We start from the raw sequence: 57,671 nt of genomic DNA, 5'->3' as shown, positions 1-57,671 counted from the left end.
AGAAAACCCATGGTAACAACAAGGTTAAATTAACAACGGCTAAAACAGACGGGATGTGCTGCTTTTTAACACGATCAGAACAGCACAAATTCCACATTTTTTATTAATTTTTAAAAAGTGTTTGGCTTAATTATCACCAGATGACGCTCACCTTCGAGCTGAGGGATCTGAAGTTTCTCAATGGATTCGACAGCAAAACCGTCCGGAAGCTGCTCGATTTCGTCCCCCGGAAGTTGCCCTTTCAGCGCATAAAAACGCCCCTTCTCCGCCGGCAGGTGTTTGCACCAGCTCACCATGTCATTGAGTGACGCAAATGCGCGGCTGATAACGCCGTCAAACGGTGGCTCAGCCGGGAACTCCTCTACCCTGCTCTGCACGGGCGTGATGTTTTCCAGCTTCAGCTCATGCTGGACCTGGCGTAAAAAGCGTACGCGCTTACCCAGGCTGTCCAGCAGCGTGAATTGACTCTCCGGTCGAACAATAGACAACGGAACGCCCGGCAAGCCCGGGCCGGTGCCCACGTCGATAAAACGTTCCCCGTTCAGATATGGCGCCACGACGATGCTATCGAGAATATGGCGAATCAGCATCTCGTTGGGATCGCGTACGGAGGTGAGGTTGTACGCTTTATTCCATTTGTTCAGCATATCGACATAGGCCACCAGCTGATTTTTCTGGTGATCGGTGAGCGAAATACCTGCCTGTTCCAGCAGACGAGAGAGTTTATTGAGCACGGTGGATACCTGTTGAGAAACTTAAGTGGCGGGTGGCGCTTCGCTAACCCGCCCTACGGGTTCAGTAGGCCCGGTAAGCGCAGCGCCACCGGGCAATTTTCAGAGCATTACGCGCTGCGGCGCAGCATACCCTGCTTTTTCAGCCACACCAGCAGAATCGAAATCGCGGCAGGTGTGACGCCGGAGATACGTGAGGCCTGGCCAATCGACACAGGTTTGTGATCGTTCAGCTTAGCGATCACTTCGTTGGAAAGGCCCGTCACCTGACGATAGTCCAGCATTTCCGGCAGCAGCGTGTTTTCGTTGCGCTGCTGTTTTTCGATCTCATCCTGCTGACGCGCGATGTAGCCTTCGTATTTCACCTGGATCTCGACCTGTTCAGCCGCTTCCGCGTCTTCAAGGCCCGGCGCGAACGCGGTCAGTTTGACCAGATTCTCGTAAGTGACTTCAGGACGACGCAGCAGATCTTCCCCGCTGGCTTCGCGCGACAGCGGTGCTGTTAAGTGAGCGTTTACTTCGGCAGCGGTTTCCGCCTGCGGATTCACCCAGGTGGTTTTCAGGCGCTGACGTTCCTGTTCGATACGCTCCAGCTTCTCGTTGAAGCGCGCCCAGCGTTCGTCATCCACCAGACCCAATTCACGGCCCACCTCAGTCAGACGCAGATCGGCATTGTCTTCGCGCAGCATCAGGCGATATTCCGCACGAGAAGTAAACATGCGGTACGGTTCTTTGGTCCCCAGCGTGCAGAGATCGTCGACCAGAACGCCCAGGTAAGCCTGAGAACGCGCCGGTGCCCAGCCCTCTTTCTCGGCAGAGAAGCGAGCGGCGTTCAGACCGGCCAGCAACCCTTGTGCGGCAGCTTCTTCGTACCCGGTGGTACCGTTAATCTGGCCTGCGAAGAACAGACCCTGGATGAATTTGCTTTCCAGCGTCGGCTTCAGGTCGCGCGGATCGAAGAAATCGTACTCAATAGCGTAGCCAGGACGAACGATCTTCGCGTTTTCCATGCCCTGCATTGAACGCACAATCTGCATCTGCACGTCGAACGGCAGGCTGGTGGAGATGCCGTTTGGATAAATTTCGTTAGAGGTCAGCCCTTCAGGTTCGAGGAAGATCTGGTGCTGGTTACGATCGGCAAATCGCATCACTTTGTCTTCGATCGACGGGCAATAACGTGGGCCGATCCCTTCGATCACACCGGCGTACATTGGGCTGCGATCGAGGTTATTGCGGATCACGTCATGGGTTTTTTCATTGGTGTGCGTGATGTAGCACGGCACCTGCTGCGGATGTTGCGCCGCATTGCCCATGAACGAGAACACCGGCATCGGGTTATCGCCGTGCTGCTGTGCCAGCACGCTGAAATCAATGGTGCGCGCATCAATACGCGGCGGCGTACCGGTTTTCAGGCGGCTTACGCGCAGCGGCAGTTCACGCAGACGACGTGAAAGTGGGATAGACGGCGGATCGCCAGCACGGCCACCGCTGTAGTTATCCAGGCCGATATGAATTTTTCCGTCCAGGAATGTCCCGACGGTCAGCACCACCGCTTTTGCGCGGAACTTGAGCCCCATCTGGGTTACGGCACCCACGACGCGATCGTTCTCGACGATAAGATCTTCAACTGCCTGCTGGAAGATCATCAGGTTCGGCTGGTTCTCCAGCGCGGTGCGCACAGCCTGACGGTAAAGCACGCGGTCTGCCTGTGCGCGGGTCGCACGAACAGCAGGCCCTTTACTCGCGTTTAGTATCCTAAACTGGATGCCCGCATGATCGATCGCTTTCGCCATCAGGCCGCCAAGCGCATCCACTTCTTTTACCAGGTGTCCTTTCCCAATGCCGCCAATCGCCGGATTACAGGACATTTGTCCCAGCGTGTCGATATTGTGTGTCAAAAGCAGGGTCTGCTGACCCATTCGCGCTGCGGCCATTGCGGCCTCAGTGCCTGCGTGACCCCCGCCAATGATGATGACGTCAAAAGGATCCTGATAAAACATGGTGGTCTGCCTCGCGTAAAGCGGTATAAAAATGGATTGAAGCCCGGGCCGTGGATTCTACTCAACTTTAGTCTTTCGAGAAAGCATTGGGATCCTGGGCTATTAAAAAGAAGATCTTTTTATTTAGAGATCTGTTCTATTGTGATCTCTTATTAGGATCGCAGACCTTTGTGGATAAGTCCGATCCCATAAATAAGATCATGCAGTTAGGAAGGATCGTTTGCTGTGAATGATCGGTGATCCTGGACCGTATAAGCTGGGATCAGATCGCCACTTTATACACAGGTCAAAAACTAAACCAACGTTGTTCTTTGGATAACTACGGCTTAATACGAGCTTTTAACCAGAGTTATCCACATCTGATCGCACGATCTTTAATCGTTTTTGAGTAAATTTTTCCATTCCGCGAGCCAGATCTCGGCTGGATCTTCGGGAATATCATGATCGAGGATGTTGATCTTTAGCGTTTCACCCAGCTGTTTTGCTCCGCAGGCGGTCACCGCAGCTTCTACTTTCTCTATGGCGCCACAGAAAGTGTCATATTCACGGCTGCCGATCCCCACAGCGCCAAACCGGACGTTTGACAGATCGGGCTGTTGTTCCAGCAGTTCGTCATATAAAGGTTGCAGGTTATCCGGCAGATCGCCCGCGCCGTGCGTGGAGGTGATCAGCAGCCAGACCCCGTCAGTCGGGAGATCTTCCAGCAGCGGTCCGTGCAGCGTTTGTGTAGAAAAGCCCGCATCTTCCAGCTTCTCAGCCAGATGTTCCGCTACATATTCCGCACCGCCCAGGGTGCTGCCGCTGATAAGAGTAATGTCCGCCATTGATCGCTCGCTCAGATAAAGAGGCGGCCATTGTACGCTGTGAACGAGCTGGGATCTACCTGTGGAAAATGTGGGAATGAAATTGCCCGATCACGGGCGGATAGTACGCATGATCGGGTTTTGCAGGGAGATCAGGGTTTCAGTGGACTGAATTTCATCGATTGTTTGGATCTTGTTGATAAGTACCTGCTGGAGGGCGTCAATGGATCGGCACATCACCTTTATAAAGATGCTGTAGTGCCCGGTGGTGTAGTACGCCTCGGTGACTTCATCCAGCGCGTTCAGTTTCTCCAGCGCGGAGGGGTAATCTTTGGCGCTTTTCAGAATAATGCCAATGAAGCAGCAGACGTCGTAGCCAAGTTGCTTCGGGCTGACATCAATGCGTGCGCCGGTGATGATCCCGGCCTGCTTCATTTTCTCGACGCGAACGTGAATGGTCCCCGGGCTGACGCCAAATTGTTTCGCCAGTTCGGCATACGCGGTGCGTGCGTTGGCCATTAGCGCTTCCAGAATGCCGCGGTCCAGATTGTCGATCTGATAATTTTCCATAGGTTTTTCTTATGAAGATTAATGATTCCCTCTATTCTAGCGTCTTATTTTAACGAATCAAAAGTGAAGGCGGCTTTTTGTTGATGGGTTATTGAATTAAGCGCCTGTTCTGTTGCTTAATCAGTATCAACAGGACGCAGGAGTATAAATAATGAAAACCGCTTACATCGCAAAACAACGCCAGATCAGTTTCGTAAAATCCCATTTTTCCCGCCAGCTGGAAGAGAAGCTTGGCCTTATTGAAGTTCAGGCGCCGATTCTGAGCCGCGTGGGTGACGGGACGCAGGATAACTTGTCTGGTTGCGAAAAAGCGGTACAGGTAAAAGTGAAAACACTGCCAGACGCCCAGTTCGAAGTGGTTCATTCCCTGGCGAAGTGGAAGCGTCAAACCCTGGGACAACACGACTTCAGCGCGGGCGAAGGGCTTTACACGCACATGAAAGCCCTTCGCCCCGATGAAGACCGCCTTTCCCCGATTCACTCTGTCTACGTTGACCAGTGGGACTGGGAGCGCGTAATGGGAGATGGCGAGCGTCACGTCGGTACGCTGAAATCCACCGTTGAGGCGATCTACGCCGGGATCAAAGCAACCGAAGCGGCCGTGAGCAAAGAGTTTGGTCTGGCACCGTTCCTGCCGGAAACGATCCACTTTGTTCACAGTCAGGAATTGCTGAGCCGTTTCCCGGATCTGGATGCCAAAGGCCGTGAACGCGCGATCGCCAAAGAGCTGGGCGCGGTATTCCTTATCGGCATTGGCGGGAAATTGTCTGATGGTAAACGTCACGACGTCCGTGCGCCGGATTACGATGACTGGAGCACCGTGGGCGAAAGCGAATATGCCGGTCTGAACGGCGATATTCTGGTCTGGAACCCGGTTCTGGAAGATGCGTTTGAACTCTCTTCGATGGGGATCCGCGTGGATGCTGAAGCACTGAAGCGTCAGCTGGCCGTGACCGGTGATGAAGATCGTCTGCAACTGGAGTGGCACCAGGCACTGCTGCGCGGTGAAATGCCGCAGACCATCGGCGGTGGGATTGGCCAGTCTCGTCTGACCATGCTGCTGCTGCAACTCTCTCACATTGGTCAGGTACAGTGTGGGGTCTGGCCGCAGCAGGTACGTGAGAGCGTCGGTTCTCTTCTTTAATTAACGTCGCCAGCGTCTGAGCAGGCGGCTACGCAACCCGGTATCAAAGCGCCAGATGTGATCGAAGATGCGCATGATGCCGGGTTTTCCATGTGCAGACATCGCCACGGCATGGAAACGGTGCTGGTGCACGCGCTGCATCTCCTTCACTTTATTCACGACGTCGTCCGGCAGCCGCTGGGCGATAAAATCGGAAATCACCACCGCATCCGCGTCGTACCAGTCTCCGCCCTGCATGCGCTCAATGATGCTGCGAAAACAGCTGGCCAGATCGGTGCCGCCGCGAAAGCGCTGGCTTAAAAAGCGGATCGCCTGCTCCAGCCCCTGTGGGCTGGTCAGTTCATACCCAACAACTTCGCTGGAAAAGAGCATGATGTAGCAGCGACGACGATCGGCAAGCGCCACGCGCATCAGAGCCAGGCAGAACGCTTTTGCACACTGTTCATTAAAGCCCCCCATCGATCCAGACGTATCGACGCAAACAATGAATGGGCCGCGCGGTTGCTCATCAAAATCCTGGTGTACCACCGGACGCTGGCTGATCTTCTCGCGCCAGGCTTCGCCATGCAGTCGATAGGTAATGAGCTGTTTTTCCACCAGCCGACGATAAAACTCATACTCCAGTTCGGTCATGCCCAGCGTGCTGAGTTCCGTAGGCAGCAGGCGCAGGATGTCATCGCTTTGCTGTAGCCCGTCCACCTGCTCCGGTACGGTGGAGGGTTCGCGTACCAGCGTACGGAAGGTCTCCATCGGCGCATCTTTCTTTGGGACCGACCGGGCCTCCCGGGAGCGGCCGAGCTGTTCTGCAAGCTTCATCAGCTCCGGCTGTTGCGCCAGAAAGTCGCCGTACTTCACGATCAGCTGATAATCGCCCCGCTTTAACTGGCCGGCACTCATATCCCAGAGTCGACCGGCGGCGTTTTCATTCTCCACCAGCACCTGTTCTAACTGGCCGCTCAGGGTCATTCGCTCCTGGACTTCACTGAGCAACTGTTCGCGCTCTTCGTCCAGCAACTGCTGATTAAGGGCCGTGGCCTGGACCACAAGGCTCAGACGCCAGCGCTGTAAAAACAGCGTATGCAGGGCGGGAGTAAAGCTGGGGTTGTCAGTGACCAGCGCTCTGGCCTGGCTGGCAAACGGGGAGTGAACGTTATCAAGCAGCGTCAGGGTTTGCTGTAGCTGGGCAATAAACTGCGGTGTTGAAAGCCGCTGGCACTGCTGGTAACCAGCCACTTCCTCTGTCAGTTCCGGCGGGACTTCCGTCTCCTTAAACCGCTGTCGCAGGTTATCGCGCCAGCGGGGCAGATCGTCCGTCATTGCTTTTCGGAGCTTCGGGAATTTTTCAAAGAAGGCCGCCAGCTGCGGTGAAGCGAGCAGGGTAATGACGACCTCTTCGATCAACCCTTCCTCGCTAACCGCCAGCATGATGTTAAGCGTGTCCAGCGTTAGCATTGACGCGCCTGTTTGATCTGCGCGCTGACATCCTGCAAGCTGGCTTCAATGCGACCTAACCAGTCGCTATGGATAAAGAGGCATTTCTGCTGCTCGCTGAAGCGCGTGTGCTGCTGATGCCATTCGTTATCCAGCGCGTCGAGCTGCTGTTTGATCTCCTCCGGAACAGTATCGGAGGCCGTGCCCGGCAGCGCCAGGCGCGATCCCTGAAGGCTGACGTCACGGATCACAAGGTGCTGGCTGCTGTCGACTTCCATCGACAGCGGCTGTGCAAAGCCTATACCGTTGAGTTTACCGCGGATCTCACCGCCTTTATCCAGCCACTGAACCAGCGCAACGCGTTCGATCATCACGTGCACAACCTGCATATCATGAAGCTTCAGCGGTTGCTGAAGAAGAAGCGTGAGCGAGGCGTCAGTCAGCCCGGCGGGCAGTTCATAGTGCGGTTTACGGGCAAACATCCCGCCAAGACGGTTCACCTTCAGCGCGGTTTTGTCACTTTGCTGCTGCTGGAGCTGAAGGCGACGTTGGGCAATCGCGCCCAGTTGATTAAGCATGGATTGTTGACCCCACGCGTGTCCGGTCATCAAAACGTCCAGCTGCTGTTGCATCAGATTCATCCCTTCTGCGTCGTGCCACAGGCAGTCTTTCAGCAGGATCAGATCGATTGGGGCGACAGCATCGCGGCCGCTAAACAGCGCGCTTGCCTGGAGCAGGCGAATGGCTTTTTTCCAGCGACGATCGGAGACGTACGGCGCGGAGGGCAGCAAATCAAGCTGCTGGCGCAGCATAAAGATCAGCTCAAAAACGGGATCGGGCAGTTTTATCTTGCCGATCTCCTCCTGCCACTGGTGGTATTCCTCGTCCGTGACCTGCAATGACGCTGCCACCGGGTTTTCGTTTTCATCCTGCTGGCTTACCAGCATGGAACGGAAGTTTGATTTATCCTGGACTTTATCCAGCCACAGACGGATCAGCATACGGTCATACAGCGCTTCCAGGCTGCTGTCGGCTTCGGGCAATTCGTTAGACGCGGCCACCAGCAGGCGCATGGGGATCTTCTCTTCGCTGGCGCCGTTGCGGAAGCGGCGTTCGTTAATTGCCGTCAACAGGGTATTCAGTATGGCCGGGCCGGCTTTCCAGATCTCATCAAGAAAGACGATTTCCGCTTCCGGAAGATAGCCCGCCGTCAGACGTTCATAGCGTCCCTCATCTTTTAACGCCTGAATAGAGAGTGGGCCGAAAACTTCTTCCGGCGTGGAGAAGCGCGTCATCAAATACTCGAATGCGCGCGCGTTCTGGAAAGCGAATTTGAGGCGGCGTGCGATCAGACTTTTGGCAATGCCCGGCGGGCCCAGCAGAAATACGCTTTCCCCACTCAGCGCCGCCAGTAAACAGAGGCGAATGGCGTGGCTACGCTCGTAAAGGCCTTTCTCCAGCGCACTGCTGAGGCGGGAAATTCTTTCTGCTAATAAATGTGAGTGAGCCATAATAGTTTTGCATCCTTTCGCCGTGGTGGCGGCTAATTGAAGCGAGTATAGACGTTTCGGTCTGGCCTGGTAATAGGCTGAAGTGCGGCGCTATTTTCTTTGCGCTACATTAATGCGGCTGCATTTAGGGGTACGATTTTGCATTGAATCGTGCATACTGTGCGCTTTTTGTGGGCCAAGGGACTAAGCACACATTTGTTATTCAAACGAAAAGACTAGTCTATGAGCACTGATAATAAGCAATCATTACCCGCTGTAACGCTTGCGGCGATCGGGGTTGTCTACGGTGATATCGGCACCAGCCCGCTTTATACGCTTCGTGAATGTCTGTCCGGTCAGTTTGGTTTTGGTGTAGAGCGTGACGCCGTATTTGGTTTCCTCTCGCTCATCTTCTGGCTGCTGATCCTGGTGGTCTCCCTTAAGTATCTCTCTTTCGTAATGCGGGCTGATAACGCGGGCGAGGGCGGTATTCTGACCCTGATGTCCCTTGCCGGGCGCAATACGTCCGCAAGAATGACCTCCGTGCTGGTCATCATCGGCCTGATTGGCGGCAGCTTCTTCTATGGAGAAGTCGTGATTACGCCGGCGATTTCTGTAATGTCGGCCATAGAGGGGCTGGAGATTGTCGCGCCACAGCTTGATACGTGGGTGGTGCCACTCGCTATTATCGTGCTGACGTTGCTGTTTGCCATACAAAAACACGGTACCGGGCTGGTGGGTAAGCTGTTCGCGCCTATTATGCTGGCCTGGTTCCTGATCCTGGCGGCGCTGGGCTTACGCAGTATTATCGCCAACCCGGATGTCCTGCACGCGCTGAACCCAATGTGGGCGGTGCATTTCTTCCTTGAATATAAAGTGGTGTCGTTTGTGGCGCTGGGCGCGGTGGTGCTGTCCATTACCGGTGTTGAAGCGCTGTATGCGGATATGGGCCACTTCGGGAAACTCCCTATTCGCGTCGCCTGGTTTAGCGTGGTCTTGCCTTCACTGGTGCTGAATTACTTCGGTCAGGGCGCGCTGCTGCTTGCACACCCTGAAGCGATTAAAAACCCGTTCTTCCTGCTGGCGCCGGACTGGGCGCTGGTTCCGATGCTGATCCTGGCGACGCTGGCGACGGTCATTGCCTCTCAGGCTGTCATTTCCGGCGTATTCTCCCTGACGCGTCAGGCCGTGCGTCTGGGTTATCTCTCCCCAATGCGCATTATCCATACCTCGGAGATGGAGTCTGGCCAGATCTACATTCCCTTCGTCAACTGGCTGCTCTATTTCGCGGTAGTGATTGTTATCGTCAGCTTTGAGCACTCCAGTAATCTGGCGGCGGCGTACGGTATCGCGGTAACCGGAACGATGGTGTTGACCTCTATTCTCTCCACCACCGTGGCGTACCGTAACTGGCACTGGAATAAGTTCCTCGTGGGGCTGATCCTGGTTGGCTTCCTCTGCATCGACGTGCCGCTGTTCTCTGCGAACCTCGACAAGATTGTCTCCGGCGGCTGGCTGCCGCTGACGCTGGGTCTGGTGATGTTTATTGTGATGACGACGTGGAAGAGCGAACGTTTCCGCCTGCTGCGTCGTATGCACGAGCACGGTAACTCTCTGGAGGCGATGATCGCCTCGCTGGAGAAATCCCCACCGGTGCGCGTGCCGGGCACAGCGGTGTATATGTCTCGCGCGCTGAACGTGATCCCGTTTGCGCTGATGCATAACCTCAAGCACAACAAAGTGCTGCACGAGCGCGTGATCCTGCTGACGCTGCGTACCGAAGATGCGCCGTACGTTCACAACGTGCGTCGCGTACAGATTGAACAGCTGTCGCCAACCTTCTGGCGCGTGGTGGCAAGCTACGGCTGGCGCGAAACGCCGAACGTGGAAGAGGTGTTCCACCGCTGCGGTCTGGAAGGCCTGAGTTGCCGCATGATGGAGACGTCGTTCTTTATGTCCCACGAGTCGCTGATCATCGGCAAGCGCCCATGGTATCTGCGCCTGCGCGGCAAGCTGTATCTCATTCTGCAACGTAACGCCCTGCGTGCGCCTGACCAGTTTGAGATCCCGCCTAACCGCGTGATTGAGCTGGGGACGCAGGTCGAGATTTAACCCTTCTGAATATGCCGGGTGGCGCTGCGCTTACCCGGCCTACCAGACCCGTAGGCCCGCGCAAGCGTAGCGCCGCCGGGCAATTTTCCTCTATTGCATTTCACTTAGCGAAACGTTTCGACGTTGATCACAAATCCGTTACGTCATGATGGTTTTCTGAACACTTCTGCGGCTACACTGTTTTTAGCGAAACGTTTCGCTAGTGGAGCAAAAAATGAAGAAAGGCACAGTACTCAACTCAGAAATCTCATCGGTGATTTCCCGTCTTGGGCATACCGATACGCTGGTGGTTTGCGATGCAGGCTTACCGGTTCCGCGCAGCACAACCCGTATCGATATGGCGTTAACGCAGGGCGTACCCTCGTTCATGCAGGTACTGGAAGTGGTCACCGCGGAGATGCAGGTTGAGGCGGCCATTCTCGCGGCGGAAATCAAACAACATAATCCGCAACTCCACGAAACGTTGCTCAGCCACATTGAGCAACTGCAACAGCACCAGGGAAACACCATAGAAATTCGTTACACAACGCACGAGCAGTTCAAACAACAAACCGTAGACAGTCAGGCGGTGATTCGCAGCGGGGAGTGCTCCCCGTATGCGAATATCATTCTCTGTGCTGGCGTCACCTTCTGAGGCCATCATGGACGTATTACTGCAACTCAAAGGGATCGATAAGTCGTTCCCGGGCGTAAAAGCCCTCTCCGGCGCGGCGCTGAACGTCTATTCCGGGCGCGTCATGGCGCTGGTGGGCGAAAACGGCGCCGGCAAATCCACCATGATGAAAGTGCTGACCGGTATCTACCAACGCGATGCCGGTTCGCTGCTGTGGCTGGGTAAAGAGACCACCTTTAACGGCCCGAAATCCTCTCAGGAAGCGGGCATCGGCATCATCCACCAGGAGTTGAACCTGATCCCGCAGCTCACCATTGCGGAGAACATCTTCCTCGGCCGTGAATTCGTGAACCGGTTTGGCAAAATCGACTGGAAAACCATGTATGCCGAAGCGGACAAACTGCTGGCGAAGCTGAATCTGCGCTTTAAGAGCGACCGACTGGTGGGCGACCTTTCCATCGGCGATCAGCAGATGGTGGAAATCGCGAAGGTGCTGAGCTTCGAGTCGAAGGTCATCATTATGGATGAACCGACCGACGCCCTGACCGATACCGAAACCGAATCCCTGTTCCGCGTGATCCGTGAGCTGAAATCCCAGGGCCGCGGCATTGTCTATATCTCACACCGCATGAAAGAGATCTTCGAGATCTGCGACGACGTCACCGTCTTTCGCGACGGGCAGTTTATTGCCGAGCGCGAAGTGGCAACCCTGACCGAAGATACCCTGATTGAAATGATGGTGGGACGTAAGCTCGAAGATCAGTATCCGCATCTGGAGAAAGCGCCGGGAGAAATCCGCCTGAAGGTGGATAATCTCTGCGGGCCGGGCGTGAATGACGTCTCCTTTACCCTGCGCAAGGGCGAGATCCTTGGCGTCGCGGGCCTGATGGGCGCGGGGCGCACCGAACTGATGAAAGTGCTCTATGGCGCACTGCCGCGCACCAGCGGCTACGTTACCCTCGACGGCCATGAGGTGGTCACCCGCTCGCCTCAGGATGGCCTGGCGAACGGCATTGTCTATATTTCCGAAGACCGTAAGCGCGACGGCTTAGTGCTGGGCATGTCGGTGAAAGAGAACATGTCCCTGACGGCGCTAGGCTATTTCAGCCGCAGCGGCGGCAGCCTGAAACACAAAGATGAGCAGCAGGCGGTCAGCGATTTTATCCGTCTCTTTAACGTTAAAACCCCATCGATGGAGCAGGCGATTGGCCTGTTGTCCGGCGGGAATCAGCAGAAAGTGGCGATTGCCCGCGGGCTGATGACGCGCCCAAAAGTGTTGATCCTTGATGAACCTACCCGCGGCGTGGACGTGGGCGCGAAGAAAGAGATATATCAGCTGATTAACCAGTTCAAGGCCGACGGTCTGAGCATCATTCTGGTCTCTTCCGAGATGCCAGAGGTATTAGGCATGAGCGATCGCATTATCGTCATGCATGAAGGGCATCTCGGCGGTGAATTCACTCGCGAGCAGGCCACCCAGGAAGTTCTGATGGCTGCCGCTGTGGGCAAGCTTAATCGCGTGAATCAGGAGTAAGAAGATGACTACCCAGGCTGTTTCTGGTCGCCGCTATTTCACAAAGGCATGGCTGATGGAACAAAAATCGCTGATTGCCCTGCTGGTGCTGATCGCGATTGTCTCGACCATGAGCCCGAACTTTTTTACCGTCAATAACCTGTTCAACATTCTTCAGCAGACCTCCGTCAACGCCATTATGGCGGTGGGGATGACGCTGGTGATTTTGACCTCGGGTATCGATCTGTCCGTCGGTTCCCTGCTGGCCCTCACCGGCGCGATCGCCGCGTCGATTGTTGGTATTGAGGTCAACGCGCTGGTGGCCGTTGCCGCTGCGCTGGCGGCAGGTGCGGCAATTGGCGCCGTAACCGGCGTGATTGTGGCGAAAGGTCGCGTTCAGGCGTTCATCGCCACGCTGGTGATGATGCTGCTGCTGCGCGGTGTGACCATGGTGTACACCAACGGCAGCCCGATTAATACCGGTTTTACCGATAACGCCGATCTGTTTGGCTGGTTCGGTATCGGTCGCCCGCTGGGTGTCCCGACCCCGGTCTGGATCATGGCTATCGTCTTCCTGGCGGCATGGTACATGCTGCACCATACCCGTCTGGGTCGTTATATCTATGCGCTGGGCGGTAACGAAGCGGCAACGCGCCTGTCCGGTATCAGCGTTAATAAAGTCAAAATTATCGTTTACTCCCTGTGCGGCCTGCTGGCGTCTCTGGCGGGCATCATCGAAGTGGCGCGCCTCTCTTCCGCGCAGCCAACGGCGGGTACGGGCTATGAGCTGGATGCCATCGCGGCAGTGGTTCTGGGCGGTACGAGCCTTGCGGGTGGTAAAGGTCGCATTGTTGGGACATTGATCGGCGCACTGATCCTCGGTTTCCTGAATAATGGTTTGAATTTGTTAGGTGTTTCCTCCTATTACCAGATGATCGTTAAGGCAGTGGTGATTTTGCTGGCGGTACTGGTAGACAACAAAAAACAGTAACTGACGACACTACAGGACATCTTAGATATGAACATGAAAAAACTGGCTACCCTGGTTTCTGCTGTCGCGCTGAGCGCAACCGTAAGTGCTAACGCCATGGCGAAGGACACCATCGCGCTGGTTGTCTCTACCCTGAACAACCCGTTCTTCGTCTCCCTGAAGGATGGCGCGCAGAAAGAAGCAGATAAACTGGGCTACAACCTGGTGGTGCTGGATTCTCAGAACAACCCGGCGAAAGAGCTGGCTAACGTTCAGGACTTAACCGTTCGTGGTACCAAAATCCTGCTGATCAACCCAACCGATTCCGACGCGGTCGGTAACGCCGTGAAGATGGCAAACCAGGCGAAGATCCCGGTCATCACCCTTGACCGTCAGGCAACGAAAGGGGATGTGGTCAGCCACATTGCGTCTGATAACGTACTGGGCGGTAAAATCGCCGGTGACTACATCGCGAAGAAAGCAGGTGAAGGCGCGAAAGTGATCGAGTTGCAGGGTATCGCCGGGACTTCCGCAGCCCGTGAACGTGGTGAAGGCTTCCAGCAGGCTGTTGCGGCGCACAAATTCAACGTGCTGGCGAGCCAGCCGGCAGACTTCGACCGTACAAAGGGCCTGAACGTCATGCAGAACCTGCTGACCGCGCATCCTGATGTGCAGGCGGTATTCGCACAGAACGACGAAATGGCGCTCGGTGCGCTGCGTGCGCTCCAGACTGCGGGTAAATCAGATGTGATGGTTGTCGGATTTGACGGCACGCCGGATGGTGAAAAAGCAGTAAATGATGGCAAACTGGCTGCGACCATCGCTCAGCTGCCTGAGCAGATTGGCGCGACTGGCGTGCAAACTGCCGATAAAGTGCTGAAGGGCGAAAAAGTTCAGGCCAAATATCCTGTTGACCTGAAACTGGTCATTAAGCAGTAAAGGCGATTCAGGCAGTCGCTGGCTGCCTGAGGGACACCAAATAAAAGAAAAGTGTGGCATACGCCACCGGGTAAGACCGGTGGCGCTCTCAGATGGACACCTCAATACATGAAAACCGCAGGCAACCTCGTCGTCCTTGGCAGTATCAATGCCGATCACATTCTTAACCTTGAAACGTTCCCCACTCCGGGCGAAACCGTCACTGGCAATCAGTATCAGGTGGCGTTCGGCGGTAAGGGCGCAAACCAGGCGGTTGCCGCCGGACGCAGCGGGGCGAATATCGCGTTTATCGCCTGTACGGGTGATGACGATACCGGCGAGCGCGTACGCAAACAGCTGGCAAGCGACAACATCGACATTGCACCCGTCAGCGTGGTTGCAGGGGAATCTACCGGCGTGGCGCTGATTTTCGTCAATGCGGAAGGTGAGAATGTCATCGGTATTCATGCAGGGGCTAATGCCGCGTTAACGACTGAACGCGTCGAAGCGCAGCGTGGAATCATCGCCGGAGCGGAAGCCCTGCTGATGCAGCTGGAGTCACCGGTTGAAAGCGTGCTGGCCGCCGCGAAAATTGCGCATGAAAATCATACGTCTGTCGTACTTAACCCTGCGCCTGCCCGTGTATTATCAGATGAGCTGCTGGCGCTGGTGGATATCATCACCCCGAACGAAACCGAAGCGGAAAAGCTGACGGGTATCCGTGTCGAAAATGATGACGATGCCGCGCGTGCCGCGCTTGCACTGCATGAAAAAGGCATCGGCACCGTAATAATCACCCTCGGCAGCCGTGGGGTGTGGGCTAGCGTCAATGGCGAAGGCCGTCGCGTACCGGGCTTTAAGGTCAAAGCCATTGATACCATCGCCGCAGGAGACACCTTCAACGGTGCACTTGTAACGGCGCTGCTGGAAGGAAAAGCAATGGATGACGCGATTCGCTTCGCGCATGCCGCCGCTGCGATTGCGGTGACGCGTAAAGGCGCTCAGCCTTCTGTTCCATGGCGTAAAGAGATTGATGAATTCTTAAGTCAGCAGGGGTAACGCTTGGCCACAATGAAAGATGTCGCCCGTATGGCGGGCGTTTCTACCTCGACTGTCTCCCACGTAATCAATAACGATCGCTTCGTCAGCGAGGCGATTCGGGAGAAAGTTGACGCTGCAATTAAAGAACTCAACTATGCGCCGTCTGCGCTGGCCCGCAGCCTGAAGCTCAACCAGACGCGCACCATCGGCATGCTGATCACGGCCAGTACCAACCCTTTTTATTCTGAACTGGTGCGCGGCGTGGAGCGCAGCTGCTTCGAGCGCGGCTACAGCCTGGTGCTGTGCAATACCGAAGGCGATGAGCAGCGCATGAACCGTAACCTGGAAACGCTGATGCAAAAACGCGTCGACGGGCTGCTGCTGCTCTGTACCGAAACGCATCAACCTTCGAAAGAGATCATCCAGCGTTACCCTTCTATTCCCACGGTGATGATGGACTGGGCGCCGTTCGACGGCACCAGCGATCTGATCCAGGATAACTCGCTGCTGGGCGGCGATATGGCGACTCAGCATCTGATCGATAAAGGTCATACCCGCATTGCCTGTATTACCGGCCCGCTGGATAAAACCCCGGCGCGCCTGCGTCTGGAAGGCTATCTTTCGGCCATGGAACGGGCGGGGCTTGCCATTCCTGATGGCTATCGCATCACCGGCGATTTCGAATTTAACGGTGGATTTGAAGCAATGCAGAAACTGCTGGCGCAAGAGCCGCGTCCGCAGGCGGTGTTTATCGGTAACGATGCGATGGCATTCGGAGCATATCAGGCGCTGTATCAGGCGGGATTACGTGTTCCGGACGACATGGCGATCGTCGGTTACGATGATATCGAACTGGCGCGCTACATGACGCCCCCACTGACCACCATCCATCAGCCGAAAGATGAACTGGGCGAGCTGGCCATCGATGTGTTGATCCACCGCATGGCCCAGCCCACGCTGCAACAGCAACGTTTGCAGCTTACTCCTGTTCTGATGGAACGCGGTTCGGTTTAGCCTTCTCTTTGTGACGCTCTTTAATCAGGTTCCGGCCGTCTTTTGGTTTTAACAACATAAAGACCACCGCCGATACCACGGTAAGCGCGCCCATAGTGATAAAGGTATAGTGGAACTGCTCAACGGTATTAGTTCCCTCGAACCCTTCATAAAACCGCAGTACCGCCGCGCTCACGGCAACCCCGAGGCTGATCGACAGCTGTTGAGTGACCGCCAGTACGCTGTTGCCGCTGCTGGCATTCTCGTCGGTGAGGTCCGCAAGGGTGATGGTGTTCATCGACGTAAACTGCGTCGACATGGCCATACCCAGCACAAACAGCGGCAGGATCAGCATCCAGATTGGTAACGCCGCAGATTGCAGGGAGAACTGCGCAATCATCAATCCGATAAAGATCGTCACGCCAATCAGCGTCTTACGATAGCCAAACCAGCGCAGCACCTGCGTGACCGTCGATTTTGCCAGAATCGAGCCCATCGCCGTGGGCGCCATCATGCAGCCAGCAATCAGGGCCGGATAGCCGAAACCGACCTGGAGCATCAGCGGCATCAGGAACGGTACGCAGCCCGTGCCCAGACGCGAGGCAATATTGCCCGCGATCCCGACGGAGAACGTTCGGGTGTTAAACAGAGATAAAGAGATAAGCGGTGTCGGATGGCGACGCGCATGACGTATATATAGAAGGAACAGCAGAATACCGCTGAGGATGACGGCCAGCGCCAGCCACGTCGCTACGATTTTCTCGCCAAACAGCTCCATCCCGCTGGAGAACAGGACCAGGCTCAGGCCAAACAGGAAGAAACCACCCATATCGAAGCTGCGTCTTGGCGTGGTGAAGTTCGGCATATATTTGCGGGCATAAATCAGCCCTGCCACACCAATCGGAATATTAATCAGGAAGATCCAGTGCCAGCTAGCCCAGGTCACCAGTACGCCGCCGAGAACCGGGCCAAGTATCGGGCCGACCAGCCCCGGCATAGTCACAAAGTTGAGCACCGGGAGCAGTTCGCTGCGCGGATAGGCGCGTAATAACGCCAGACGCGCGACGGGCATCATCATCGCGCCGCCTATCCCCTGTAGAACGCGGAAGATAACCAGTTCCGTCAGAGAGGTGGAGAGGGCGCAAGCCAGAGAACCGAGCGTGAACAGCGTCACCGCCAGCATGAACACTTTGCGTGTGCCGAAACGATCGGCCAGCCAGCCGCTGACCGGAATAAGCATCGCCACCGTCAGGGTGTAGCTGATGATGGCGGATTGCATCGCCAGCGGGGAGCGGTTAAGGCTTTGGGCTATGGCGGGAAGGGCGGTATTGAGGATAGTGGCATCCAGTGCCTGCATAAAGAACGCCATGGCTGCAATCCACGGCAGTCCGGCCATACTGCGTGCTTTTTTCTCTGTCATTTATTTACCTGCTGGTGGGTTGGCGCGGCCAGCAACGCCTGGCACGCACTCAGGGCTCGCTGCCCGTCGCTCTCCTGAATGGCATCGACTATCGCCTGATGCAGATCCAGCTTCACCACCTCATCCTGCGTGATAGAGGTAAAGTAAGTGTGGTACACAGAATGGAATAAAGAAGCAAAGGAGGTCAGGAAAGGATTTCCGCTCATATTATAGATATGTTCATGCCAGGCCATATCGACCGCTATCCAGCGCTCGCGGTTAAAGTGCTTTTTCAGATCCACCATCTCTTCCATCAAAGTATTGAGCTGCGCTTTTTGCTCGGCTGTGCCGAGCGTGGCGGCAAGCAGGCAGGCCTGAGGCTCAAGACTGCTGCGCATGACCAGAAAGTGATCGACGACCTGATTAAAGTTATCTTCGGTCATCCACCAGGTGAGTAACTCCTGATCGAGAAAGTTCCAGTTTCCCTGAGGCATAACGCGGGTGCCAATGCGCGGGCGTGGAAGCACCATCCCTTTCGCCGTTAATGTTTTTACCGCTTCGCGAACGGCGGTACGGCTAACGCCAAACTGATCTCCCAGCTCCATCTCGCTTGGCAGGATGCTGCCTGGAGCATATTTACCCGCTAAGATCAGCTGCGCCAGTTTCTCTGCCAGCACATAGGACAGGTTTTTTTGAGCTGCCAGCTGTTGTGCGCTTAATGGCATCGCTTTTATTCCTTAAATATTGATGCGGTTAATTATGCCATCTCAGGTGTGATTGTGGTTGCAGATACATCAAATAGAACAATTTGTAGCTTGAACTCATCGCTTTTGGTGAAAAAAAACACGGTCAGAAACTTTTTTTAAATTTCCTCTTGTCACTTCAGAAGAACTCCCTATAATGCGCCTCCACTGACACGGAACAACGGCACGCAAGCCGCCGGGTCAGCAGAGAAAAAGCAAAACAAACGCTTGACTCTGAAGCGGGAAAGCGTAATATGCACACCCCGCGCCGCAGCGAAAACGAAGCGGCACTGCTCTTTAACAATTTATCAGACAATCTGTGTGGGCACTCAAAGTGACATGGATTCTTAATGTCTTCGGACACTAAATGAATACCAAGTCTCAACGAGTGAACACGTAATTCATTACGAAGTTTAATTCATTGAGCATCAAACTTTTAAATTGAAGAGTTTGATCATGGCTCAGATTGAACGCTGGCGGCAGGCCTAACACATGCAAGTCGAACGGTAACAGGAAGCAGCTTGCTGCTTTGCTGACGAGTGGCGGACGGGTGAGTAATGTCTGGGAAACTGCCTGATGGAGGGGGATAACTACTGGAAACGGTAGCTAATACCGCATAACGTCGCAAGACCAAAGAGGGGGACCTTCGGGCCTCTTGCCATCGGATGTGCCCAGATGGGATTAGCTAGTAGGTGGGGTAACGGCTCACCTAGGCGACGATCCCTAGCTGGTCTGAGAGGATGACCAGCCACACTGGAACTGAGACACGGTCCAGACTCCTACGGGAGGCAGCAGTGGGGAATATTGCACAATGGGCGCAAGCCTGATGCAGCCATGCCGCGTGTATGAAGAAGGCCTTCGGGTTGTAAAGTACTTTCAGCGGGGAGGAAGGCGATAAGGTTAATAACCTTGTCGATTGACGTTACCCGCAGAAGAAGCACCGGCTAACTCCGTGCCAGCAGCCGCGGTAATACGGAGGGTGCAAGCGTTAATCGGAATTACTGGGCGTAAAGCGCACGCAGGCGGTCTGTCAAGTCGGATGTGAAATCCCCGGGCTCAACCTGGGAACTGCATTCGAAACTGGCAGGCTAGAGTCTTGTAGAGGGGGGTAGAATTCCAGGTGTAGCGGTGAAATGCGTAGAGATCTGGAGGAATACCGGTGGCGAAGGCGGCCCCCTGGACAAAGACTGACGCTCAGGTGCGAAAGCGTGGGGAGCAAACAGGATTAGATACCCTGGTAGTCCACGCCGTAAACGATGTCGACTTGGAGGTTGTGCCCTTGAGGCGTGGCTTCCGGAGCTAACGCGTTAAGTCGACCGCCTGGGGAGTACGGCCGCAAGGTTAAAACTCAAATGAATTGACGGGGGCCCGCACAAGCGGTGGAGCATGTGGTTTAATTCGATGCAACGCGAAGAACCTTACCTACTCTTGACATCCAGAGAACTTAGCAGAGATGCTTTGGTGCCTTCGGGAACTCTGAGACAGGTGCTGCATGGCTGTCGTCAGCTCGTGTTGTGAAATGTTGGGTTAAGTCCCGCAACGAGCGCAACCCTTATCCTTTGTTGCCAGCGGTTAGGCCGGGAACTCAAAGGAGACTGCCAGTGATAAACTGGAGGAAGGTGGGGATGACGTCAAGTCATCATGGCCCTTACGAGTAGGGCTACACACGTGCTACAATGGCGCATACAAAGAGAAGCGACCTCGCGAGAGCAAGCGGACCTCATAAAGTGCGTCGTAGTCCGGATTGGAGTCTGCAACTCGACTCCATGAAGTCGGAATCGCTAGTAATCGTGGATCAGAATGCCACGGTGAATACGTTCCCGGGCCTTGTACACACCGCCCGTCACACCATGGGAGTGGGTTGCAAAAGAAGTAGGTAGCTTAACCTTCGGGAGGGCGCTTACCACTTTGTGATTCATGACTGGGGTGAAGTCGTAACAAGGTAACCGTAGGGGAACCTGCGGTTGGATCACCTCCTTACCTTAAAGAACCTGCCTTTGTAGTGCTCACACAGATTGTCTGATGAAAAGTAAATAGCAAGGCGTCTTGCGATTGAGACTGTACGTCCCCTTCGTCTAGAGGCCCAGGACACCGCCCTTTCACGGCGGTAACAGGGGTTCGAATCCCCTAGGGGACGCCACTTGCTGGTTCGTGAGTGAAAGTCACCTGCCGTCATATCTCAAAACTGACTTGCGAGTCATGTTTGAGATATTTGCTCTTTAAAAATCTGGATCAAGCTGAAAATTGAAACGACACACAGCTCATGTGTGTTCGAGTCTCTCAAATTTTCGCAATCAGAAGTGAAACATCTTCGGGTTGTGAGGTTAAGCGACTAAGCGTACACGGTGGATGCCCTGGCAGTCAGAGGCGATGAAGGACGTGCTAATCTGCGAAAAGCGCCGGCGAGGTGATATGAACCCTTGACCCGGCGATGTCCGAATGGGGAAACCCAGTGCAATCCGTTGCACTATCGTTAACTGAATACATAGGTTAACGAGGCGAACCGGGGGAACTGAAACATCTAAGTACCCCGAGGAAAAGAAATCAACCGAGATTCCCCCAGTAGCGGCGAGCGAACGGGGAGCAGCCCGGAGTCTGAATCAGCTTGTGTGTTAGTGGAACGGTCTGGAAAGTCCGACGGTACAGGGTGATAGTCCCGTACACGAAAATGCACATGCTGTGAACTCGAAGAGTAGGGCGGGACACGTGGTATCCTGTCTGAATATGGGGGGACCATCCTCCAAGGCTAAATACTCCTGACTGACCGATAGTGAACCAGTACCGTGAGGGAAAGGCGAAAAGAACCCCGGCGAGGGGAGTGAAAAAGAACCTGAAACCGTGTACGTACAAGCAGTGGGAGCCTCTTTATGGGGTGACTGCGTACCTTTTGTATAATGGGTCAGCGACTTATATTCTGTAGCAAGGTTAACCGTATAGGGGAGCCGAAGGGAAACCGAGTCTTAACTGGGCGTTAAGTTGCAGGGTATAGACCCGAAACCCGGTGATCTAGCCATGGGCAGGTTGAAGGTTGGGTAACACTAACTGGAGGACCGAACCGACTAATGTTGAAAAATTAGCGGATGACCTGTGGCTGGGGGTGAAAGGCCAATCAAACCGGGAGATAGCTGGTTCTCCCCGAAAGCTATTTAGGTAGCGCCTCGTGAACTCATCTTCGGGGGTAGAGCACTGTTTCGGCTAGGGGGCCATCCCGGCTTACCAACCCGATGCAAACTACGAATACCGAAGAATGTTATCACGGGAGACACACGGCGGGTGCTAACGTCCGTCGTGAAGAGGGAAACAACCCAGACCGCCAGCTAAGGTCCCAAAGTCATGGTTAAGTGGGAAACGATGTGGGAAGGCACAGACAGCCAGGATGTTGGCTTAGAAGCAGCCATCATTTAAAGAAAGCGTAATAGCTCACTGGTCGAGTCGGCCTGCGCGGAAGATGTAACGGGGCTAAACCATGCACCGAAGCTGCGGCAGCGACACTATGTGTTGTTGGGTAGGGGAGCGTTCTGTAAGCCGTTGAAGGTGTGCTGTGAGGCATGCTGGAGGTATCAGAAGTGCGAATGCTGACATAAGTAACGATAAAGCGGGTGAAAAGCCCGCTCGCCGGAAGACCAAGGGTTCCTGTCCAACGTTAATCGGGGCAGGGTGAGTCGACCCCTAAGGCGAGGCCGAAAGGCGTAGTCGATGGGAAACAGGTTAATATTCCTGTACTTGGTGTTACTGCGAAGGGGGGACGGAGAAGGCTATGTCAGCCGGGCGACGGTTGTCCCGGTTTAAGCATGTAGGCGGAGGTTCCAGGTAAATCCGGTACCTTATTAACGCTGAGGTGTGATGACGAGGCACTACGGTGCTGAAGTGATAAATGCCCTGCTTCCAGGAAAAGCCTCTAAGCATCAGGTAACACGAAATCGTACCCCAAACCGACACAGGTGGTCAGGTAGAGAATACCAAGGCGCTTGAGAGAACTCGGGTGAAGGAACTAGGCAAAATGGTGCCGTAACTTCGGGAGAAGGCACGCTGATGTGTAGGTGAAGCCCCTGCGGGCGGAGCTGAAATCAGTCGAAGATACCAGCTGGCTGCAACTGTTTATTAAAAACACAGCACTGTGCAAACACGAAAGTGGACGTATACGGTGTGACGCCTGCCCGGTGCCGGAAGGTTAATTGATGGGGTTAGCGGCAACGCGAAGCTCTTGATCGAAGCCCCGGTAAACGGCGGCCGTAACTATAACGGTCCTAAGGTAGCGAAATTCCTTGTCGGGTAAGTTCCGACCTGCACGAATGGCGTAATGATGGCCAGGCTGTCTCCACCCGAGACTCAGTGAAATTGAACTCGCTGTGAAGATGCAGTGTACCCGCGGCAAGACGGAAAGACCCCGTGAACCTTTACTATAGCTTGACACTGAACACTGGTCCTTGATGTGTAGGATAGGTGGGAGGCTTTGAAGCGTGGACGCCAGTCTGCGTGGAGCCAACCTTGAAATACCACCCTTTAATGGCTGGTGTTCTAACGTAGACCCGTAATCCGGGTTGCGGACAGTGTCTGGTGGGTAGTTTGACTGGGGCGGTCTCCTCCCAAAGAGTAACGGAGGAGCACGAAGGTTGGCTAATCCTGGTCGGACATCAGGAGGTTAGTGCAATGGCATAAGCCAGCTTGACTGCGAGCGTGACGGCGCGAGCAGGTGCGAAAGCAGGTCATAGTGATCCGGTGGTTCTGAATGGAAGGGCCATCGCTCAACGGATAAAAGGTACTCCGGGGATAACAGGCTGATACCGCCCAAGAGTTCATATCGACGGCGGTGTTTGGCACCTCGATGTCGGCTCATCACATCCTGGGGCTGAAGTAGGTCCCAAGGGTATGGCTGTTCGCCATTTAAAGTGGTACGCGAGCTGGGTTTAGAACGTCGTGAGACAGTTCGGTCCCTATCTGCCGTGGGCGCTGGAGAATTGAGGGGGGCTGCTCCTAGTACGAGAGGACCGGAGTGGACGCATCACTGGTGTTCGGGTTGTCATGCCAATGGCACTGCCCGGTAGCTAAATGCGGAAGAGATAAGTGCTGAAAGCATCTAAGCACGAAACTTGCCCCGAGATGAGTTCTCCCTGAGACTTTAAGTCTCCTGAAGGAACGTTGAAGACGACGACGTTGATAGGTCGGGTGTGTAAGCGCAGCGATGCGTTGAGCTAACCGATACTAATGAACCGTGAGGCTTAACCTTACAACGCCGAAGGTGTTTTGGCGAAGAGACGAAATTTTCAGCCTGATACAGATTAACAGAATTTGCCTGGCGGCTTTAGCGCGGTGGTCCCACCTGACCCCATGCCGAACTCAGAAGTGAAACGCCGTAGCGCCGATGGTAGTGTGGGGTCTCCCCATGTGAGAGTAGGGAACTGCCAGGCATCAAACACGTGAAGAGGCCATCCGGAAGGATGGCCTTTTTGCGTTTGTTTGTTGAAAAACGGCAGGCCGGGTAAGGCGAAGCCGCCACCCGGCAGATCTCAGACTGCACACCACGCCAAAATAAACGCTGCAATCCCCTCCACATTATTCAAATCCAGAACCGGTACTTCCAGCGACAACGCAACGTCACTGGCCACGGCAATCACATGCTCATCCAGCATTAGTTCGCTAACATCATGCCCGGCGCCGTTTCTGAACAGCAAGATCTTAGGCACGGCCTCATGCTTAAACCCCTCAACCAGCACCAGATCCAGCGTGGAGTGATCCATCCGGCTGACAAGATAAGCGAGATCCAGCGGTGCTTCATCCGGTGTTTCTGTCATTAACGCCCAGCGCTGGTTACTCGCCACCATCGTTTGTGCAGCGCCAGCCTTACGCAGCTCGTAGCTATCTTTCCCCGGCTTATCGACATCCATGTTATGGTGCGTATGCTTAATCAATCCGGGACGAATGCCTTTGGCGCAAAGTGCAGGTATTAGTTTTTTTAGCAGCGTAGTCTTCCCGGTGCCACTCCAGGCAGAGATCGCTAATACGGGTATCATTTCTTCTCCTGCATTATCTGCAAATCTTCCGTCGTGTTTACATTCACAAACGCCGATTTCATGTCGCTGAAATCAACGGAATGCCCTCCGGACTGACGCATAAATACCATAACGCGTCGCTCTCCTGCGGCCAGGTAATCTTCCAGCGCGGATATTAACGAGCGATTAATCAATGCGATCGCTGGATGGTCGCGTTCACCGTCGTGTACCCAGACGACGGGAGCACCACCGCGCCGCTGCACCAGACGTTCAACCAGGCAGGACGGGATGAAGGGCGTATCACATGAACAAAAGAGAAACCACTCTCCATGCGACTGCTGCATAACGGAAAGCATTCCCGCCAGCGGACCGGGGTAGTCCACCAGGTTATCCTGATAAACCGGATACCCGCTGCGCTGATAAATATCAACATGTCGGTTAGCGCTGATCGCCATCGAGGACACCTGATCTGCAAGCGTACCAGCAACATGCTGCCATAATGGTGTGTTGTTCAGGAGCTGAAGCCCCTTATCCTTTCCGCCCATTCGCGTTGCCCTGCCCCCGGCCAGAACAACTCCGATGATTTCCTGGCATTGATTCACGAATATCGCCTCTTTTATTGTGGGATTGACCCTGCTAACGTGTCTCTCTAAATGAAAGGAGCACTACCATGAAATGTAAACGTCTTAATGAAGTCATTGAGCTTCTCCAGCCGGCCTGGCAAAAAGAGCCAGAGCTGAATCTGATGCAATTTTTACAGAAACTGGCGAAAGAGTCAGGTTTTGATGGTGAACTGGCAGACCTTTCTGACGACATCCTGATCTATCACCTGAAAATGCGTGACTCGGCTAAAGATGCTGTTATTCCTGGCATTCAGAAAGATTATGAAGAGGATTTTAAAACCGCATTACTGCGTGCCCGAGGCGTAATTAAAGAGTAAAAGCTTGTAAGCGGAGCCACCGAAATCTCCACAAGATGATATCCTGAATCATTCGTATAATTTCCGGATGATCGGATGAACGACCAGGCTTTTACTTTCCAGACATTACACCCGGATACCATTATGGATGCGCTGTTCGAACAGGGTATTCGGGTGGATTCCGGGTTAACCCCTTTAAACAGCTACGAAAACCGTGTCTACCAATTTCAGGACGAAGAACGCCAGCGCTTTGTCGTAAAGTTTTACCGTCCACAGCGCTGGTCCGCAGAACAAATTCAGGAAGAGCATCAGTTTGCCCACGATCTGCTGGATGACGATGTTCCCGTTGCGGCACCCATTAAATTCAATAACCAAACGCTGCTGACCCATCAGGGCTTTTACTACGCGGTATTTCCGAGCCTGGGCGGAAGACAGTTTGAGGCAGATAATATTGATCAGATGGAATGGGTTGCCCGCTATCTGGGGCGCATTCATCAGACGGGACGTAAAAAACCGTTTGTTGCCCGTCCGACGATTGGTGTTCAGGAATATCTTATTGAGCCGCGACAGGTATTCGAAACATCGGCGCTGATCCCGAATGCGCTAAAGGATAATTTCCTCACGGCGACCGATAAGCTTATTGATGCTGTAAAAGCCTGCTGGCGGGATGATATTACTACTCTGCGCCTGCACGGTGACTGCCACGCCGGGAATATTCTCTGGCGCGATGGCCCACTATTTGTCGATCTTGATGACGCACGTATGGGACCCGCGGTGCAGGATCTGTGGATGCTGCTCAACGGTGATAAAGCCGAGCAGCGCATGCAGCTTGAGACCATAATTGAAGCTTATGAAGAATTTAGCCCCTTTAATTCAGACGAAATTGCCTTGATAGAACCTTTACGTGCGATGCGATTTGTTTATTATCTCGCGTGGTTAATCAGGCGTTGGGAAGACCCGGCTTTTCCCCGAAATTTCCCCTGGCTTACCGGGGAGGATTACTGGCGCAACCAGATATCCACATTTACCGCGCAGGTTAAGGTTCTACAGGAACCCCCTTTGCAATTAACGCCGATGTATTAATTGGACACACCCAGGAGAGAGTTAATCATGAAAAAAATTTGGCTGGCGCTGGCTGGTATGATTCTGGCATTTAGCGCAACTGCTGCGCAGTTTACCGACGGCAAGCAGTACATTACGCTGGACAAGCCTGTTGCTGGCGAGCCTCAGGTGTTGGAGTTCTTCTCCTTCTACTGCCCGCACTGCTACGAGTTTGAGCAGGTACTTCATGTTTCTGACAACGTGAAGAAAAAGCTGCCGGAAGGCACCAAAATGACGAAATACCACGTTGAGTTCCTTGGCCCACTGGGTAAAGATCTGACTCAGGCATGGGCGGTCGCGATTGCGCTGGGTGTGGAAGATAAGATCACCGCGCCTATGTTTGAAGCCGTACAGAAAACCCAGACCGTACAAACTACGGCAGATATCCGTAAAGTGTTCGTGGATGCCGGTGTTAAAGGTGAAGACTACGACGCTGCCTGGAACAGTTTCGTGGTGAAATCTCTCGTGGCACAGCAGGAAAAAGCTGCCGCTGACTTCCAGTTGCAGGGCGTGCCGGCGATGTATGTTAACGGCAAATACCAGGTGAATATGCGTGGTATGGACACGACCAGCATGGATATCTTCGTACAACAGTACGCTGATACCGTGAAATACCTGGTTGAGAAAAAGTAACAAACATAAAGAAAAACGCCGGTCACTGACCGGCGTTTTTGTATGAAGATTTAATCTTCGCTATCTGCTCGTCTTTCTCTTTCCAGAGTGTATTAAGCCAAAGCTGGAAACGACGTTTGAAGTTTTTATCGTTGACGTAATCTCCGTGCAGCTCAGTATTGACGGGCACCAGATCAACGCGGACAACGATACGCGTCAGCCTGCCGCTGAGCATATCGTAGAACGGCGTCCTGTCGTTTTCCGGATAGCAGAGCGTTACGTTTAACAATTTATCGAACTGCTCACCCAGCACGTTGAGCGCCATTGCGATACCCGCAGCCTTTGGCGGCAACAGGTTCTGATAAGGAGAGCGAGTTTGCTGGCGCTTCTCTTCGGTAAAGCGCGATCCTTCGACGAAGTTAACAATGGTGGTGGGATGCGCGCGAAACTTCTCGCAAGAACGGCGCGTGGTTTCCACGTCCTTACCGCGGCGTTCCGGATGACGAATCAAATAGCTGCGTGAATAGCGTTTCATAAACGGCATATCCAGCGCCCAGCAGGCCAGACCAATGAAAGGCACCCAGGCCAACTGCTGTTTCAGAAAGTATTTGTTCATCGGAATGTGTTTGCGAAACAGTACGCACAATACAACGATGTCGGCCCAGCTGTGGTGATTGCAGATCAGCAGATACCAGTTCTTTTTGTTCAGCTTCTCCAGCCCCTGAACATCCCACTTCAGCCAGGGGTTCAGATGCAGCAGGATCGCCAGCCCTTCACACCAGCAGTACATCATAAAATTACAAAAAGCAGACACCGCGCGCCATACCGGAGGGACAGGCAGCAGGAGCTTAATTATTCCGGCAACGATGATTGGCACAGAACAGGCGATGGTAACCAGAATAGTTAAAATGACGCTTAACCATAATGTTATCGCTGCGAGTATTCTCGACATAATGAATTTATTCAGATAGTTAGCTGTAATTGAGCAGCCGGCTATCCGGTGCTGGGCGCCGATCTTATCAGAAATTCGCTCAGACCAGGGCGGTTTCACACCAGGAGGCTGCGGCTTTTCCTGCCAGGCAGCGAATTTTTGCATATAGACAGAGTGCTTAAGTCTTATATCCACATAGACTAAATAAACATCAGTGAAGCGCGATCTTAAGTGATCTTATAGCAATGCTTTGATTTTATTATATAAATAAGTTTTCAGTATCACTTTTATAAAGCTGTTATTCACCTGTATTAAAAATATGCACAAACTTATCCACAGTTTTGTTTTGCGAGCGATCTTCCCGATCGCAAAATCTTTTTCTGTATAAAGCGCTAAAACCTGATGTTTTCATCCTTCTGTGGCATCCTTTACCCATAAATTCATAAAAGGCACGGACATTATGGTTCAGATCCCAGAAAACCCACTTATACTCGTCGATGGCTCTTCTTACCTGTATCGGGCGTATCATGCGTTTCCTCCTCTGACCAACAGCGCAGGGGAACCTACCGGCGCAATGTACGGCGTGCTGAATATGCTTCGCAGCCTGATTCTGCAATACCACCCAACCCATGCGGCCGTGGTGTTTGATGCGAAGGGTAAAACCTTCCGCGATGAATTATTTGAGCATTACAAATCTCACCGTCCCCCTATGCCTGACGATCTGCGTGCGCAAATTGAACCGTTGCACGCTATGGTGAAAGCGATGGGGCTGCCACTGCTGGCGGTGTCAGGCGTTGAAGCTGATGACGTAATTGGTACCCTGGCGCGCGAAGCGGAAAAAGCAGGCCGCCCGGTTCTGATCAGTACCGGTGATAAAGACATGGCGCAGCTGGTAACGCCCGGGATCACGCTGATCAACACCATGACAAACACCATTCTTGGCCCGGAAGAAGTGGTCGCCAAATATGGCGTGCCGCCAGAGCTCATTATTGATTTCCTCGCCCTGATGGGCGATTCCTCGGATAACATTCCTGGCGTACCGGGCGTAGGCGAAAAAACAGCTCAGGCGCTGCTGCAAGGGCTGGGCGGGCTGGATACGCTGTATGCAGAACCCGACAAAATTGCCGGTCTTACCTTCCGTGGCGCAAAAACCATGGCCGGAAAGCTCGCCGATAACAAAGAGGTGGCTTATCTCTCCTATCAGTTGGCCACCATCAAAACTGACGTAGAGCTGGAGCTTACCTGCGAGCAGCTGGAAGTGCAGGAACCCGCCGCCGACGAACTGCTTGGCCTGTTCAGAAAATACGAATTTAAACGCTGGACCGCGGATGTTGAAGCCGGGAAATGGCTTCAGGCGAAAGGGGCTAAACCTGCGGCGAAGCCGAAAGAGACCATCGTTGTCAATGCCGAAGAGCAGGCAGAAGAAGAGGCGGTAGCGCTCTCCTTCGACAACTATGAAACCATCCTTGAAGAGTCACGGCTCATCGCCTGGATTGAAAAGCTGAAAAAAGCGCCAGTATTTGCTTTCGATACCGAAACGGACAGCCTCGATAACATTACGGCCAATATGGTGGGGCTGTCATTCGCAACGGAGCCGGGTATTGCAGCCTATGTTCCGGTGGCTCACGACTATCTGGATGCGCCGGAGCAAATCTCCCGCGAGCGCGCCTTAGAACTGCTGAAGCCGATTCTGGAAGACGAGAAAGCGCTGAAGGTCGGGCAAAACCTGAAGTACGACCGCGGTATTCTGCAAAACTACGGCATTGAGCTGCGTGGTATCGCTTTTGACACCATGCTGGAATCTTACATTCTGGACAGCGTGGTGGGCCGCCATGATATGGATTCCTTATCCGATCGTTGGCTGAAACACAAAACCATCACCTTTGAAGAAATTGCCGGGAAGGGCAAAAATCAGCTGACCTTTAACCAGATCGCGCTGGAAGAAGCAGGCCGCTACGCCGCGGAAGACGCTGACGTCACGCTACAGCTGCATCTCAAAATGTGGCCGAAATTGCAGAAGCACGAAGGGCCGCTGAATGTGTTCCAGAACATTGAGATGCCGCTGGTGCCTGTGCTGTCCCGCATTGAGCGCAATGGCGTTAAAATCGACCCAACGGTGCTGCATAACCACTCTGGTGAGCTGGCGCAGCGCCTGACCGAGCTTGAACAGAAAGCGCATGAGCTTGCTGGCGAGGCATTTAACCTGTCTTCACCGAAACAGCTGCAAACCATCCTGTTTGAAAAACAGGGTATCAAGCCGCTGAAGAAAACCCCGGGTGGCGCCCCTTCAACGTCTGAAGAGGTGCTGGAAGAGCTGGCGCTGGACTATCCGCTGCCAAAAGTTATTCTGCAATACCGTGGTCTGGCTAAGCTGAAATCGACCTATACCGACAAACTGCCGTTGATGATCAACCCGAAAACGGGCCGCGTGCACACCTCCTATCACCAGGCTGTGGCGGCGACCGGGCGACTTTCGTCAACCGATCCCAACCTTCAAAACATTCCGGTGCGTAATGAAGAGGGCCGTCGTATTCGCCAGGCTTTCATTGCGCCAGAGGATTACCTGATTGTCTCCGCGGACTACTCGCAAATCGAACTGCGTATTATGGCGCACCTGTCACGCGACAAAGGCCTGCTGACGGCCTTTGCCGAAGGGAAGGACATCCACCGGGCAACCGCTGCCGAAGTGTTTGGGCTGCCGCTGGAGAGCGTGACAAACGAGCAGCGTCGTAGTGCAAAAGCGATCAACTTCGGTCTGATTTACGGCATGAGTGCCTTTGGTCTTTCACGCCAGCTCAATATCCCGCGTAAAGAGTCGCAGAAGTATATGGATCTCTACTTCGAGCGGTATCCGGGCGTGCTGGAATATATGGAACGTACCCGCGCACAGGCGAAAGAGAAAGGCTACGTTGAAACGCTGGATGGCCGTCGTCTCTACCTTCCGGACATCAAATCCAGCAACGCCGCGCGCCGGGCTGGTGCTGAACGTGCTGCGATCAACGCCCCTATGCAGGGCACTGCGGCGGACATCATTAAACGCGCAATGATTGCCGTCGATGCCTGGCTCGAAAAAGAGAAACCGCGCGTGAAAATGATCATGCAGGTACACGATGAACTGGTCTTTGAAGTTCATAAAGACGATCTGGAGACGGTCTCTCAGAAGATCCATGAACTGATGGAAAACAGCATGAAGCTGGACGTTCCGTTGCTGGTGGAAGTGGGTAGCGGCGAAAACTGGGATCAGGCTCACTAAGGGTTATCGGAATAACGCGCGTTTTATGTAAGTAAGCAACATAAGTACGCGCGTTTTGTGACGATCATTAGAATTCCCTATGTAAAGAATGAAAAAAAACTACAAAAAGTGCTTTGTCCAGCGATAAAAAAAGAGTAGAGTTAACGACGTAGGGTACAGAGGTAAGATGTTCTATCTTTCAGACCTTTTACTTCACGTAATCGGATTTGGCTGAATATTTTAGCCGCCCCAGTCAGTAATGACTGGGGCGTTTTTTATTGCGGCAAAGAAAGTTTCAGGCGAAAAAAAGCGCGGTCATCGCCGCGCCTGTTGTTACTCTGCTTCCGCTTCAGTCGCCGGTTCCAGATCGTTAAACCAGCTGTCGAGCTTCTGTCGCAGTTTATCCACGCCCTGCTTTTTCAGCGAGGAGAACGGTTCAACCTGTACATCACCGTTGAATGCCAGCACCGCTTCACGAACCTTGTTCACCTGCGCCTTGCGCGCGCCGCTTGCCAGCTTATCCGCTTTTGTCAGCAGCACCAGCACCGCAATATCGCTTGCCACCGCCCAGTCAATCATCTGCTGGTCGAGATCTTTTAGCGGATGACGAATATCCATCAGCACCACCAGACCTTTCAGACACATGCGTTTTTCCAGGTATTCGCCCAGCGCACGCTGCCATTTGATCTTCATCTCTTCCGGTACCTGCGCGTAACCGTAGCCCGGTAAATCGACCAGGCGTTTGCCTTCAGCCACTTCAAACAGGTTAATCAGCTGAGTACGGCCAGGTGTTTTCGAGGTACGCGCCAGGTTTTTCTGATTGGTGAGCGTATTCAGGGCACTGGATTTTCCCGCATTGGAGCGGCCAGCAAATGCCACTTCAATCCCTGTGTCTGAGGGCAGGTGGCGAATATCGGGCGCACTGGTGACAAAATGCGTCTGTTGGTAGTTCCAGGTAGTCACGTGGTCGTCTCCAAAAATCGTAATCTGCGGGGATTATACCTGAATGCGGGCAAAAGGCTTTTCCCTTCGTCATTGACATGTAAGTGAAAGCCCTACGGAATGTAAGAGATCTGCCCTAAAGCGTATGAGAAATTTAAGAGAAATCGCAGGCGCTAAAAAACTCAAAATATTAAAATTCAAAGAGTTATTAATGAGTAATTATCTGAAAATCCGGTTTTGTACCTTTTCATAGCTTGTTAGTTTAAGGGAACAAGGTAAAGTGTGTGCCAGGGCGAGGATGCCAACAGGATAACGACTTAAGGATAAGGGTCAGGAGCGCCAGGAGGCGAAGACTCAGGATTGTCAGGACGACCGGCGCCTGGAGGCGTTTTTAACAGGAAACGGAACCGTATCACGGACGGTAGTAGCCAAGGGATAAACAGGGTTTGTTGCAGGCAAACAGGGAATGTCTGACCCGTTAAGGGTTGTGAGTCAGGAAAAAAGGCGACAGATTGCTCTGTCGCCTTTTTTCTTTGCTTGCTTTCTGCTAGATTTCGCCGCAATTCTATACTGAAGAAAACGACTTAAAGATAAAACATCATGAAAAAACCGACCTCCGCTGCGGGCGTGAAACGCCCTGCAAAAGCACGCCGCAAAACGCGCGAAGAACTGAATCAGGAAGCGCGCGATCGCAAACGCGATAAAAAACATCGTGGCCATGCTGCGGGTAGCCGTGCTAACGGTGGCGGTGCCGCAGGCGCTTCTGCAAAAGGCAAACAGCAGAAAGATCCTCGTATCGGCAGTAAAACTCCCATTCCACTGGGCGTGACAGACACGCCGGTCACTAAGCAGCACAAACCAAAGAGCGAGAAACCTATGCTTTCACCGCAGGCTGAGCTGGATATGCTGGAGAACGATGAGCGCCTGGATGCGCTGCTGGAACGTCTTGAAGAGGGTGAAACCCTGACCGCTGAAGAGCAGTCCTGGGTGGACGCCAAACTGGACCGCATTGATGAACTGATGCAGAAGCTGGGTCTGTCCTACGATGATGAAGAAGACGAAGAGGAAGATGAAAAGCAGGAAGATATGATGCGTCTGCTGAAAGGTGGAAACTAACATTTGCACCCGGCAGGTACACTCGTCCTGCTTATAACCCTTCCGGTTATATGTTATCTGGTGTGGTTATTCGTTAAACTACGGCGGTTGTCGCGGCGACAGAAGTGGCTGCGCACCCGAATGATGTCCCGCAACGGGACCAGAACGGGCCGCCGTATACGAACGCGACACCAACGGAAGGAGTGAGCATGTCTGTACCATCTATCGACTGGGATTTGGCCCTGATCCAGAAATATAACTATTCCGGGCCGCGTTATACCTCATACCCCACCGCGCTGGAGTTTTCTGACGCTTTCGGCGAGGCGGATTTTCAGCAAGCTGTGGCGCGCTATCCCGAGCGCCCGCTGTCGCTCTACGTCCATATTCCGTTCTGCCATAAGCTCTGCTACTTCTGCGGCTGCAATAAAATCGTTACCCGCCAGCAGCACAAAGCCGATCAATACCTCGATGCGCTCGAACAGGAAATTCTGCACCGCGCACCGCTGTTTAAAGGGCGTCACGTCAGCCAACTTCACTGGGGCGGTGGTACGCCAACTTATCTGAATAAAGCGCAGATCAGCCGCCTGATGGCGCTGCTGCGCGGCAATTTTAGTTTTAACGACGACGCCGAAATTTCGATCGAGGTCGATCCGCGTGAAATCGAGCTGGATGTGCTGGATCATTTACGTGCCGAAGGTTTCAACCGCCTGAGTATGGGCGTACAGGACTTCAACAAAGAAGTACAGCGCCTGGTAAACCGCGAGCAGGACGAAGCGTTTATCTTTGCCTTACTCAACCATGCGCGTGAAATCGGCTTTACCTCAACGAATATAGACCTGATTTACGGCCTGCCGAAGCAGACGCCGGAGAGCTTCGCCTACACGCTTAAACGCGTGGCTGAGCTTAACCCGGACCGTCTGAGCGTCTTTAACTATGCGCACCTGCCGACGCTGTTCGCCGCTCAGCGCAAAATCAAAGATGCGGATCTGCCTTCCGCCCAGCAGAAGCTGGACATTTTGCAGGAGACCATCGCCTCGCTGACCGAAACCGGCTATCAGTTTATCGGAATGGATCACTTTGCCCGCCCTGACGATGAGCTGGCGATTGCCCAGCGCGAAGGTGTTCTCCACCGTAACTTCCAGGGCTACACCACCCAGGGCGATACCGATCTGCTCGGAATGGGCGTCTCCGCCATCAGCATGATTGGCGACTGCTACGCCCAGAATCAGAAAGAGCTGAAGCTGTACTATCAGCAGATAGACGAAACCGGCAACGCGCTGTGGCGCGGCATTGCGCTAACGCGCGACGACTGCATCCGTCGGGACGTGATTAAGGCGCTTATCTGCAACTTCCGTCTCGAATTTCGCGAGGTGGAGTCGCAATGGGATCTGCAATTCAGCGATTACTTTGCCGAAGACCTGAAGCTTCTGGCGCCGCTGGCGAAAGACGGGCTGGTGGATGTGTCGGAGAGTGCGGTTGTCGTCACGCCGAAAGGACGTCTGTTGATTCGTAATATCTGCATGTGCTTCGATGCCTATCTGCGTCAGAAGGCGCGTTTACAGCAGTTCTCGCGGGTGATTTGAGCTGTAATGCCGGGTGGCGGCTTTGCCTTACCCGGCCTACTTAAGTGCGAGATGTAGGCCGGGTAAGCGAAGCGCCACCCGGCTTTTCATCGACAGCTCGTTAGCTAAACAGCCCAACCAGTGCCGCACACAATACCGCCGCAACGGCAGTTTGTGGCGTGTGGCTTTCTGCTGCTCCGCTCGAAAGCAAAGTCACTAATGATTCCAGCATGATGCTCCCCCTGTTTCCGGGCACGATCATACAAAACTCATCGGAACAGTAAAGCGCAAAATAACGGCACTTTGCGCTCAATTAGTAACCTTTACACAGCGGAGTAAGATCACTCCATTCCCAGCTCTTTCAGCTTGCGCGTCAGGGTGTTTCGACCCCATCCCAACAGGCGAGCCGCTTCCTGTTTGTGGCCCTGGGTATGACGAAGCGCGGTAGTCAACAGCGTGCGCTCCATCTCAGGCTGCGCTTCGGAGAGCAGATTTTGATGACCGGAACGCAGCGCGCGATCTGCCCACTGCGCCAGCAGCGTCGCCCAGCTGTCCGGCAGCGCATGTCCGGCGGTGCTTTCGGGCACGGTGGCTTCAAACAGCTCGGCGGGGAGATCCTGAATCAACACTTCCTGTCCGGCGGCCATCACGGTCAGCCAGCGACAGGTGTTTTCCAGCTGACGCACGTTGCCCGGCCACGCCAGACGGGTGAGGGCGGCATCCGTTTCCGGATGAAGCTGCTTGGCTTCCACGCCCAGCTCGCGGGCCGCCACTTGCAGGAAATGGCGCGCCAGACGCGGGATATCTTCCCGACGCTCGCGCAGCGGCGGGAGGTGGACGCGGATCACGTTCAGACGATGGAATAAATCCTCACGGAATTTCCCCTCCTGCACGCGCAGCTCCAGGTTCTGGTGCGTCGCGGCAATAATACGCACGTCCACCTTCACCGGCGCATAGCCGCCCACGCGGTAAAACTGGCCATCTGCCAGCACGCGCAGCAGTCGGGTCTGAACATCCAGCGGCATATCGCCGATTTCATCCAGGAATAGCGTTCCGCCGTCAGCCTGTTCAAAGCGTCCCTGACGAATGGTATTTGCCCCGGTAAACGCCCCTTTTTCGTGGCCGAACAGCTCAGATTCAATCAAATCTTTGGGGATCGCCGCCATGTTCAGGGCGATAAAGGGCGCTTTCGCCCGCGGGCTGTGGCGATGCAGGGCGTGCGCAACCAGCTCTTTACCGGTCCCTGATTCACCGTTAATCAAGACGCTGATAGACGAGCGCGACAGACGCCCGATGATGCGAAACACGTCCTGCATGGCTGGCGCTTCACCGATGATGTCCGTCGTAGGCCCGAAATCCGGCGCGTGACGGGGCTGCTGTTGCTCCTGATAGTGGCTGATGGCGCGTTCGACCAGGGCAACGGCTTCGTCGATATCAAACGGTTTTGGCAGATAATCAAACGCCCCCTGCTGGTAGGCGCTAACGGCGGCATCCAGGTCGGAGTGAGCGGTCATTATGATGACCGGAAGCATAGGGTGGCGCTGTTTGATCTGCTTTAAGAGCGCCAGTCCGTCCATGCCCGGCATGCGAATATCCGAGAGCAGAACGTCCGGCGTTTTGGTGGTGAGTGCGTCGAGCACCTCGCTGCCGCTCTCAAACGTCGTGCAGCTTAATCCCGCTCCTGTGAGCGCGCGTTCAAGCACCCAACGGATGGAGCTATCGTCATCGACTACCCAGACTATCCCTCGTTGCATAAACGTCACCTTTATTTTTTAATCGGCAGGAAAACCGAAAACTCGGTATGTCCCGGCCAACTGGTAAATTCAATTTTGCCGGAGTGTTGGTCAATCAAATTACGGGCTATGGATAACCCCAGCCCGGTGCCGCCTTCGCGACCGCTGACCATCGGGTAGAACAGGGTGTCCTGGAGATGCGGCGGGATCCCCGGCCCGTTATCTTCCACATCAATACGTGCCGCCAGACGATAACGCACGCCGTGCAGCGTCAGCTGGAACGCGGTGCGGGTACGCAGAATAATTTCGCCACCCTCCGGGCCCAGCGCCTGCAACGCGTTACGCACAATGTTCAACAGCACCTGTTCAATCTGGTCCGGATCGTGCGCCAGCTCCGGCAGGCTTGGGTCGTAATCACGCACCAGCGTGACGTTATCCGGCAGCTCCATAGAGACGAGTTTCACCACCCGCTCCGCGACCTTGTGAATGCTTTCTGAAACATGCATCCCCGGCTGCTGCGGCCCGAGCAGGCGATCGACCAGATTACGCAGACGGTCCGCCTGCTCGATAATGACGTTGGTATACTCCGCCAGGGCAGGGTCAGGCAGCGCTTTGGTCAAAAGCTGTGCCGCACCGCGTAAGCCGCCCAGCGGGTTTTTAATTTCATGAGCCAGCCCGCGTACCAGGTCGCGCGCCGCAATCTGCTGAGCATGCTGTAGCTGCTCCTGGCTGAGACGACGCTGGTTATCCATCGGCGCCATTTCCAGCAGAATCATGCCATCTGGCAGGCGCTGTGCGGTGAGGGACAAAATATGCGAGCGTCCGTCAATCACCAGCGTCACTTCGTTATCGGTGAAGCCCTGACCCGCCTGCAAACTCTCCTGCATCAGGCCAATATTCAGCGAGAAATAGCTCAGCAGTTCCGGCAGCGGCGTGCCAAACAGTTTACGGGCGCTTTGAGCGAGCAGCTGCTGCGCCGCCGGGTTGGCGTAATGCACCGCCAGCTCGTCGTCGACCAGCAAAATACTGTTAATCAAAGAATTGAGGATCTGCCCAGCATCGGGCAGCGTGCCAGTTGCCATTCAGCAGTCTCCTGGAGTCGTTGCACTATTTTAGTGCAGTATAGCGTTTTAGAGGTAAAAAGCGCGTGAGATCAGGTTGTTGGTGGAGAAAAAAGCCCATCCGAAGATGGGCTAAAGTTTCCACGGCAACTACTCCCGACGCGTATGCGCCGGGTAAAACAAATCAATTAAACGCTGTAGTACAGTTCGAACTCAACCGGGTGCGGCGTCATGCGAACGCGGTCGTTTTCTTCGGTACGCAGCGCGATGTAAGCGTCGATAGCTTCATCGGTGAACACCCCGCCAGCGGTCAGGAACTCACGGTCTGCGTCCAGCGCTTGCAGGGCTTCTTCCAGAGAGCCAGCAACCTGTGGGATCTCTTTCGCTTCTTCTGGCGGCAGGTCGTACAGGTTTTTGTCCATGGCTTCGCCCGGGTGGATCTTGTTCTTGATACCGTCCAGACCGGCCATCAGCAGTGCTGCGAAGCACAGGTATGGGTTAGCCGCCGGGTCCGGGAAGCGCACTTCGATACGACGCGCTTTCGGAGACGCCACCACCGGGATACGGATAGAAGCAGAACGGTTACGGGCAGAGTAAGCCAGCATCACCGGTGCTTCGTAGCCTGGGACCAGACGCTTGTAGGAGTTGGTGGTCGGGTTCGCCAGGGCGTTGATCGCTTTAGCGTGTTTGATAACACCGCCGATGTAGTGCAGCGCCTGCTCAGACAGACCCGCGTATTTGTCGCCAGAGAACAGGTTGGTGCCGTTCTTGGACAGGGACATGTGGCAGTGCATGCCGGAACCGTTGTCGCCGAACATGGGTTTTGGCATGAAGGTCGCGGTTTTACCGAAACGGTGCGCAACGTTGTGCACAACGTATTTGTAGATCTGAATCTCATCCGCTTTCTTAGTCATGGTGTTGAAGCGGGTTGCGATTTCGTTCTGGCCAGCCGTTGCCACTTCGTGGTGGTGCGCTTCAACAACCAGGCCCATCTCTTCCATGATCAGACACATGGTAGAACGGATGTCCTGTGAAGAATCGACCGGAGGAACCGGGAAGTAACCGCCTTTCACGCCCGGACGGTGACCTTTGTTACCACCTTCGTATTTGGTGGAAGAGTTCCATGCGCCTTCGATGTCATCGATAGCGACGTGGGAACCAGAAATGGAAGCACCAAAACGGATGTCATCGAACAGGAAGAACTCTGGCTCTGGCCCGAACAGAACGGTGTCTGCGATACCGGTAGAACGCAGGTACTCTTCAGCGCGTTTTGCGATGGAGCGTGGGTCACGGTCATAGCCTTGCAGCGTGCCAGGTTCCAGGATATCGCAGCGGATGATCAGCGTAGGTTCTTCGTAGAACGGGTCAATGAGCGCAGTGGTTGCATCTGGCATCAGAACCATGTCGGATTCGTTAATGCCTTTCCAGCCGCCAATGGAGGAGCCGTCAAACATTTTGCCTTCTTCAAAGAATTCGGCGTTCACCTGATGAGCAGGGATCGTGACGTGCTGTTCTTTACCTTTGGTATCGGTGAAGCGCAGATCAACAAACTTCACTTCATGTTCGTTCAGCATCGTCAAAACGTGTTCAGCGGACATACTTAACTCTCCAGATTGGTCATTGTCGTCGTGGTAACGAGGTCTTCAAATCGGCTGGGCTGCCATATTTTTACTGTATTTCTGTAAAGCGAAATCTGTGCCAACTTTTAAAACACCCCAAAAAGGCGTTATCATGCGCACCATAGTGCAGAAGGGCTGCACCACATTGGATTTGTTGCACCATTATAGTGCTTCTGTGTGAACATCGAGCACCATATTGGTGCAATTTACGTTAAAGTGCCCTTTTACCGCTCCGTGAAAGCGATCACAAAGCATCTCTGCAATACTTGTTTGCGGGGGATGTTTGTGATCCTGTTTTGTAGTGCGATTAATCCGTGTACAATAACGCGCTATTTCTAAATGCCTGAGGCAAAGTTGTGATCGAAAAATTGCGTAATATCGCCATCATCGCGCACGTCGACCATGGTAAAACTACCCTGGTTGATAAGCTGCTACAGCAGTCCGGTACGTTTGATGCTCGTGCCGAAACTCAAGAGCGTGTGATGGACTCCAACGATTTGGAGAAAGAGCGTGGGATTACCATCCTCGCCAAAAACACCGCTATCAAATGGAATGACTACCGTATCAACATCGTTGATACCCCAGGGCACGCCGACTTCGGTGGTGAAGTTGAGCGCGTGATGTCCATGGTGGATTCCGTGCTGCTGGTGGTTGACGCATTTGATGGCCCTATGCCGCAAACGCGCTTCGTGACCAAAAAAGCATTTGCCCACGGCCTGAAACCTATCGTTGTGATCAACAAGGTTGACCGTCCTGGCGCGCGTCCTGACTGGGTTGTTGACCAGGTATTCGACCTGTTCGTTAACCTCGACGCGACCGACGAACAGCTGGACTTCCCTATCGTTTATGCGTCTGCGCTGAACGGTATCGCCGGTCTGGATCACGAAGACATGGCGGAAGACATGACTCCGCTGTACCAGACGATTGTTGACCGCGTTCCTGCGCCAAACGTTGACCTGGAAGGCACCCTGCAAATGCAGATCTCTCAGCTCGACTACAACAACTACGTTGGCGTAATCGGCATTGGTCGTATCAAGCGCGGTAAAGTGAAGCCTAACCAGCAGGTCACTATCATCGATAGCGAAGGCAAAACCCGTAACGGTAAAGTCGGTAAAGTTCTGACTCACCTGGGTCTTGAGCGTATCGAGAGCGACATCGCTGAAGCGGGCGACATCATTGCCATCACCGGTCTGGGTGAACTGAACATCTCCGACACCATCTGCGATCCGCAGAACGTCGAAGCGCTGCCAGCCCTGTCCGTTGATGAACCAACCGTATCCATGTTCTTCAACGTCAACACCTCTCCGTTCTGTGGTAAAGAAGGTAAGTTTGTTACCTCTCGTCAGATCCTTGACCGCCTGAACAAAGAGCTGGTGCACAACGTTGCGCTGCGCGTTGAAGAAACCGAAGACGCTGATGCATTCCGCGTTTCGGGTCGTGGTGAGCTGCACCTGTCTGTTCTGATTGAGAACATGCGTCGTGAAGGTTTCGAGATGGCGGTTTCCCGTCCGAAAGTTATCTTCCGCGAAATCGATGGCCGTAAACAAGAGCCATTCGAAAACGTAACGCTGGACGTTGAAGAACAGCACCAGGGTTCTGTGATGCAGGCACTGGGTGAGCGTAAAGGCGACCTGAAAAACATGAATCCAGATGGCAAAGGCCGCGTACGTCTCGACTACGTGATCCCAAGCCGTGGCCTGATCGGCTTCCGTTCTGAGTTCATGACCATGACTTCCGGTACTGGTCTGCTGTACTCCACCTTCAGCCACTACGACGACGTTCGTCCGGGCGAAGTGGGCCAGCGTAACAACGGCGTGCTGATCTCCAACGGTCAGGGTAAAGCGGTTGCGTTTGCGCTGTTCGGTTTGCAGGATCGCGGTAAGCTGTTCCTGGGTCACGGTGCTGAAGTTTACGAAGGCCAGATCATCGGTATTCACAGCCGTTCTAACGACCTGACGGTAAACTGCCTGACCGGTAAGAAACTGACCAACATGCGTGCGTCCGGTACTGACGAAGCAACGGTTCTGGTTCCACCGATCAAGATGACCCTGGAGCAGGCTCTGGAATTCATCGATGATGACGAACTGGTCGAAGTGACGCCTCAGTCAATTCGTATCCGTAAACGTCACCTGACCGAGAACGATCGTAAACGTGCAATGCGCGGTGCGAAAGAAGAGTAATTCGGTTATGCCGTAGGCCGGGTAAGCGCATGCGCCACCCGGCAACGAAAAAGCCGCTGAGCGATCAGCGGCTTTTTTTATTAGAACGAATACCGCAACCCTAAACGGATTCGGTACTGCTCGCGGTTGTAATCATTCCATCGGTCCAGCCACTGTAGCTCAAGATACGGCAGCCAGTTTCTGTCGATCTTATAGCTGAATTTATTGGTAATTTCCCAGTGATGGTCTTTGCCATTTTTGCTGTGGTAATCATTCACCCGCTGGAAAAAGTGCGGCTCAAAGGTGTAGAAAAACGCATCCGTCACTTTGAAATTCCAGTAGTTGGCAAATTCATGTGTGTCGTTCTTATCCATCTGCCCGTTATAGTCCGGCGTATCGTAATTGTTATGGTTATAGCGATAGCGGAACGTCAGATTAAACCAGTCCGTAAATTTAAAGTTAGTATCTAAATAAACCGCGCCACCTGATCCTGCGCTGCTGTCATTAATCAAGCCGCCGGGCTGGAAGGTCAGTTTGTCGGTCGGTTTGAAGAGTGGATACCACCCCTCAATTTCGTTATAGCTGTGCTTCAGTTCGTCCCATTTCCCCACGTTATAAGCGTTGGTGAACATCAGTCCCGCGCCCATATCGAAGTTATAGCCCGCACGCAGGATCACTTCGTGCAGCTCAGAGGCGGTGTTGTAGGCTTCGCGCGTTTCGACATAGGCCCCGGCAAAAACCGGGCAGGACACAGACGACACGATCAGTACGGTGATGATTCTTTTCATAATTTGTCCATGTATCAGGTACAGAAAGGCCTCCCTCCTGATAAACAGGAAGGACATACTGGCCGGATTTATTGTTATAAAGTGACTGCTGACGCTTTATTGTTGGTGGTTATCTCAGGGGTATTTGCTGTCTGTTTTTTCCGTTTTCCAATCTCCTCGATAATAAAGGCGAAGCGCGCTTCGTTGAGTTTATAAAACAGCCCCATGGTCACGGCGGCAACGATCGCCAGGCCGCACGGCCAGAGGAAAATAAGCTGACGCAACCCAAGCAGCGTGCCTGCGCTCTGCACGGCATGGGGAATGTAGCCAATCTGGGTCAGCATAATCCCGGGCAGGAAACCGGCGAGCGCGGCGGAGATTTTGCGCGAGAAGGTATAGCCGGTATACACCGAGCCTTCGGCGCGGATCCCGGTTTTCCACTCGCCGTAATCAACCGTATCCGGCACCAGCGCCCAGTTCAGGCTGTTCACAAACGCGGTGCCGAAAAAGGCCATGCAGGAAAAGAGCACGAACAGCAGGGAACTGGTTCCCCAGACGAAGTTCAGCACGTCGCCCACCGCCCACAGCGTCAGCCCGCCCAGATAGACCGGCTTCTTGCCAAAGCGCTTCACCGCGCCAGGCACCAGAAACACGCCAATCAGAATGCAACCCATGCTGAAAAAGCCCATCCACGACAGGAGATGCAGATCGTTCAGCACGTACTGGGTGTAATAGACCTGAATCGCCAGCTTGATGTTAAACGCGGCGAGGGTACACAGGTTGGCGATGCACAGCACCAGCAGCGGCGGATTGCGGAAAATCGCGCAGAACGATTTCAGAATGCCGGGCTTATGGTGATCGGGCGTAAGCTCGACGTAGCGCTCTTTCACCCCGCTGTAGCACCACCACATGCAGAACAGTCCCCCGGTGACGAACACCAGCGCGGCCACCAGATAGCCGAGTGAGGGCTGGCTGACGAACAGCGCCTGAATCGGCATAAAGCCGACAGTACAGAGCAACAGTCCTACCGTTGCGCCGCCCTGACGCCACGCCGCAAGCTGCGCGCGCTCGTTCGGGTTTTTGGTGATGGCCGGAACCATTGCACCGTAGGCGCAGTTCATCAGGCTGTAGCAGAGGCCAAACATCATGAAGAGCACGGTGGCGAGGGCCGTTTTCACCGTCAGGCTAAAGTCGTTGGCCATAAACTGCGCCGTGGCCACCAGCGCCACCGGAACGGAGGCGTAGAGAATGAATGGCCGGAATTTGCCCCGCGCGCCGATATTACGCCGGGAGTCCAGCAGCACCCCGGTCAGCATGTCGGTAAACGCGGTAAAGAACTTGGCGACCAGAAAAATGATGCCGCCGTAGAACGCGGGCATGCCCAGCTCGTCCGTGTAAAACTTTAGCAGATACAGCGTGCCAATACACAGCATCAGGTTCGAGCCAAAATCACCCATCCCGTAGGCGCACTTCTCTCGCAGGCTCAATTTCAGGGTTAACGGATCAGTATTATGTGTCATGGTCGATCCTCAAAGCGCCCCGCAGGGCGCTCAATCACGTCATTTATGCCGTACGTTTGCGCAGCTCAATTTCTTCCACGATGCGCACATACATCTTCTCGTTAAGGTTGTAGAAGCAGCCCATCGCCACGATGGTGATGACTGCCAGCAGACTCGGATAGATAAATATCAGCTGCCGTAGCCCTTCAACCGTGCCGGCGGATTGCACCACGTTGGGCACATAGCCGATCTGCGTGAGCATGATCCCCGGGAAGAAGCCCGCCAGCGCCTGCGATACCTTACGGAAGAAGGTAAAGCCGGTGTAGACCGTCCCCTCGGAGCGTACGCCGGTGCGCCACTCGCCGTATTCCACGGTATCGGACACCAGCGCCCAGTTCAGGCTGTTCACGAACGCGGAGCCGAAGAACGCCAGGCAGGAGAACGCCACGAAGCTCACCGAGCCGCCGCCGAAGAAGTAGTTAAGCAGATCGCCCGCCACCCAAATCGTCAGCCCGCTGATGTAGACCTTTTTCTTGCCGAAGCGCCGCACCGCGCCGGGCATCATAAAGACGCCGATAAAAATACAGCCCATGCTGAAGAAGCCCATGTACGACAGCAGGATCGGGTCGTTCAGTACGTACTGCGTGTAGTAGACCTGAATGGCGAGCTTAACGTTAAAGGCGCCCAGCGTGCACAGGTTAGCGATGCACAGGATAAACAGCGGACGGTTCCCGGCGATGGCGCGAAACGACTGCAACAGCCCCGGTTTCTGCGCCGGGTTAGCAGGCTGCGTCTCGACGTAACGCTCGGTTACGCCTTTATAGCACCACCACATAAAGAACAACCCGAACAGCGAGAAGAGGGTGGCGGCAAAGATGTAGCCAAGCTGGTCGTTGCCCTCAATCAGGTTCATCACCGGGACAAAGCCCACCGTACAGAGCAGCAGACCCAGCGTGGCGCCGCCCTGGCGCCAGGCGGCCAGCGAAGCACGCTCGTCCGGGTTTTTGGTAATGGCGGGCACCATCGCGCCGTAGGAGCAGTTCATCATGCTGAAGAACAGGCCGTACAGCATGAACAGCACCGTCGCCATCACCGTTTTACCGGTAATTTCAAACGGTGTGCCGACGAAGTTAGCTATCGCCAGCAACGTTACCGGGAAGGCTGCATACAGCACGAACGGGCGGAATTTCCCTTTCGGGCCGATCTTGCGCCGGGAATCGAGCATGATCCCGGTGCCCATGTCGGTGAAGGCGGTAAAAAACTTTGCAATCAGGAAGATAATCCCGCCGTAGGTGCCAGGCAGCCCCAGCACGTCGGTGTAGAACTTCAGCAGATACAGCGTGCCGATATCAAGCAGGATGTTAGAGCCGAGATCGCCCATCCCGTAGGCGAGTTTTTCTTTAAACGGCAGGCGCAGGGTTGCCGGATCAGAAGTATGTTGACTCATTATTGTTCTCCGTCTGCCCGCAGGTTTCCCCGCGGGCGAGCCTTATCAGATATGACGTAAGGTGCTAAACAGATCTGCCCATTCGCTGTGCTGGCGATAGAAGACCGGCGGTTTGCCGAGCGGGGCATCAACGGTGATGGCACCGCCCTGGCAGGTTTCCCCGGTCCACGCATTGACCCAGGTGTCCTGCGGCAGATAGAGCGACCAGTCGCGGCGTCCCTCTTCATGAACCGGCGCCACCAGCAGATCGCGGCCAAACAGGTACTGGTATTTCAGCGTGTAGGCGCGCGCGTCGTCCTCGTAGTGCAGGAACAGCGGGCGCATCACCGGTAGGCCGCTCTTCGCATTCTGCGCTACCGCAGCTTTGATGTACGGCTTCAGAGTGGTGAAGACGGTGGTCATGCGCGCGAAGTGGGCGATAGTTTCCGCGTCGCCATCGAACTGCCAGTTATCGCCAGGGCGGTTGCCCTCGTGGGTACGCATCATCGGCGTAAAGGCGCTGAAGTCGCACCAGCGCAGCAGCAGCTCTTTGCTGCGCTTCATCTCGAAGAGGGTCGTATAGCCGCCAATGTCGCTGTGGTGCAGCCCGTGCCCGGTCATCGCCAGCGACAGCGCCGCCGGTACGACGGACGCCAGACCATCGTCCAGGCTCCAGTCGACGTTCTGATCCCCCGCCCACATCATCACCGAGTGTTTCTGGCTACCGGTGTAGCCCGCGCGCATGAAGAACAGGATCTCCCCGAGCTTGCCGGTCTCCTCCAGCGCTTCGTAGTTACATTTCGCCCACAGGGCAGGCCAGGCGTTATGCATGATCTCCGCGCTCACGCCGTTGTGCAGGAAGGTATCGGTCGGCAGATATTCCCCGAAATCGGCCATCCAGCCGCCGCAGCCCAGTTCGATCAGGTTCTTTTTGATCACCTCTTTGTACCAGCTGTAGGCTTCCGGGTTAGTCAGGTCGATAACGCCCGCGTAGAACTCGCCGAACTCAACGTGGTAATCCTTGCCGTCGGCATCTTTGGTCAGATAGCCGCGCTTCGACGCCTCTTCGCAGAGATCTTTATCGCTGGCGACGTAAGGGTTGATATAGGAGAGGAACTGCACGCCTTCCTCTTTCCACTGCGCAATCCGCTCATCAAGCTGCGGATAGAGCGCGCTGTTCCACTTCCAGTTCCACATTACGCGTTTGCCAAAGGAGGTCATCCGGATGCCGGACCAGTCCTGCGCCCAGATGCCGTTTACCTTCACGCCGCCCTCGCGCATGGCGTCGAGCTTCTGCTGACACACCTCGGTGCCGCCCTGAATACCCAGCGTCACGCCGTCGTAAACCCAGTCCGGCAGCTCCGGTTGACGCCCCAGCAGGCCGGTCAGTTTTTCCAGCAGATCGACGTAGGTTTCTGCGCATTCGAAGCGCAGCGTGGCGTTATCTTCCCAGAATGCCAGCTCGTGGAAGTCCGGCGCGCTGAAGTCGAAGTTCATATAACAGCTGTTATCCACGTGGCAGTAGTACTTCTGGGTGCTCACGAAGGTAGGCTGTGGGAAGAAGGTCCAGTAGTAATCGCCGCCCGCGTTCTCTTTGCAGTCGGCCTGCCAGGTGACGTAGGTCTGCTTATTGCGGCCCACGCCCTGCTCGCTGGTCCACAGCGGGAACGGTTTACCGCGCAAATCGAAATACGAGAACTGCTCGCCGCAGCCGTAGATATGATCGTCAGGCTGAGCTGCCAGCCGCAGCCAGATGCGGTTATGGCTGGCGGCGTCATTTTTCAGCTTCAGCTCCAGACGGCCCTCCGCATCCATGCCCACCAGCAGCGTCGCGCTCACCGCGTCGCCGCGGGTAAAGCGGATTGCCCAGCCCGTGCTTTGCTGCGTAACGGTCGCGTTCGTCAGGGCAATCTTTTCGTTGAGCTTGTCTTTGATGCTGAAGTTGCCACGAAACATCTCGATATCCGCCTCGCCTGCGCCGATCCACAGGCAAGGGGCATCCGCAGAGTGGGATAAAATCAGACGGTCCTGCCAGCGCAGGGTGAAACCACTTTCGTTATTTTTCAGGTCAATATTGTGTAGGGTACGCATAAAAACTCCGTCTTTATTATTTGGCCAGGCTATCCAGTAATCCGGCGGCGACGGCAGGGGCTAAGCCCGGCGCCAGCGGCAGGCGGGGGATCACCAGGCAGTGCAGCAGGTGGTAAATATCCTGCTTGCCGTCCCAGACTTTGGTGGTCACTTCGTTATTGGTGTCCAGCTCCTGCCACCATGAACCGTTTTCGTAATCCATCAGGTACTTGATGCAGTAATCCCACCATTTCTGATACCAGGCTTCGTACTGCGCCTCGCCGGTCACGGTATAGAGGGCATAGGCCGTGCCCATCGCCTCGACGATTGGCCAGCGCACGCGTTCGCGCACGATAGGCTTGCCGTCCCAGCCCACGGAGTAGACAAAGCCGTCCGCCCCGTCGGGTGCCCAGGCGTCGCGAATAGTGGCGTGAAACAGGCCTTTCGCATCTTCCAGCAGCCACTCCGGCGGGGTTTCAAAGCGGGCTTCCAGCGCGGCACGCAGGTGCAGCATCAGGCGGCCCCACTCGATCCAGTGCCCCGGCGTGCCGCCGTAGGCGCGGAAGCGGTGAGCAGGGTTATCGATGTTGTAATCGCGGATCGGGTTCCAGCTGGTGTCGAAATGCTCGTTAACGCGGTACTCCCCTTTGCGCGCCACGTCGTGAATAATCACCGAGGCGATGCGCAGGGCGCGGTCGAGCCATTTACGGTCGTGGGTCACGTCATAGACGATGAGGAAGGCTTCCACGGCGTGCATGTTGGCGTTACCGCCGCGATAGTCTTCCGTCTTGCTGAAGGCTTCGTCCCAGGACTCCAGGCACATCTGCTCCTGTTCGCTCCAGAAGTAGCGCTCAATCACCTCGATGGCATCGTCCAGCAGCTTGCGTGCCTGCGGGTGGCCGGTGGTGACGGCGCTCGCCGCGCCCAGCAGGACGAAGAAGTGCTGATAGCCCTGCTTGGACGCATCAATCACGCCTTCATCGTTTACGCAGGCGTACCAGCCGCCGTGCTGTTTATCGCGCAGCGGACCGTTCAGGGCATTAATGCCGTGCTCAACCAGCGCGTACGCGCCGGGGCGCCCCATGTTCGCCGCCACCGCGTAAACGTGCAGCATGCGGGCGGTGATCCACAGATGGGTGCCCATATCGCTGCGCACCTGCCCGTTATTGCCCAGCCAGCCAAAGCCGGTCGGTACGGCGGCGTTTTTACCGAAATCGAGAATGCGGTCGGTCTCTTGTTCGAGCCAGCGGTTATGGCTCAGGGTGTTAAACCATTTCATGTTCGGGTCCTTTCTTAACGGCGAGCCATCATTTCGTCGACGATCTCACCCAGACGCTGAAGTTTTGGCACGGAAATATCACGCAGCATCAGCTCGGTGTCCGGCAGGCCAATCACCGATGACCAGACGGCGCGCCCGGCTAAAAAGCCCGATGCCCCCGCCTGCATGGCGACGCTTACGGCACGCGGGAATAACTTATCGTCCACGCCGGAGGAGAGGATCACCCACGGCATGGCGATGTTCTCGTTCAGCTTCTGCGAGGCCGTCAGTAGCTCGTGCTGCGTGCCCTTACCAAACAGCGGCATTTCCACTTTGTAGAGGTCGGCACCGCTGTCGCCCAGCTCTTTGGCCGCATCGATAATCGCCTGCTCGCGGTCAAACGCGGCGCCGCGGCGCGGGGGACGCACCACCGGCTCGATAATGCTCAGCAGCCCGTTGTCGTGGCACAGCGTATTGAACGCTTTCACCATTTCCAGGCGCTGCTGCGGATCTTCATCGCTGCGCCACAGCACCAGCAGCTTCAGCGCCTTACCGCCATCGCGTTTGACCGCCTGCGCGTCAACGTTCTTGTCGATCACCACGCTGTCGACCGGAATGCCGTTCCCCGGGATAAACTCGTCGGCGGCGACAATCATTGCGCAGCTTTTGGCCACGGCCTGCTGCTCGACAATCTGGCGGTAGCAGAACTGCTGGTCGACGAGGATCGCAGAGGCGTACGGCGACAGAATTTTCGCCGCATTGACCTTGAAATCCGTCAGGTGCTGGTCGGTTACCGGCACCGGCGCGCCTGCGGCAGCAAACATCAGGCGCATCGCTTCGCGCTGATCCACGGCCAGCATCGCAAAACCGCCGGAAGGTCGGGTGATATCTTTCAGGGTGTACATCGTCATTCCTCAGTCCTTTCGTATCAGTGTGATTTTTTCAGCCCGGCAGATGCGCGAACCTGTTCAAGAATGGCTGTCCAGTCTTCGCGCCCGCGCCCGGCGGCGCGTGCCTGGTTGTAAACTTCGCGGGACGCCGCGCCCAGCGGCATCGGAACGTGGAGCTGGTTGGCCACGTCGAGGGCGATCCCCAGATCCTTATGCGCAAGGTCGATCATAAAGGCGGGTGAAAGATCCCCTTTCAGTACCTTGTTCGGCCATGACGTGGTGAAGTGGCCTTTACCCGCCGGCGTGCCGCTCATCACCTTGAGCGCCACGTCAAAGGAGAGGCCAAGCGCTTCGCACAGTACGGCGGCTTCGGCGGAAAGGGCGTTCAGGGCGATGCTCATGTAGTTATTGATGAGCTTCACGCGGATGCCCATTCCCGGCCCGCCGGCGTTAATCAGTTCATTGCCCATCGCCATTAAAACGGGGGTGGCGCGCTCAACCTGCTGCGCCGTACCGCCCGCCAGCAGGAGCAGCGTACCGGCGATGGCATGATCAGAGGTGCGTCCGACGGGCACGTCCATCAGGCTGAAGCCTTGCTCAGCCATGTCGCGGATCAGTGCGTCGGTTTGCAGCGGGTGAATGGTGGACATATCAATCACCAGCGCGTCGCGGGATAACCCTTCGCATACGCCGTGCTCGCCGAACAGCACGCTGCGCACCAGGTCGCCGTTTGGCAGCATAGTGATCACGAATTCGGCCTCCGTTACGGCCTGCGCTGGCGTTCCCGCCGCCCGGGCGCCGCTCTCTACCAGCGCCTGAACCGCCTGCGGGTTCACATCAAAAACGTTAAGCTGGTGGCCCTGTTTCAACAGATTCTTCGCCATGGGCGCGCCCATCTGTCCTAAGCCGATAAATGCGATTGCTGACATGCCTCTCTCCTGTCACATCGTGTCAATTTTTGCGCGTTTGTGGTGTCTGTTTTTGATCGTATTTGTAATTTATAGTCAAAAAATTGACACGGGTCACTTTTTAAACATTTGGTGAAATTAAAATGAAGGCATCAGAAATCGCAGAAGGAATCACCATGACTCGCATCGTTTGTGTCGGCATTACCGTGCTGGATCGCATCTGGTATCTCGATGATTTACCGAAAGAAGGTGGGAAATATGTCGCAAAAGACTATACGGAAGTGGGCGGCGGCCCGGCGGCAACGGCGGCAGTGGCAGCCGCAAAACTGGGCGCGGAAGTGGATTTTATTGGCCGGGTGGGGGACGACGATACCGGCAGACGACTGCTTGCGGAGCTGGAATCCCTGGGGGTGAACACCCGCTATACGCGCATAGTTAAGGGAGCCCGATCGTCGCAATCGGCGGTGCTGGTGGACGCAGGTGGGGAAAGAGTGATTGCCAACTACCCCAGCCCCGATCTCCCTGCGTCGGCAGACTGGCTGCAAGAAATCGACTTCTCTCAGTGGGACATTGTCTTAGCCGACGTGCGCTGGCATGACGGGGCAAAACAGGCATTTACCCTGGCCCGCCAGCAGGGCGTACCGACGCTGCTGGATGCGGATGTCACCCCGCAGGACATCGCGGATCTGATTGCCTTAAGCGACCACGCGGCCTTCTCCGCGCCAGGACTGCGGCGGTTGACGCAGCTGGATGAAACCGAAAACGCACTTAAGAAAGCACAAACGCTCACAAATGGACATGTGTATGTCACACAGGGGCGAGACGGCTGTTTCTGGCTGGAAAACGACACGCTATGTCATCAGCCTGGTTTTGAAGTGAACGTCATTGATACCACCGGGGCGGGCGACGTGTTCCACGGTGCGCTGGCGGTCAGCCTGGGGCAGAAATTACCCGCCGCAGACGCCGTGCGTTTTGCCAGCGCCGTCGCAGCACTGAAATGTACAAAGCCCGGCGGGCGCGCGGGTATACCCGACTGTGATCAAACCCGCTCTTTTTTGTCACTTTTTGTATAAAATGCGGGGCGTGATGGTTTTCAGAGGACAGCCCATGAGCCTTACCGAACTGACCGGCAACCCGCGTCACGATCAGCTGCTGACGCTGATTGCCGATCGCGGCTATATGAACATTGATGAACTGGCGCAGCTGCTGGATGTCTCCACGCAAACCGTGCGCCGGGATATCCGTAAGCTCAGCGAGCAGGGGCTGATCACCCGTCATCACGGCGGCGCGGGCAGGGCATCCAGCGTGGTCAACACGGCGTTCGAACAGCGTGAAGTCTCGCTTACCGAAGAGAAACGGGCGATTGCCGAAGCGATTGCGGACTATATTCCCGACGGTTCGACCATTTTTATCACCATCGGGACGACCGTGGAGCACGTTGCCCGGGCACTGCTTAACCATAATCATCTGCGCATCATCACTAACAGCCTGCGGGTGGCGCACATTCTTTATAAGAATCCGCGCTTTGAGGTGATGGTGCCCGGCGGTACGCTGCGCCCGCATAACGGCGGCATTATCGGTCCTGCGGCAACGGCGTTCGTGTCAGGATTTCGCGCAGATTACCTGGTCACCAGCGTCGGGGCGATAGAGCACGACGGCGCGATGATGGAATTTGACGTTAACGAAGCCAGCGTGGTGAAAACCATGATCGCTCACTCCCGTCACATTTTACTGGCGGCCGATCATACGAAATACCACGCCTCCGCGGCGGTTGAAATCGGCAACGTGGCGCAGGCGACGGCGCTGTTCACCGATGAGCTGCCCGGCCCGGCGCTGCAAAATCACCTCAAATCCAGCAAGGTTGAGGTTGTCGAAGTCAATTCCGGAGAAGAGCAGCAGGCTGGCTGAAAATCCTATGGCCCGATATTGCGATTCGGGCCTTTCCTTTCTCTAAGCTGAATCTGGCGCATAGCTAAAGTTTCTCTTTCCCGCTACAGTTACTTTTCCACGGCGAAAGGAGATAAACATGCTTTATATCTTTGACTTAGGAAATGTAATCGTCGATATCGATTTTAACCGGGTGCTGGGCGCATGGAGCGATTTTAGCCGTGTTCCGCTGGCGACGTTAAAGCAGAATTTCGCGATGGGTGAGACTTTCCATCTGCACGAGCGCGGTGAGATCAGCGATGAAGCGTTCGCAGAGCGTTTCTGTCAGGAAATGGGTCTCTCGTTAAGCTACGAGCAGTTTTCCCACGGCTGGCAGGCCATATTTGTCGCGATCCGCCCCGAAGTGATCGACATCATGCACAAGCTGCGCGAGCAGGGGCATCGTGTCGTCGTCCTGTCGAATACCAACCGCCTGCATACCACCTTCTGGCCGGATGAATACCCGGAAATCCACGCGGCGGCAGATAAGGTGTATCTCTCCCAGGAGATGGGGATGCGTAAACCTGAGGCGCGCATCTATCAGGCGGTATTGCAGGAAGAAGGATTCACGGCGGCGGATGCGGTCTTTTTTGACGACAACGCCGATAATATAGAAGGGGCTAATCAGTTAGGTATCACCTCCATTCTGGTGACCGGAAAAGAGACGATACCGAACTACTTTGCGAAGCAGTTATGCTAAAAACCGTTCATCAAAAAGCCAATCACCACACGCGCCCGCTGAGGGCGTGGCTGAAACTCCTCTGGCATCGCATTGACGAGGACAACATGACCACGCTGGCGGGCAATCTCGCTTACGTGTCCTTGCTCTCGCTGGTGCCGCTGGTGGCGGTGATCTTTGCGCTTTTTTCGGCGTTTCCGATGTTTGCCGATGTGAGCATGCAGCTTCGCCATTTTGTTTTCGCGAACTTTATTCCTGCCACCGGCGATGTGATCCAGAACTACATTGAACAGTTTGTCGCTAACTCCAGCAAGATGACGGCGGTGGGGGCATGTGGGCTTATTGTTACCGCGCTGCTGCTGATGTACTCCATCGACAGTGCGCTCAACACCATCTGGCGGAGCAAAAAAGTCCGCCCGAAGGTATACTCCTTTGCCGTCTACTGGATGATTTTAACCCTTGGCCCATTGCTGGCGGGGGCAAGCCTGGCGATCAGTTCCTACCTTCTTTCGCTGCGCTGGGCGACCGACTTAAACAGCGTGATCGATAACGTGCTGCGTATATTCCCGCTGATTTTATCGTGGCTTTCGTTCTGGCTGCTCTACAGCGTGGTACCAACCACGCGCGTACCCAACCGGGATGCCGTGGTGGGTGCGCTGGTCGCGGCGTTGCTCTTTGAGCTGGGCAAGAAAGGATTCGCGCTTTATATCACCATGTTCCCCTCTTATCAGCTGATTTACGGCGTGCTGGCGGTGATCCCCATTTTGTTTGTCTGGGTCTACTGGACGTGGTGTATCGTCTTGCTTGGCGCCGAAATAACTGTCACTCTCGGGGTCTACCGCGAACTCAAAAAAGCAGCAGAAGCTGAAAAACAACAAGAAGCAGACCAACCATGATTGCATTGATTCAGCGTGTAACCCGTGCCAGCGTCACCGTGGCGGATGAGGTGACGGGTGAAATTGGCCCAGGACTTTTGGTGCTTCTGGGTGTCGAAAAGTATGACGACGAACAAAAAGCCAACCGCTTGTGTGAGCGCGTACTGGGCTACCGCATTTTCAGCGATGCGGAAGGCAAGATGAACCTGAACGTTCAGCAGGCGGGCGGCAGCGTGCTGGTGGTCTCCCAGTTTACGCTGGCCGCGGATACCGAACGCGGCATGCGCCCGAGTTTTTCGAAGGGCGCGGCACCGGATCGCGCAGAAGCCCTTTACGAGTACTTTGTTGAGCGCTGTCGCCAACAGGACATGAATACACAAACCGGACGATTCGCTGCGGATATGCAGGTTTCGCTGGTGAACGATGGCCCCGTCACATTCTGGCTTCAGGTATGAGCCAACTGGCGGCATGGCCGCGGGTAACAAGAGAGAGTACAGCTATGTATCACCTTCGAGTACCGCAAACGGAAGAAGAATTAGACGCTTATTACCATTTCCGCTGGGAAATGCTGCGCAAGCCACTGCATCAACCTAAAGGCTCTGAACGCGACGCCTGGGACGCGATGGCGCACCACCAGATGGTGGTTGATGAAGAGGGCAACCTCGTTGCCGTGGGACGTCTGTATATCAATGCCGACAACGAAGCTTCAATCCGCTTTATGGCCGTTCATCCCTCCGTGCAGGACAAAGGCCTTGGAACGCTGATGGCTATGACGCTGGAATCCGTTGCCCGTCAGGAAGGGGTCAAGCGTGTCACCTGTAGCGCCCGCGAAGATGCCGTTGAGTTCTTTGCCAAGCTTGGTTTCGTGAATCAGGGGGAAATCACCGCCCCGCAAACTACGCCGATTCGTCACTTTTTGATGATCAAACCCATCGCCACGCTGGACGATATTCTCCATCGCGCCGACTGGTGCGGGCAGCTCCAGCAGGCGTGGTATCAGCATATTCCGCTCAGTGAAAAAATGGGTGTGCGTATTCAGCAATATACCGGGCAAAAATTTATTACCACCATGCCGGAAACCGGCAACCAGAACCCGCACCATACCCTGTTTGCCGGCAGCCTGTTTTCACTCGCCACGCTCACCGGCTGGGGACTGATCTGGCTAATGCTGCGCGAACGTCATCTCGGCGGCACCATTATTCTGGCCGATGCCCATATCCGCTACAGCGCCCCGATCAGCGGCAAGCCGAGCGCGGTTGCTGACCTGGGCGCACTGGGCGGCGATCTCGACCGTCTGGCGCGTGGACGTAAAGCACGCGTACAGATGCAGGTGGAGCTGTTCGGCGATGAAACGCCAGGCGCGGTGTTTGAAGGCACCTATATCGTTCTGCCTGCGAAGCCGTATGGCGCGTATGAAGAGGGCGGGAACGAGGAGGAGTAGTCTCCTTCTCACTCTCGCCCGGCATGGTTAATGCGCCAGGCAATATCTCGCATAACGTCTCGCGCTGACTGGCTAATTCCACCCAACTGGAAGAAGCCGTGTATTACACCCCGCCATCGTTGAGCGGTACACTTCACGCCTTGCTCCGTGAGGCGCTGATAAAGCGCCTCGCCTTCGTCGCGTAACGGATCATATTCCGCGGTAACAATATGGACCTTCGGCAGACCGCTAAAGTCGTTGCGCCACAGTGGGCTGACTTCAGGATGTTGACGGTCGGCTCCAGCCAGATACATTTCATAGCCGCTCAAAAGGGTATCGCGAGTAATCACGTAATCCATGCCATTGAGGGTATAGCTTTCAAAACTGGCCGTAGCGTCGAGCATGGGATAGATAAGAATGAGCTGCGCGGGATCCCAGAGACCTTTGGCCTTAAGCCGCAATGACGTTACCAGCGCAAGATGACCTCCCGCGCTGTCTCCACAAAGTGTAATCCGATTTTTATCCACACCTAATTGTTCTGCATTTTGCCAGACAAGATCTGCCGCTCTCTCTGCATCGTCATGCGCAGCGGGGAAAGTATTCTCGGGTGCGAGTCTGTACTGAACCGCAATGACCCGGCAGTTACCGTAAAACGCCAGTTGGCGAAGCTGATTATCATGGGTTTCAAACCCACCGCTGACAAAACAACCGCCATGATAGTAGAGGGCACAAGATAACGTTTCAGGGGCATTGAAAGGCGAAAATACCCGAAAGGTCATCTCCTCAAGAACAAGCGTTTCAACCTGGACACGCGTTTCTGTTTCCCCGGCTAGCGCTGTGCTGGCGACATATCCGCTTCTCCGGTCATCAATACTCTGCTTTCGCGAGGAAGGTCGTCCTGCGGCAATAAACTCCTGTACCAGCTTATCAATACCCTTTTCCAGTGCCATGATTACGTCCTTTTACTGTGTTTTTATACAGTTTATAGCCTGGTTTACAGCAGATGAAAACAGAGAAATGTTGAGAGGTGCATATTGTGGAAAGCGGCTCGCAAAATCGATCATTCCCTAAAAAACGTCCTTTCACCCTAAATTGATAAAGAGTATTTTGCCTGAAAATTAACCAAAGATGATATACTAAGGTGATATATGAGCGTTTTGGCGGAACTTGATATGGGCAGAATACTTATCGATTTGTCTGATGACGTGATTCAACGTTTGGATAATCTCAAGCAATTGCGAAATCAACCACGTGCTGAACTGCTTCGGGAAGCGATAGAACTGTATCTCGACCAGCAGAGTTCTTCTGTTATCCGAAATGCGCTTGGTCTGTGGGGAGACAGAAAAGAGGACGGGCTTGAGTATGAACGCAAGCTGCGTGAGGAGTGGTAATCATGGAGCACATGGCAGTGTTTGATACCAATATTCTCATTGATCTCTTCAACAACCGTGTTGAAGCTGCGGATGCGATTGAGCATACCGCGTCGCATCGTGCCATCAGCTTAATTACCTGGATGGAAGTAATGGTGGGCGCTCGCAGGCATGGTCATGAAGCGAAAACGGCAGCCGTTATGGGCGCTTTTGAAATTATTGATGTGTCTCGGGATATTGTGGAAAGAAGCGTTTTACTACGTGAGAAGCATGGAATGAAACTGCCTGATGCTATCATTCTGGCCACAGCGCAGAGCAGAAAATGTCCGTTGATTTCTCGCAACACGAAAGATTTTGCGGGTATTGACGAGGTCCTTACGCCTTACCAGGTGTAGGCCGGGCAAGCTCGCGCCGCCCGGCACTCTCACAGGAGATTACTCCCCTTCACCCGGGAACAGGAACGGGTTGATCGAGCTGCGGGCAAAGCCCTCCTGCTCCATCTTCGCGTCCAGAATCAGCGAGGCGAGATCGTCGGCCACGGCTTCGACTTTCGGGTCTTTTTCCTGATACAGAATCTTCAGGTAGGTCCCGCAGTCGCCGCAGCTCTCCGCTTTCACCGCCGCGTCTTCATTTTCCAGCGACCAGTAGTTCAGATCGCGGGTCTGTTCGCAGTTGCTGCACTTGATGCGCACCACGTGCCACTCGGTTTCACACAGGTTGCAGTGCAGGTAGCGCAGCCCCTGAGTGGTGCCGATTTGCACCATGCTGGAGACCGGCATTGAACCACACACCGGGCAGAACTGGCGCGCTTCGCCGTATTCGGCGCGGGCTTTACCTGGAATCAGGCTCGCCATTTGCGCCCAGTAGAGCGACAGCGCAGCCCAGATGAACGGCGCTTTATCGCTGCTCACCAGTGAGAAGTCGGAAGCAAACAGCGCGCTCGCCATCTCTTCCAGCTCCTGATCGGAGGCTTTTTCCAGGTTCTCAATGACTGCCAGCGCCGTGCCGCTCATTTCGGGCTTCAGCTCGGCGATCAGGGAATGCAGCAGCTTATGCCAGTGCTTGTCGCGCGGCAGGACGTGAATATCCAGCGGCGGTTTGCCCTGCTCGTTGGCTTCTTTGATGCGTGCGGTCAGGTCCATTTGCAGCGGATGGT

Annotated in this window: 48 protein-coding genes, 1 tRNA gene and 3 rRNA genes (1 of these 52 cut by a window edge); 27 read left to right on the top strand and 25 right to left on the bottom strand. The window is 54.8% G+C overall.

The features are described 5' to 3' along the window. Positions 1-110 precede the first annotated feature (110 nt). The 4 genes from rsmG to asnC all read right to left on the bottom strand — a co-directional run bounded on the left by rsmG (position 111) and on the right by asnC (position 4,104). Positions 111-734 (bottom strand): 16S rRNA (guanine(527)-N(7))-methyltransferase RsmG, encoded by a 624-nt coding sequence (gene rsmG / locus L463_RS18685; protein ID WP_017694037.1) that lies wholly within the window; start codon positions 732-734, stop codon positions 111-113. Positions 735-841: 107 nt separating this feature from the next. After that, positions 842-2,731, bottom strand: coding sequence for a tRNA uridine-5-carboxymethylaminomethyl(34) synthesis enzyme MnmG (gene mnmG / locus L463_RS18690; protein ID WP_003862379.1), 1,890 nt, complete (start codon positions 2,729-2,731; stop codon positions 842-844). Between the two features lie 374 nt (positions 2,732-3,105). Continuing rightward, a complete protein-coding gene (gene mioC, locus L463_RS18695) occupies positions 3,106-3,555 on the bottom strand; it encodes an FMN-binding protein MioC (RefSeq protein ID WP_003862381.1) in 450 nt (149 codons plus the stop codon). 90 nt (positions 3,556-3,645) lie between these two features. Then, complete coding sequence (asnC, locus tag L463_RS18700) at positions 3,646-4,104, bottom strand: transcriptional regulator AsnC (RefSeq protein WP_003862383.1); 459 nt, start codon at positions 4,102-4,104, stop codon at positions 3,646-3,648. 151 nt (positions 4,105-4,255) lie between these two features. Between asnC and asnA the strand changes: the two genes are divergently transcribed. Next, complete coding sequence (gene asnA / locus L463_RS18705) at positions 4,256-5,248, top strand: aspartate--ammonia ligase (protein ID WP_003862385.1); 993 nt, start codon at positions 4,256-4,258, stop codon at positions 5,246-5,248. Here the strand turns inward: asnA and viaA are convergent, their stop codons facing one another. Beyond that, positions 5,249-6,700: an ATPase RavA stimulator ViaA gene (gene viaA / locus L463_RS18710; RefSeq protein ID WP_032103300.1), complete on the bottom strand. Its 1,452-nt coding sequence runs from the start codon at positions 6,698-6,700 to the stop codon at positions 5,249-5,251. After that, positions 6,694-8,190: an ATPase RavA gene (gene ravA, locus L463_RS18715; protein ID WP_032103299.1), complete on the bottom strand. Its 1,497-nt coding sequence runs from the start codon at positions 8,188-8,190 to the stop codon at positions 6,694-6,696. The genes viaA and ravA overlap by 7 nt, the downstream gene beginning before the upstream one ends. Positions 8,191-8,412: 222 nt before the next feature. On the opposite strand from ravA, the gene kup reads away from it, so the two are divergent. The 7 genes from kup (at position 8,413) to rbsR (ending at position 16,350) form a co-directional block, all read left to right on the top strand. Continuing rightward, complete coding sequence (gene kup / locus L463_RS18720; protein WP_006808744.1) at positions 8,413-10,281, top strand: low affinity potassium transporter Kup; 1,869 nt, start codon at positions 8,413-8,415, stop codon at positions 10,279-10,281. A 214-nt stretch (positions 10,282-10,495) separates the two neighbouring features. Continuing rightward, positions 10,496-10,915, top strand: a complete 420-nt coding sequence (gene rbsD, locus L463_RS18725) for a D-ribose pyranase (protein WP_032103298.1) — start codon at positions 10,496-10,498, stop codon at positions 10,913-10,915. Between the two features lie 7 nt (positions 10,916-10,922). After that, positions 10,923-12,428: a ribose ABC transporter ATP-binding protein RbsA gene (gene rbsA / locus L463_RS18730; RefSeq protein WP_017383711.1), complete on the top strand. Its 1,506-nt coding sequence runs from the start codon at positions 10,923-10,925 to the stop codon at positions 12,426-12,428. A gap of 4 nt (positions 12,429-12,432) precedes the next feature. Then, the gene (rbsC, locus tag L463_RS18735) at positions 12,433-13,398 is read left to right on the top strand and encodes a ribose ABC transporter permease (RefSeq protein ID WP_003862395.1); all 966 of its coding nucleotides are present in this window, start codon (positions 12,433-12,435) and stop codon (positions 13,396-13,398) included. Between the two features lie 27 nt (positions 13,399-13,425). Next, positions 13,426-14,316, top strand: coding sequence for a ribose ABC transporter substrate-binding protein RbsB (gene rbsB / locus L463_RS18740; RefSeq protein ID WP_003862397.1), 891 nt, complete (start codon positions 13,426-13,428; stop codon positions 14,314-14,316). Between the two features lie 108 nt (positions 14,317-14,424). Continuing rightward, positions 14,425-15,354: a ribokinase gene (gene rbsK / locus L463_RS18745; protein ID WP_015570155.1), complete on the top strand. Its 930-nt coding sequence runs from the start codon at positions 14,425-14,427 to the stop codon at positions 15,352-15,354. A 3-nt stretch (positions 15,355-15,357) separates the two neighbouring features. Further along, positions 15,358-16,350 carry a ribose operon transcriptional repressor RbsR gene (gene rbsR / locus L463_RS18750; protein WP_003862402.1) on the top strand — a complete coding sequence of 331 codons (993 nt, stop codon included), beginning with the start codon at positions 15,358-15,360 and terminating at the stop codon, positions 16,348-16,350. Here the strand turns inward: rbsR and mdtD are convergent. Next, positions 16,316-17,749, bottom strand: coding sequence for a multidrug transporter subunit MdtD (gene mdtD / locus L463_RS18755; protein ID WP_017383712.1), 1,434 nt, complete (start codon positions 17,747-17,749; stop codon positions 16,316-16,318). The genes rbsR and mdtD overlap by 35 nt on opposite strands. Further along, entirely contained in the window at positions 17,746-18,453 is a 708-nt protein-coding gene (locus L463_RS18760) for a FadR/GntR family transcriptional regulator (protein WP_003862405.1), read from the bottom strand. The genes mdtD and L463_RS18760 overlap by 4 nt, the downstream gene beginning before the upstream one ends. Positions 18,454-18,909: 456 nt before the next feature. Between L463_RS18760 and L463_RS18765 the strand changes: the two genes are divergently transcribed. The 4 genes from L463_RS18765 (at position 18,910) to rrf (ending at position 23,879) form a co-directional block, all read left to right on the top strand. Beyond that, positions 18,910-20,451 (top strand): 16S ribosomal RNA (locus tag L463_RS18765). An 84-nt stretch (positions 20,452-20,535) separates the two neighbouring features. After that, a tRNA-Glu gene (locus L463_RS18770) sits at positions 20,536-20,611 on the top strand. Positions 20,612-20,793: 182 nt separating this feature from the next. After that, a 23S ribosomal RNA gene (locus tag L463_RS18775) occupies positions 20,794-23,698 on the top strand. Between the two features lie 65 nt (positions 23,699-23,763). Next, positions 23,764-23,879: ribosomal RNA gene (gene rrf / locus L463_RS18780) — 5S ribosomal RNA — on the top strand. The 16S, 23S and 5S rRNA genes sit together here with 1 tRNA gene alongside, the layout of an rRNA operon. Before the next feature lie 99 nt (positions 23,880-23,978). Here the strand turns inward: rrf and mobB are convergent. Next, positions 23,979-24,482 carry a molybdopterin-guanine dinucleotide biosynthesis protein MobB gene (mobB, locus tag L463_RS18785; RefSeq protein ID WP_017694039.1) on the bottom strand — a complete coding sequence of 168 codons (504 nt, stop codon included), beginning with the start codon at positions 24,480-24,482 and terminating at the stop codon, positions 23,979-23,981. After that, a complete protein-coding gene (gene mobA / locus L463_RS18790) occupies positions 24,479-25,063 on the bottom strand; it encodes a molybdenum cofactor guanylyltransferase MobA (RefSeq protein ID WP_032104854.1) in 585 nt (194 codons plus the stop codon). Before mobA ends, mobB begins: the two co-directional genes overlap by 4 nt. Before the next feature lie 68 nt (positions 25,064-25,131). Here mobA and L463_RS18795 point away from each other — a divergent pair, with 68 nt between their 5' ends. From L463_RS18795 to dsbA, 3 genes are all read left to right on the top strand, one after another. After that, the gene (locus L463_RS18795) at positions 25,132-25,401 is read left to right on the top strand and encodes a YihD family protein (protein ID WP_003861904.1); all 270 of its coding nucleotides are present in this window, start codon (positions 25,132-25,134) and stop codon (positions 25,399-25,401) included. A gap of 75 nt (positions 25,402-25,476) precedes the next feature. Further along, on the top strand, positions 25,477-26,463 hold the full coding sequence (locus tag L463_RS18800; protein WP_023295647.1) for a serine/threonine protein kinase: 987 nt from the start codon (positions 25,477-25,479) through the stop codon (positions 26,461-26,463). Between the two features lie 27 nt (positions 26,464-26,490). Beyond that, positions 26,491-27,114 (top strand): thiol:disulfide interchange protein DsbA, encoded by a 624-nt coding sequence (gene dsbA / locus L463_RS18805; RefSeq protein WP_003861908.1) that lies wholly within the window; start codon positions 26,491-26,493, stop codon positions 27,112-27,114. Between the two features lie 22 nt (positions 27,115-27,136). Here dsbA and L463_RS18810 read toward each other — a convergent pair whose 3' ends face one another. Then, on the bottom strand, positions 27,137-28,045 hold the full coding sequence (locus tag L463_RS18810) for an acyltransferase (protein WP_026080562.1): 909 nt from the start codon (positions 28,043-28,045) through the stop codon (positions 27,137-27,139). 439 nt (positions 28,046-28,484) lie between these two features. Between L463_RS18810 and polA the strand changes: the two genes are divergently transcribed. Further along, positions 28,485-31,277, top strand: a complete 2,793-nt coding sequence (gene polA / locus L463_RS18815) for a DNA polymerase I (protein ID WP_023295645.1) — start codon at positions 28,485-28,487, stop codon at positions 31,275-31,277. A gap of 312 nt (positions 31,278-31,589) precedes the next feature. On the opposite strand, the gene yihA is transcribed toward polA, so the two are convergent. Continuing rightward, positions 31,590-32,219, bottom strand: coding sequence for a ribosome biogenesis GTP-binding protein YihA/YsxC (yihA, locus tag L463_RS18820; protein ID WP_003861913.1), 630 nt, complete (start codon positions 32,217-32,219; stop codon positions 31,590-31,592). Positions 32,220-32,798: 579 nt separating this feature from the next. On the opposite strand from yihA, the gene yihI reads away from it, so the two are divergent. Together yihI and hemN are read left to right on the top strand one after the other, a co-directional pair. Continuing rightward, positions 32,799-33,314, top strand: a complete 516-nt coding sequence (gene yihI / locus L463_RS18825; RefSeq protein ID WP_015569898.1) for a Der GTPase-activating protein YihI — start codon at positions 32,799-32,801, stop codon at positions 33,312-33,314. A 188-nt stretch (positions 33,315-33,502) separates the two neighbouring features. After that, entirely contained in the window at positions 33,503-34,876 is a 1,374-nt protein-coding gene (gene hemN / locus L463_RS18830) for an oxygen-independent coproporphyrinogen III oxidase (protein ID WP_015569899.1), read from the top strand. 100 nt (positions 34,877-34,976) lie between these two features. Here the strand turns inward: hemN and L463_RS24200 are convergent, their stop codons facing one another. The 4 genes from L463_RS24200 to glnA form a co-directional block, all read right to left on the bottom strand. After that, a complete protein-coding gene (locus L463_RS24200) occupies positions 34,977-35,087 on the bottom strand; it encodes a YshB family small membrane protein (RefSeq protein ID WP_017382667.1) in 111 nt (36 codons plus the stop codon). Positions 35,088-35,196: 109 nt separating this feature from the next. Further along, complete coding sequence (gene glnG / locus L463_RS18835; RefSeq protein WP_003861919.1) at positions 35,197-36,609, bottom strand: nitrogen regulation protein NR(I); 1,413 nt, start codon at positions 36,607-36,609, stop codon at positions 35,197-35,199. Between the two features lie 11 nt (positions 36,610-36,620). After that, positions 36,621-37,670: a nitrogen regulation protein NR(II) gene (gene glnL / locus L463_RS18840; RefSeq protein ID WP_003861923.1), complete on the bottom strand. Its 1,050-nt coding sequence runs from the start codon at positions 37,668-37,670 to the stop codon at positions 36,621-36,623. A gap of 167 nt (positions 37,671-37,837) precedes the next feature. Further along, positions 37,838-39,247 carry a glutamate--ammonia ligase gene (gene glnA / locus L463_RS18845; protein ID WP_003861925.1) on the bottom strand — a complete coding sequence of 470 codons (1,410 nt, stop codon included), beginning with the start codon at positions 39,245-39,247 and terminating at the stop codon, positions 37,838-37,840. 377 nt (positions 39,248-39,624) lie between these two features. Between glnA and typA the strand changes: the two genes are divergently transcribed. Beyond that, the gene (gene typA, locus L463_RS18850) at positions 39,625-41,448 is read left to right on the top strand and encodes a ribosome-dependent GTPase TypA (protein ID WP_006808726.1); all 1,824 of its coding nucleotides are present in this window, start codon (positions 39,625-39,627) and stop codon (positions 41,446-41,448) included. An 80-nt stretch (positions 41,449-41,528) separates the two neighbouring features. Here typA and ompL read toward each other — a convergent pair whose 3' ends face one another. From ompL to yihU, 7 genes are all read right to left on the bottom strand, one after another. Beyond that, positions 41,529-42,215 carry a porin OmpL gene (gene ompL, locus L463_RS18855; protein ID WP_032103435.1) on the bottom strand — a complete coding sequence of 229 codons (687 nt, stop codon included), beginning with the start codon at positions 42,213-42,215 and terminating at the stop codon, positions 41,529-41,531. Positions 42,216-42,289: 74 nt separating this feature from the next. Then, complete coding sequence (locus L463_RS18860; RefSeq protein ID WP_017694044.1) at positions 42,290-43,714, bottom strand: MFS transporter; 1,425 nt, start codon at positions 43,712-43,714, stop codon at positions 42,290-42,292. A gap of 43 nt (positions 43,715-43,757) precedes the next feature. Further along, positions 43,758-45,140, bottom strand: coding sequence for an MFS transporter (locus L463_RS18865; RefSeq protein ID WP_006808723.1), 1,383 nt, complete (start codon positions 45,138-45,140; stop codon positions 43,758-43,760). 45 nt (positions 45,141-45,185) lie between these two features. Then, on the bottom strand, positions 45,186-47,210 hold the full coding sequence (locus L463_RS18870; RefSeq protein ID WP_032103436.1) for an alpha-glucosidase: 2,025 nt from the start codon (positions 47,208-47,210) through the stop codon (positions 45,186-45,188). A gap of 16 nt (positions 47,211-47,226) precedes the next feature. Then, on the bottom strand, positions 47,227-48,468 hold the full coding sequence (gene yihS / locus L463_RS18875; protein WP_023295642.1) for a sulfoquinovose isomerase: 1,242 nt from the start codon (positions 48,466-48,468) through the stop codon (positions 47,227-47,229). A gap of 14 nt (positions 48,469-48,482) precedes the next feature. Then, positions 48,483-49,358 (bottom strand): sulfofructosephosphate aldolase, encoded by an 876-nt coding sequence (gene yihT, locus L463_RS18880; protein ID WP_015569905.1) that lies wholly within the window; start codon positions 49,356-49,358, stop codon positions 48,483-48,485. Between the two features lie 17 nt (positions 49,359-49,375). Continuing rightward, entirely contained in the window at positions 49,376-50,266 is an 891-nt protein-coding gene (yihU, locus tag L463_RS18885; protein ID WP_023295641.1) for a sulfolactaldehyde 3-reductase, read from the bottom strand. 155 nt (positions 50,267-50,421) lie between these two features. Between yihU and L463_RS18890 the strand changes: the two genes are divergently transcribed. The 6 genes from L463_RS18890 to fabY all read left to right on the top strand — a co-directional run bounded on the left by L463_RS18890 (position 50,422) and on the right by fabY (position 55,166). Continuing rightward, positions 50,422-51,318, top strand: coding sequence for a sugar kinase (locus tag L463_RS18890; RefSeq protein WP_023295640.1), 897 nt, complete (start codon positions 50,422-50,424; stop codon positions 51,316-51,318). Positions 51,319-51,352: 34 nt separating this feature from the next. Beyond that, complete coding sequence (locus tag L463_RS18895; protein ID WP_003861944.1) at positions 51,353-52,153, top strand: DeoR/GlpR family DNA-binding transcription regulator; 801 nt, start codon at positions 51,353-51,355, stop codon at positions 52,151-52,153. 118 nt (positions 52,154-52,271) lie between these two features. Further along, positions 52,272-52,871, top strand: a complete 600-nt coding sequence (gene yihX / locus L463_RS18900) for a glucose-1-phosphatase (protein WP_003861947.1) — start codon at positions 52,272-52,274, stop codon at positions 52,869-52,871. Continuing rightward, complete coding sequence (locus L463_RS18905) at positions 52,865-53,746, top strand: virulence factor BrkB family protein (protein WP_003861949.1); 882 nt, start codon at positions 52,865-52,867, stop codon at positions 53,744-53,746. The genes yihX and L463_RS18905 overlap by 7 nt, the downstream gene beginning before the upstream one ends. Further along, on the top strand, positions 53,743-54,180 hold the full coding sequence (gene dtd / locus L463_RS18910; protein WP_023295639.1) for a D-aminoacyl-tRNA deacylase: 438 nt from the start codon (positions 53,743-53,745) through the stop codon (positions 54,178-54,180). Before L463_RS18905 ends, dtd begins: the two co-directional genes overlap by 4 nt. Before the next feature lie 44 nt (positions 54,181-54,224). Further along, positions 54,225-55,166 (top strand): fatty acid biosynthesis protein FabY, encoded by a 942-nt coding sequence (fabY, locus tag L463_RS18915; RefSeq protein WP_015569910.1) that lies wholly within the window; start codon positions 54,225-54,227, stop codon positions 55,164-55,166. Positions 55,167-55,174: 8 nt separating this feature from the next. On the opposite strand, the gene L463_RS18920 is transcribed toward fabY, so the two are convergent. Beyond that, positions 55,175-56,095 (bottom strand): alpha/beta hydrolase, encoded by a 921-nt coding sequence (locus L463_RS18920; protein ID WP_023295638.1) that lies wholly within the window; start codon positions 56,093-56,095, stop codon positions 55,175-55,177. A gap of 198 nt (positions 56,096-56,293) precedes the next feature. Between L463_RS18920 and L463_RS18925 the strand changes: the two genes are divergently transcribed. Next, on the top strand, positions 56,294-56,536 hold the full coding sequence (locus L463_RS18925; RefSeq protein WP_015569912.1) for a ribbon-helix-helix domain-containing protein: 243 nt from the start codon (positions 56,294-56,296) through the stop codon (positions 56,534-56,536). A 2-nt stretch (positions 56,537-56,538) separates the two neighbouring features. Further along, positions 56,539-56,910 (top strand): type II toxin-antitoxin system VapC family toxin, encoded by a 372-nt coding sequence (locus tag L463_RS18930; protein ID WP_023295637.1) that lies wholly within the window; start codon positions 56,539-56,541, stop codon positions 56,908-56,910. Positions 56,911-56,949: 39 nt separating this feature from the next. Here the strand turns inward: L463_RS18930 and fdhE are convergent, their stop codons facing one another. Beyond that, a protein-coding gene (gene fdhE, locus L463_RS18935) for a formate dehydrogenase accessory protein FdhE (RefSeq protein ID WP_003861956.1) crosses the window boundary here: on the bottom strand, positions 56,950-57,671 show its 3' portion. It continues 208 nt past the right edge of the window; the window shows 722 of its 930 coding nt (coding positions 209-930); the start codon falls outside the window, past its right edge; the stop codon is at positions 56,950-56,952.

It is taken from the genome of Enterobacter sp. BIDMC 27, from assembly GCF_000534415.1.
GTDB lineage: Bacteria > Pseudomonadota > Gammaproteobacteria > Enterobacterales > Enterobacteriaceae > Enterobacter > Enterobacter hormaechei_C.
The sequence above is the reverse complement of the archived record's forward strand: the minus strand, read 5'-3'. Positions and strand labels throughout refer to the sequence as shown.

Coding starts and splice junctions, on each gene's coding strand:
- mnmG (WP_003862379.1), bottom strand. CDS start 2,731: ATGTTTTATCAGGATCCTTTTGACGTCATCATCATTGGCGGGGGTCAC.
- mioC (WP_003862381.1), bottom strand. CDS start 3,555: ATGGCGGACATTACTCTTATCAGCGGCAGCACCCTGGGCGGTGCGGAA.
- asnC (WP_003862383.1), bottom strand. CDS start 4,104: ATGGAAAATTATCAGATCGACAATCTGGACCGCGGCATTCTGGAAGCG.
- asnA (WP_003862385.1), top strand. CDS start 4,256: ATGAAAACCGCTTACATCGCAAAACAACGCCAGATCAGTTTCGTAAAA.
- viaA (WP_032103300.1), bottom strand. CDS start 6,700: ATGCTAACGCTGGACACGCTTAACATCATGCTGGCGGTTAGCGAGGAA.
- ravA (WP_032103299.1), bottom strand. CDS start 8,190: ATGGCTCACTCACATTTATTAGCAGAAAGAATTTCCCGCCTCAGCAGT.
- kup (WP_006808744.1), top strand. CDS start 8,413: ATGAGCACTGATAATAAGCAATCATTACCCGCTGTAACGCTTGCGGCG.
- rbsD (WP_032103298.1), top strand. CDS start 10,496: ATGAAGAAAGGCACAGTACTCAACTCAGAAATCTCATCGGTGATTTCC.
- rbsA (WP_017383711.1), top strand. CDS start 10,923: ATGGACGTATTACTGCAACTCAAAGGGATCGATAAGTCGTTCCCGGGC.
- rbsC (WP_003862395.1), top strand. CDS start 12,433: ATGACTACCCAGGCTGTTTCTGGTCGCCGCTATTTCACAAAGGCATGG.
- rbsB (WP_003862397.1), top strand. CDS start 13,426: ATGAACATGAAAAAACTGGCTACCCTGGTTTCTGCTGTCGCGCTGAGC.
- rbsK (WP_015570155.1), top strand. CDS start 14,425: ATGAAAACCGCAGGCAACCTCGTCGTCCTTGGCAGTATCAATGCCGAT.
- mdtD (WP_017383712.1), bottom strand. CDS start 17,749: ATGACAGAGAAAAAAGCACGCAGTATGGCCGGACTGCCGTGGATTGCA.
- L463_RS18760 (WP_003862405.1), bottom strand. CDS start 18,453: ATGCCATTAAGCGCACAACAGCTGGCAGCTCAAAAAAACCTGTCCTAT.
- mobB (WP_017694039.1), bottom strand. CDS start 24,482: ATGATACCCGTATTAGCGATCTCTGCCTGGAGTGGCACCGGGAAGACT.
- L463_RS18795 (WP_003861904.1), top strand. CDS start 25,132: ATGAAATGTAAACGTCTTAATGAAGTCATTGAGCTTCTCCAGCCGGCC.
- L463_RS18800 (WP_023295647.1), top strand. CDS start 25,477: ATGAACGACCAGGCTTTTACTTTCCAGACATTACACCCGGATACCATT.
- dsbA (WP_003861908.1), top strand. CDS start 26,491: ATGAAAAAAATTTGGCTGGCGCTGGCTGGTATGATTCTGGCATTTAGC.
- L463_RS18810 (WP_026080562.1), bottom strand. CDS start 28,045: ATGTCGAGAATACTCGCAGCGATAACATTATGGTTAAGCGTCATTTTA.
- polA (WP_023295645.1), top strand. CDS start 28,485: ATGGTTCAGATCCCAGAAAACCCACTTATACTCGTCGATGGCTCTTCT.
- yihI (WP_015569898.1), top strand. CDS start 32,799: ATGAAAAAACCGACCTCCGCTGCGGGCGTGAAACGCCCTGCAAAAGCA.
- hemN (WP_015569899.1), top strand. CDS start 33,503: ATGTCTGTACCATCTATCGACTGGGATTTGGCCCTGATCCAGAAATAT.
- L463_RS24200 (WP_017382667.1), bottom strand. CDS start 35,087: ATGCTGGAATCATTAGTGACTTTGCTTTCGAGCGGAGCAGCAGAAAGC.
- glnG (WP_003861919.1), bottom strand. CDS start 36,609: ATGCAACGAGGGATAGTCTGGGTAGTCGATGACGATAGCTCCATCCGT.
- glnL (WP_003861923.1), bottom strand. CDS start 37,670: ATGGCAACTGGCACGCTGCCCGATGCTGGGCAGATCCTCAATTCTTTG.
- glnA (WP_003861925.1), bottom strand. CDS start 39,247: ATGTCCGCTGAACACGTTTTGACGATGCTGAACGAACATGAAGTGAAG.
- ompL (WP_032103435.1), bottom strand. CDS start 42,215: ATGAAAAGAATCATCACCGTACTGATCGTGTCGTCTGTGTCCTGCCCG.
- L463_RS18860 (WP_017694044.1), bottom strand. CDS start 43,714: ATGACACATAATACTGATCCGTTAACCCTGAAATTGAGCCTGCGAGAG.
- L463_RS18865 (WP_006808723.1), bottom strand. CDS start 45,140: ATGAGTCAACATACTTCTGATCCGGCAACCCTGCGCCTGCCGTTTAAA.
- L463_RS18870 (WP_032103436.1), bottom strand. CDS start 47,210: ATGCGTACCCTACACAATATTGACCTGAAAAATAACGAAAGTGGTTTC.
- yihS (WP_023295642.1), bottom strand. CDS start 48,468: ATGAAATGGTTTAACACCCTGAGCCATAACCGCTGGCTCGAACAAGAG.
- yihT (WP_015569905.1), bottom strand. CDS start 49,358: ATGACGATGTACACCCTGAAAGATATCACCCGACCTTCCGGCGGTTTT.
- yihU (WP_023295641.1), bottom strand. CDS start 50,266: ATGTCAGCAATCGCATTTATCGGCTTAGGACAGATGGGCGCGCCCATG.
- L463_RS18890 (WP_023295640.1), top strand. CDS start 50,422: ATGACTCGCATCGTTTGTGTCGGCATTACCGTGCTGGATCGCATCTGG.
- L463_RS18895 (WP_003861944.1), top strand. CDS start 51,353: ATGAGCCTTACCGAACTGACCGGCAACCCGCGTCACGATCAGCTGCTG.
- yihX (WP_003861947.1), top strand. CDS start 52,272: ATGCTTTATATCTTTGACTTAGGAAATGTAATCGTCGATATCGATTTT.
- L463_RS18905 (WP_003861949.1), top strand. CDS start 52,865: ATGCTAAAAACCGTTCATCAAAAAGCCAATCACCACACGCGCCCGCTG.
- dtd (WP_023295639.1), top strand. CDS start 53,743: ATGATTGCATTGATTCAGCGTGTAACCCGTGCCAGCGTCACCGTGGCG.
- fabY (WP_015569910.1), top strand. CDS start 54,225: ATGTATCACCTTCGAGTACCGCAAACGGAAGAAGAATTAGACGCTTAT.
- L463_RS18920 (WP_023295638.1), bottom strand. CDS start 56,095: ATGGCACTGGAAAAGGGTATTGATAAGCTGGTACAGGAGTTTATTGCC.
- L463_RS18925 (WP_015569912.1), top strand. CDS start 56,294: ATGAGCGTTTTGGCGGAACTTGATATGGGCAGAATACTTATCGATTTG.
- L463_RS18930 (WP_023295637.1), top strand. CDS start 56,539: ATGGAGCACATGGCAGTGTTTGATACCAATATTCTCATTGATCTCTTC.